The 44,846-nt window shown below is 32.3% G+C and carries 40 protein-coding genes; 8 read left to right on the top strand and 32 right to left on the bottom strand.

Going from position 1 to position 44,846, the window contains the following annotated elements:
- Positions 1-150: 150 nt before the first annotated feature.
- The 13 genes from VIM70_RS06415 to VIM70_RS06355 all read right to left on the bottom strand — a co-directional run bounded on the left by VIM70_RS06415 (position 151) and on the right by VIM70_RS06355 (position 11,109).
- Complete coding sequence (locus VIM70_RS06415) at positions 151-285, bottom strand: OadG-related small transporter subunit (RefSeq protein ID WP_331944912.1); 135 nt, start codon at positions 283-285, stop codon at positions 151-153.
- Between the two features lie 23 nt (positions 286-308).
- On the bottom strand, positions 309-1,433 hold the full coding sequence (locus VIM70_RS06410; protein ID WP_331944911.1) for a sodium ion-translocating decarboxylase subunit beta: 1,125 nt from the start codon (positions 1,431-1,433) through the stop codon (positions 309-311).
- Positions 1,434-1,466: 33 nt separating this feature from the next.
- Positions 1,467-1,829 (bottom strand): biotin/lipoyl-containing protein, encoded by a 363-nt coding sequence (locus VIM70_RS06405; protein WP_331944910.1) that lies wholly within the window; start codon positions 1,827-1,829, stop codon positions 1,467-1,469.
- Positions 1,830-1,860: 31 nt separating this feature from the next.
- Positions 1,861-2,070: a hypothetical protein gene (locus VIM70_RS06400; protein ID WP_331944909.1), complete on the bottom strand. Its 210-nt coding sequence runs from the start codon at positions 2,068-2,070 to the stop codon at positions 1,861-1,863.
- Between the two features lie 23 nt (positions 2,071-2,093).
- The gene (locus tag VIM70_RS06395; protein WP_331944908.1) at positions 2,094-3,497 is read right to left on the bottom strand and encodes an oxaloacetate decarboxylase subunit alpha; all 1,404 of its coding nucleotides are present in this window, start codon (positions 3,495-3,497) and stop codon (positions 2,094-2,096) included.
- Positions 3,498-3,545: 48 nt separating this feature from the next.
- Positions 3,546-4,094, bottom strand: a complete 549-nt coding sequence (gene citX, locus VIM70_RS06390) for a citrate lyase holo-[acyl-carrier protein] synthase (RefSeq protein ID WP_331944907.1) — start codon at positions 4,092-4,094, stop codon at positions 3,546-3,548.
- A 14-nt stretch (positions 4,095-4,108) separates the two neighbouring features.
- Positions 4,109-5,641, bottom strand: coding sequence for a citrate lyase subunit alpha (gene citF, locus VIM70_RS06385; RefSeq protein WP_331944906.1), 1,533 nt, complete (start codon positions 5,639-5,641; stop codon positions 4,109-4,111).
- Positions 5,631-6,530 carry a citrate (pro-3S)-lyase subunit beta gene (gene citE, locus VIM70_RS06380; RefSeq protein ID WP_331944905.1) on the bottom strand — a complete coding sequence of 300 codons (900 nt, stop codon included), beginning with the start codon at positions 6,528-6,530 and terminating at the stop codon, positions 5,631-5,633. The genes citF and citE overlap by 11 nt, the downstream gene beginning before the upstream one ends.
- Entirely contained in the window at positions 6,530-6,829 is a 300-nt protein-coding gene (citD, locus tag VIM70_RS06375) for a citrate lyase acyl carrier protein (RefSeq protein WP_331944904.1), read from the bottom strand. Before citD ends, citE begins: the two co-directional genes overlap by 1 nt.
- A 15-nt stretch (positions 6,830-6,844) precedes the next feature.
- Positions 6,845-7,888: a [citrate (pro-3S)-lyase] ligase gene (gene citC, locus VIM70_RS06370; RefSeq protein ID WP_331944903.1), complete on the bottom strand. Its 1,044-nt coding sequence runs from the start codon at positions 7,886-7,888 to the stop codon at positions 6,845-6,847.
- Positions 7,889-8,046: 158 nt separating this feature from the next.
- A complete protein-coding gene (citG, locus tag VIM70_RS06365; protein ID WP_331944902.1) occupies positions 8,047-8,925 on the bottom strand; it encodes a triphosphoribosyl-dephospho-CoA synthase CitG in 879 nt (292 codons plus the stop codon).
- Complete coding sequence (locus tag VIM70_RS06360) at positions 8,915-9,619, bottom strand: GntR family transcriptional regulator (RefSeq protein WP_331944901.1); 705 nt, start codon at positions 9,617-9,619, stop codon at positions 8,915-8,917. Before VIM70_RS06360 ends, citG begins: the two co-directional genes overlap by 11 nt.
- Before the next feature lie 188 nt (positions 9,620-9,807).
- Positions 9,808-11,109, bottom strand: a complete 1,302-nt coding sequence (locus VIM70_RS06355) for a citrate:proton symporter (protein ID WP_331944900.1) — start codon at positions 11,107-11,109, stop codon at positions 9,808-9,810.
- A gap of 598 nt (positions 11,110-11,707) precedes the next feature.
- Between VIM70_RS06355 and VIM70_RS06350 the strand changes: the two genes are divergently transcribed.
- Positions 11,708-13,843, top strand: a complete 2,136-nt coding sequence (locus VIM70_RS06350; protein ID WP_331944899.1) for a sodium-translocating pyrophosphatase — start codon at positions 11,708-11,710, stop codon at positions 13,841-13,843.
- A 146-nt stretch (positions 13,844-13,989) separates the two neighbouring features.
- Here VIM70_RS06350 and VIM70_RS06345 read toward each other — a convergent pair whose 3' ends face one another.
- The gene (locus tag VIM70_RS06345; protein WP_331944898.1) at positions 13,990-16,155 is read right to left on the bottom strand and encodes a DNA topoisomerase III; all 2,166 of its coding nucleotides are present in this window, start codon (positions 16,153-16,155) and stop codon (positions 13,990-13,992) included.
- 260 nt (positions 16,156-16,415) lie between these two features.
- Here VIM70_RS06345 and VIM70_RS06340 point away from each other — a divergent pair, with 260 nt between their 5' ends.
- On the top strand, positions 16,416-17,198 hold the full coding sequence (locus tag VIM70_RS06340; protein WP_331944897.1) for a 3'-5' exonuclease: 783 nt from the start codon (positions 16,416-16,418) through the stop codon (positions 17,196-17,198).
- Between the two features lie 41 nt (positions 17,199-17,239).
- Here the strand turns inward: VIM70_RS06340 and VIM70_RS06335 are convergent, their stop codons facing one another.
- Positions 17,240-17,686 carry a hypothetical protein gene (locus VIM70_RS06335; protein ID WP_331944896.1) on the bottom strand — a complete coding sequence of 149 codons (447 nt, stop codon included), beginning with the start codon at positions 17,684-17,686 and terminating at the stop codon, positions 17,240-17,242.
- A gap of 588 nt (positions 17,687-18,274) precedes the next feature.
- Here VIM70_RS06335 and VIM70_RS06330 point away from each other — a divergent pair.
- Together VIM70_RS06330 and VIM70_RS06325 are read left to right on the top strand one after the other, a co-directional pair.
- Complete coding sequence (locus VIM70_RS06330; RefSeq protein WP_331944895.1) at positions 18,275-18,595, top strand: DUF1540 domain-containing protein; 321 nt, start codon at positions 18,275-18,277, stop codon at positions 18,593-18,595.
- Positions 18,596-18,814: 219 nt separating this feature from the next.
- The gene (locus tag VIM70_RS06325) at positions 18,815-21,178 is read left to right on the top strand and encodes a hydratase (protein ID WP_331944894.1); all 2,364 of its coding nucleotides are present in this window, start codon (positions 18,815-18,817) and stop codon (positions 21,176-21,178) included.
- Between the two features lie 68 nt (positions 21,179-21,246).
- On the opposite strand, the gene VIM70_RS06320 is transcribed toward VIM70_RS06325, so the two are convergent.
- From VIM70_RS06320 to VIM70_RS06260, 13 genes are all read right to left on the bottom strand, one after another.
- A complete protein-coding gene (locus VIM70_RS06320) occupies positions 21,247-21,927 on the bottom strand; it encodes a pseudouridine synthase (RefSeq protein WP_331944893.1) in 681 nt (226 codons plus the stop codon).
- 81 nt (positions 21,928-22,008) lie between these two features.
- Entirely contained in the window at positions 22,009-23,022 is a 1,014-nt protein-coding gene (locus VIM70_RS06315; RefSeq protein WP_331944892.1) for an isocitrate/isopropylmalate dehydrogenase family protein, read from the bottom strand.
- A gap of 92 nt (positions 23,023-23,114) precedes the next feature.
- On the bottom strand, positions 23,115-24,473 hold the full coding sequence (locus tag VIM70_RS06310) for a 2-isopropylmalate synthase (RefSeq protein WP_331944913.1): 1,359 nt from the start codon (positions 24,471-24,473) through the stop codon (positions 23,115-23,117).
- Positions 24,474-24,841: 368 nt separating this feature from the next.
- Positions 24,842-25,711 carry an aldose 1-epimerase family protein gene (locus tag VIM70_RS06305; RefSeq protein WP_331944891.1) on the bottom strand — a complete coding sequence of 290 codons (870 nt, stop codon included), beginning with the start codon at positions 25,709-25,711 and terminating at the stop codon, positions 24,842-24,844.
- Between the two features lie 100 nt (positions 25,712-25,811).
- The gene (locus VIM70_RS06300; protein ID WP_331944890.1) at positions 25,812-26,684 is read right to left on the bottom strand and encodes a ketose-bisphosphate aldolase; all 873 of its coding nucleotides are present in this window, start codon (positions 26,682-26,684) and stop codon (positions 25,812-25,814) included.
- 59 nt (positions 26,685-26,743) lie between these two features.
- Complete coding sequence (locus tag VIM70_RS06295) at positions 26,744-27,925, bottom strand: diphosphate--fructose-6-phosphate 1-phosphotransferase (RefSeq protein ID WP_331944889.1); 1,182 nt, start codon at positions 27,923-27,925, stop codon at positions 26,744-26,746.
- Positions 27,926-27,956: 31 nt separating this feature from the next.
- Positions 27,957-29,975, bottom strand: coding sequence for an alpha-glucosidase (locus tag VIM70_RS06290; protein WP_331944888.1), 2,019 nt, complete (start codon positions 29,973-29,975; stop codon positions 27,957-27,959).
- Between the two features lie 69 nt (positions 29,976-30,044).
- Positions 30,045-30,713: a DUF4867 family protein gene (locus tag VIM70_RS06285; protein WP_331944887.1), complete on the bottom strand. Its 669-nt coding sequence runs from the start codon at positions 30,711-30,713 to the stop codon at positions 30,045-30,047.
- A 41-nt stretch (positions 30,714-30,754) separates the two neighbouring features.
- Positions 30,755-32,101 (bottom strand): sugar isomerase, encoded by a 1,347-nt coding sequence (locus VIM70_RS06280; protein ID WP_331944886.1) that lies wholly within the window; start codon positions 32,099-32,101, stop codon positions 30,755-30,757.
- A 53-nt stretch (positions 32,102-32,154) separates the two neighbouring features.
- Positions 32,155-33,540: a glycoside-pentoside-hexuronide (GPH):cation symporter gene (locus VIM70_RS06275; RefSeq protein WP_331944885.1), complete on the bottom strand. Its 1,386-nt coding sequence runs from the start codon at positions 33,538-33,540 to the stop codon at positions 32,155-32,157.
- A gap of 44 nt (positions 33,541-33,584) precedes the next feature.
- Positions 33,585-34,622 carry an aldose 1-epimerase gene (locus VIM70_RS06270; protein ID WP_331944884.1) on the bottom strand — a complete coding sequence of 346 codons (1,038 nt, stop codon included), beginning with the start codon at positions 34,620-34,622 and terminating at the stop codon, positions 33,585-33,587.
- Between the two features lie 60 nt (positions 34,623-34,682).
- Positions 34,683-35,540 carry an NAD(P)-dependent oxidoreductase gene (locus VIM70_RS06265; protein ID WP_331944883.1) on the bottom strand — a complete coding sequence of 286 codons (858 nt, stop codon included), beginning with the start codon at positions 35,538-35,540 and terminating at the stop codon, positions 34,683-34,685.
- A gap of 350 nt (positions 35,541-35,890) precedes the next feature.
- Positions 35,891-37,117, bottom strand: a complete 1,227-nt coding sequence (locus tag VIM70_RS06260) for an ROK family transcriptional regulator (protein ID WP_331944882.1) — start codon at positions 37,115-37,117, stop codon at positions 35,891-35,893.
- A 232-nt stretch (positions 37,118-37,349) separates the two neighbouring features.
- On the opposite strand from VIM70_RS06260, the gene VIM70_RS06255 reads away from it, so the two are divergent.
- The gene (locus tag VIM70_RS06255) at positions 37,350-38,081 is read left to right on the top strand and encodes a sulfite exporter TauE/SafE family protein (RefSeq protein WP_331944881.1); all 732 of its coding nucleotides are present in this window, start codon (positions 37,350-37,352) and stop codon (positions 38,079-38,081) included.
- Positions 38,082-38,255: 174 nt separating this feature from the next.
- Here the strand turns inward: VIM70_RS06255 and VIM70_RS06250 are convergent, their stop codons facing one another.
- Complete coding sequence (locus tag VIM70_RS06250) at positions 38,256-38,729, bottom strand: mannose-6-phosphate isomerase (protein ID WP_331944880.1); 474 nt, start codon at positions 38,727-38,729, stop codon at positions 38,256-38,258.
- Between the two features lie 60 nt (positions 38,730-38,789).
- On the opposite strand from VIM70_RS06250, the gene VIM70_RS06245 reads away from it, so the two are divergent.
- The 3 genes from VIM70_RS06245 to VIM70_RS06235 all read left to right on the top strand — a co-directional run bounded on the left by VIM70_RS06245 (position 38,790) and on the right by VIM70_RS06235 (position 41,097).
- Positions 38,790-39,173, top strand: a complete 384-nt coding sequence (locus VIM70_RS06245; protein WP_331944879.1) for a helix-turn-helix transcriptional regulator — start codon at positions 38,790-38,792, stop codon at positions 39,171-39,173.
- Between the two features lie 319 nt (positions 39,174-39,492).
- Positions 39,493-39,639: a hypothetical protein gene (locus VIM70_RS06240; protein WP_331944878.1), complete on the top strand. Its 147-nt coding sequence runs from the start codon at positions 39,493-39,495 to the stop codon at positions 39,637-39,639.
- Between the two features lie 351 nt (positions 39,640-39,990).
- Entirely contained in the window at positions 39,991-41,097 is a 1,107-nt protein-coding gene (locus VIM70_RS06235; RefSeq protein ID WP_331944877.1) for a hypothetical protein, read from the top strand.
- Between the two features lie 167 nt (positions 41,098-41,264).
- On the opposite strand, the gene VIM70_RS06230 is transcribed toward VIM70_RS06235, so the two are convergent.
- From VIM70_RS06230 to VIM70_RS06220, 3 genes are read right to left on the bottom strand one after another with little or no spacing between them, the layout of a single operon-like run.
- Complete coding sequence (locus VIM70_RS06230; protein WP_331944876.1) at positions 41,265-42,278, bottom strand: tyrosine-type recombinase/integrase; 1,014 nt, start codon at positions 42,276-42,278, stop codon at positions 41,265-41,267.
- Positions 42,275-43,255 carry a tyrosine-type recombinase/integrase gene (locus VIM70_RS06225; RefSeq protein WP_331944875.1) on the bottom strand — a complete coding sequence of 327 codons (981 nt, stop codon included), beginning with the start codon at positions 43,253-43,255 and terminating at the stop codon, positions 42,275-42,277. The genes VIM70_RS06230 and VIM70_RS06225 overlap by 4 nt, the downstream gene beginning before the upstream one ends.
- Positions 43,252-44,487 (bottom strand): site-specific integrase, encoded by a 1,236-nt coding sequence (locus tag VIM70_RS06220; protein WP_331944874.1) that lies wholly within the window; start codon positions 44,485-44,487, stop codon positions 43,252-43,254. The genes VIM70_RS06225 and VIM70_RS06220 overlap by 4 nt, the downstream gene beginning before the upstream one ends.
- Positions 44,488-44,846 lie beyond the last annotated feature (359 nt).

Here is a 44,846-nt window from a genome sequence, read left to right as displayed (position 1 = left end):
TTCTTTTTGTAGTGTAAAAAAATAAAAATGCATTACAAAATAGTAATTAAAAGAGTGATTTTTTAGTGTTTCTATTAAAATCAATAAGGAAAAGAGGCTGTCTCTTCAAATGATTTTTTAATCATTTTGAGACAGCCCCTTTTTTAACAACTATTTCTCTGGGAAGAGTTTTATTAATACTTTTATCACTATAAATATTAGTATTAGAACCGCAAAAATCCCACCCATTCCTGAAAATAATACGGATATAGATTCTTTGAAATTTCCTTGTACTATACTATTCATCATTTCCACCTACCCTATTATTTCTAAAATTTAATTAAGTTTAATATTAATCCACCAGCTATAACTGAAGCTATTTGACCTGCTACATTAGCTCCTACAGCATGCATTAATATAAAGTTTTGTTTATCTTCCGCACTAGCCATCTTTTGAATTACTCTAGCTGACATTGGGAATGCAGATATTCCAGCTGCCCCAACCATTGGATTAATCTTCTTCTTTAAGAATAAGTTTAAGAGTTTAGCAAATAAAACTCCTCCAATTGTATCGAATATAAATGCAACAAGACCGAGTCCCACTACCATTGCTGTTCTAAGGTTTACAAATGTATCTGCTTTCATAGAAGCTGCAATAGTAATTCCAAGTAATAATGTAATAATATTTACTAGTTCATTTTGAGCAGTTTTAGACAATCTTTCTAAAACTCCACATTCTCTAACTAAATTACCAAACATTAAAAATCCAACCAATGCTACAGACGTTGGTGCTATTAGACCTGCAATTACAGTAACTACTATTGGAAATAAAATTTTGGTTGTTTTAGAAATGCTTTCTGGTGTGTACGGCATTCTAATCATTCTTTCCTTTTTAGTAGTAACAAGTTTTATACAAGGAGGTTGAATTACTGGTACTAGAGACATATATGAATATGCCGCCACAGTAATTGGCGCTATAAGTGAACTATGAAAATAATTAGCTACAAATATTGACGTAGGACCATCTGCTGCACCAATTATTCCAATAGATGCTGCATCCTTTAAATCAAATCCTAGAAGTGTAGCGATGCAAATAGTAAAAAATATTCCGAACTGTGCTGCTGCACCAAATAATAGCATAGAAGGATTAGATAGTAATGGTCCAAAATCAATCATTGCTCCTATACCTATAAATAGTAATAATGGGAACATCTCTGTTGAAATTCCACCCCTAAATAGGAAATCTAATATTCCTTCTATATGTGTACCATTCAATACTTGATCAATAGCACCAGACATTGGTATATTTACAAGTATTGCTCCAAACCCCATAGGCAATAGCAATGTTGGTTCGAATCCCTTAGCAATTGCTAGATAAATTAATAATCCGCCAATAGCCCACATTACAACCTGTTTAATGGTAATTGACATAAAACCTACAAGTAAAAACTCCATTATTTTGACCTCCATAATATGTTTTTTTAAATATTATCCTATTTGAATCATCACAATTCCTGCATTAACCATATCGCCTTTTGAAACCCCTATTGATAGAACTTTTCCATCTACTGGTGAGGATATTTCATTTTCCATTTTCATTGCTTCAAGTATCATTAGAGTTTGGTCTTTCTTTATTTGATCTCCCACTTTTACAGCTATGCTTAAAATGCTTCCAGCCATAGGAGCCTTAATAGTTAATCCACCTGAAGCAACAGCTGGAGCTATCTTACTACTTTGCGTAATTGTAGCGGCTGCTTCTCCATTTGATACTGCATCGCAATTTGTTCCTGTTACTTCTTCTATTTCTACTTCATAAACTTTATTATTTAGCTTTATCACATATTTCTTCATATTTATTGCCACCTTTCTTGCCTATTTTATTTCACTTTATTCTTGTAATTTTTGAAATATGGAACTCTGAATTAGATCTATTTTCGCTTGCCATGGCTGCCGCTGCAAGGGCTACCACTATTCTATCTTCTTCATCAATTTCATACACAATGTTATTGCTTGTTATTTTTTCAATAGACTCGCTTGAGGCCACATCTTCGTTTTTATTAAATATTTTTTTAAATGAGTCAAATAATCCCATTGTTTTCACCACCTTTATATACTTTACATGGTTACAGTAATATAATGTATTTTTTCCTCACTGTCACAAGTGTTATCATCTAAATCACCACTTAATCTATCTTCAAAAAATTTCTTTGCAACCTGTGGGAATAAAACATATGACAAAACATCTTCAGGGGTAATTGCTAAATTTCCAATTTCTTTTTTATATTTTTCCATTTCCGGTTCTATTAGGTCTGCTGGTCTCTGAGTTATAACCTGAGCGTCTCCAATAATTTTCTTTTTTATTTCATCTTTTATTGGCGCAGGTGATCTCCCATAAAGCCCTCTAACGTATTCTTTTATTTCTTTTGGAATCATTTTATATCTTTCGCCTGATAATACATTAAATACCGATTGAGTTCCTACCATTTGACTAAGAGGTGTAACTAATGGTGGAAATCCTAAATCCTCTCTCACCCTAGGTATCTCTCTAAGCACTTCTTCGTATTTAGATTCAACCCCTTGTGCCTTAAGTTGTGATAAAAGATTTGATAACATTCCTCCTGGAACCTGATATGTTATAGTTTTAGGTTCTACATCCATAACCTTTGGATTTAATATGCCATTTTTCCTATATTTTTCTTTTATAGGTTTAAAGTAATCTGCAATTTCCCCTAACAATTTAATATCTAATTTAGGATCACTTGGGCTATCTTTTAAAGTAAGAGCCATTGACTCTGTAGCTGGCTGTGATGTACCTCCCGAGAATGGGGAAATTGCTGTGTCAATAATATCAATCCCTGCTTCAACAGCCTTCAAATATGTCATATCCGCTATTCCACTAGTACAATGAGTATGCAATCCTAGTGGTATTTTCACAACTTCTTTTAATTTTTTTACTAATTCATAAGCTGCATATGGTGTTAATATGCCAGCCATATCCTTGATACAAATGGAATCTGCACCCAGTTGCTCTAGTTTTTTTGATAACTCAACATAGTAATCTAAAGTATGTACTACGCTAGTTGTATAACTTATAGCACATTGACAGTGAGCTCCGGCTTCTTTAGTAACTCTAATTGAAGTTTCCAAATTTCTTGTGTCATTTAATGCATCAAACACCCTTATTATATCTATACCATTTTCTACAGCTTTTTTGATAAATGCTTCTACTACATCATCAGCATAATGCTTATAGCCTAATAGATTTTGACCTCTGAGTAACATTTGAAGTTTAGTATTTTTTACAACCTTACGAATTTCTCTTAATCTTTCCCAAGGGTCTTCATTAAGAAAGCGCAAACATGAATCAAATGTCGCTCCTCCCCACACTTCCAATGAATAATATCCTACCTTATCCATCTTTTCTAAAATAGGTAATATTTCTGCAGTTTTTAACCTGGTAGCAATTAGAGATTGATGTCCATCCCTTAGTGCCGTTTCAGTTATTTTAATTGGATTCACTATGCTATCACTCCCTAAATACATCCTTAAATCGTAAGGATTTTTTCATTATTTATTTTCCATATTGCTATTAAAATAATTAAATGCCATGTTATGTATTTTATCTGTTAATTCCTTCACTGTATGCTTTCTTGATCTTCCACATTCAAATGCATTTTCATCACAAATCAAACATTTTCGTGATTCAATATTTAATTCTTGTCTATCTATATGTCTTCCTTTAGAATCTAACACATCATAATCATATAACCTGCCTAGGGCATGTGTTTCCTCTATTCTAGTAGTTATTTCTTTAATTACAAAGGCTGAACTATTTATAACAGCAAACAATTCTGGTCCACTATTTTTATATACAACATATTCAAACTTAACTTCTATAAGATCTTCCTTAAGTCTCGATTTAAATAATTTCAATCCTTCATCAAATACTTCTTTAATAAGAGAGTTATACTTTATAGGACCAGGTATGTTTAATTTATAAGATACAATTGTATTACAATATTTACTTAATAAATGCTTTTGATATCGCACTCTTTCTTCCCTTGAATCTAAAATTTGCTGTAACGTTTGCTCGAATCCTATAAAATATAAGCCCATCTTAAAACACCTCATCATTTTACTTTTCTTACTACATCAATAATACTTCCATCTCTATATTCAATAATTGCTACAACTTTATCTTCATATTTAATCTTTTCTGGAATACCTACAATACATTCAACTTTTTTCTTTAATTCTTGTATTGTATAGATTGGAATATTTATATTTTTCAATTTTTCTATTAAATCAACCCTTCTTGGATTTATTGCAATACCTATCTCAGTAACTAAAACATCAATACTCTCACCAGGGGTAATAACTGTATTAACACAGTCAACAACGCATGGTATTCTACTACGAATTAGTGGAGACACAATAACAGTAAGTTTTGCACAGGCCGCTGTATCAGAGTGTCCGCCTGATGCCCCTCTTAAAACTCCATCTGATCCAGTCATTACATTTACATTAAAATCAGTATCTATTTCCAATGCTGATAAAACTACTACATCTAGTTTATTTGCTATACACCCTTTATTATGGGGGTTTGCATAGAAAGATGAATCAATCTCATGATGATTGGGATTTTCATCTATTGACTTAACTGCAGTCAAATCAAAACCTTGTACATCAAAAATATGTTTTATTAAACCTTCTTCATGCATCTCAACTATCGGCCTAGTTATTCCACCTAATGCAAAGTTAGCTTTAACTCCTTTATTTATCATTTCATCTTTTAAGAATCTGCTTACAGCGAGTGTTGATCCACCTGAACCTGTTTGAAAAGAGAATCCGTCTTTAAAATATCCTGATTCTACTATTACTCTGCTTGCATATTCTGCAATCAATAGTTCCTTTGGATTTTTGGTATACCTGGTAGCGCATGAAACTATTCCAGCTGGGTCACCTATTTTGTCTATTTTTACAACATAGTCAACATCAGTCTGTGAGATACTAGCAGGAACATTTGGGAAAGGTGCTAAGAAGTCTGTAATAACAACAACTTTATCAGCAAATTTAGCATCAATTTTCGCATAACCTAAAGATCCACAATTAGCAATCCCTCTTGAGCCACTAGCATTTCCATAAGTATCAGATGATGATGCGCCCAAAAATGCTACATCTATTTTTATGTCCCCTGCTTCAATGGCTCTAGCTCGTCCGCCATGAGATCTAATAATTACTGGTTTCTCCATTAATCCTTTTGAAATTTCTTCTGCTAATTCTCCTCTTAGTCCGCTAGTGGTAATCCTTGATATTACTCCACTTTTAATATGTTTAACTAACTCCTTATGCACACTGCTAAGGGAACTAGACGCTAATGTTAGATTCTTTATTCCAAGTCTCGCAATAATATCTACTACCATATTTAGAATATAGTCACCTTCTCTAAAGTGATGATGAAATGAAATAGTCATTCCATCCTTTAATCCACATTTAACAATAGCTTCTTCTATACTATCTAATAATTTTTCATCTCCAGGCTTAACTGTTCTAATGCTATGTGCAGTTTTTATTACTTCTCCATTCAATGAGAAGGGACTTTCATAGATTTTTTCTCCATTTATAATTTCATCTGGAATTTCTCTTCCAATACTATTTTTCATTTTGCATTTCCTCCTTATACAATCCTACAGCTGTTGCTATTTGCAATACTCTATTTGCTCTATCTACAATAGGTTTATCTATCATCTTTCCATTTAAAGAGATAACTCCCAGACCACGTTTTTGTGCATCTTGAGCAGCTCTTCTAATATTTGCTGATTTTTTAATTTCTTCAGCTGTTGGTGCAAAAATATCACATACAGGTTTAATTTGTCTTGGATTAATAACAGATTTGCCATCAAATCCAAGTTGTTTTATTAATTCTACTTCATTTTTAAACCCTTCTTCATTGTCGATATCTGAATAAACTGTGTCTAAAGCATAAATACCCGCTGCTCTTGCTGCAATAACAATTTGAGTTCTTGCACCCAATAGTTCCAATCCATTAGCATATCTTTTCGTCTTCATATTAGTTACATAATCCTCAGCACCTAGTGCTATACCTATTAGTCGTTTGCTTGATGTTGCAATTTCATAAGCATTTATTACTCCAATTGGGCTTTCAACTGCCGCCATCATTTTTGTACTTCCTATTTCTCTTCCAATTTTTCTTTCTACTTCCTCAATAGCTGCTTCAACTTCATAAATATCTTCTTTTCTTTCTGTTTTTGGTAATCTAATTACATCTACTCCAGCTCTTACCATAGCTTCAACGTCATCTCTTCCATACGGACCATGTAACTCATTTATTCTTACTACTACTTCTGTGTTACCATAATCTATAGTTTTTATTGCATTGTATACTAATAATCTAGCTGAATCCTTTTCATTTATTGCAACTGCATCTTCTAGGTCAAACATTAATGAATCAGCACCATATATATACGCATCGCTAACCATGCTAGGATTGCTTCCTGGGACAAACATCATAGTTCTTCTTAAACGTTCCATTAATCTATTACCTCCCAATTAATTTTTTCAGTGTCGCCCATAGCCCTATATGCGGCGCATTGCACTCTTGCTTTAATTGTGCAATCTAATGCTCCTTTATCTGTAGCTATGACAAAAGCCCTGTCTATTCCTAGTGATTCTAATGTCTCTGTAATTACTTTTTTTATTTGTTTTCCAAATTGCTTTTCCACACTACTTTTTAATTGAATCTCTATTCCTACTTCATCTTTTGGCTCTACTTGAATCTGTATATCGCTTGATTCTAGGGTTCCAACCATGGAACTTTTAATAATTTTCATTATATTCGCCTCCGCTTAATGTCTACTTTTACTATTTTTAATTATTTCAATTATCTTTTCTGCTTCCTTGGATCTAAAATAATCATATGTTGTATTTGGAACAAGTCCTTTTATCTCTTCTATTCTGTCTTCCCTGATATATTGTCTTACCGCAGATGCACTTATAGCTATTCCATTGATGTTTAATCTAGGAATTGTTTTGCATTTAATTCCTTGATTCTCAAGAGATTCTTTCATTACCTCATTATACTTTTTTGTTACGTTACAATAAGGTTCCTCTCCCACATATCTACTATTAATCCCTAGTGCAGGAACAATATATTTTTTATATACTTCCAAATCCAATTTCGCATGAACTACAACTACATTTTCTTCATCTTTAATAAAATATGATGGAAATGTTGCATTTGAAATAATATAATCTCCAGTTTTATGAAGAACAATATTTTTAAAATGTATGGTTCCCCTTCTAACCAATTCATATCTTACTGAAAATGGTATTACTGACGCTTCCTCTGATACAACAAATACATGTACCACATCGTTTTCATTAGATGTTTCTTCAATTAAATGTTGATGACCCAATGTAAAAGGGTTTGCATTTATAACTATTGAAGCAACTCTGTCTGCCTTTATACTTTTCTTAGCGAGTTCCAAGGAATAGTTCCTAACGGCATTTAATTTATTTTCCATAAACACAAGTAAATCATCTACTCTGGCAACTTCATAAAATCCTAAATTATTGAAAAACCTAATGTAATTACATTTAGTGTAAAGGAAAATATGAGTAAATCCTCTTACATATTGCTCATTTTCCAAATGTGATACAACCGTATTTAGAACACCCATACATTGATACTCTAATTTTACTGCTAGACATCTTAAGGTATTTTTAAAAAATGAACCTGTCGCTATTAATTCATTAGCTTTATAAATTCCAACAGTATATTCTAAATTTTTGTCTAATTTAATTCCTTCACTGCTTAAAAAAAGTTCTAATTTTTTTCTTTCCAATATATCATCAAGAAAGATTCTTTTTTCCTTAAAATCATAATCCATATAATTTAGTATCCTTTCAAAGTAAAAGTAATGTTTATTATAATTTCCTTGTGTTAGGAGCTTGGTATGAGTTCTTCTTAAGTATAGAACATTCAATGACTACACCCAAGTTTTTTTAGTGTTCTTTCATGTATTTCCATTGTTCTTTTCCCATCCATTTATTTTATAATTCCTTCTATCATACCGAGAAAAATACTAACTGCCAAAAGATCTGCTGATCCTCCTGGGCTTAAATTTTTCTTTATAAAATCTTCATTAATGTGCTCCAATTTTCGTCTTGCATTAAATTGGTTCATTCCACCTGACATTAAAAATTCTTTTGAAATAGACTTAACACTTATTAGACTATCTATTCCCCCTCTTATGATTACATTTGTATCTTCACTCTCTGCCATAAGATTTAAAATGATTTCTAAAAATAAATCATTCATGGAGAATTGCTTTTTAATAGTCCACTCCCTAATTATATGTACTGTGTCCTTTTGCACTGTTATAAAACCACTCTCTATTTCTCCTCGTATTCCCGTGTATCCAAATTCTTTATATAATCTTTCTCCATGCGTTAATATTTTTTTGCTAGAAATATTCTTAAAATCTCTTAAAGTTAAATCTTTTGCTACCTTCTTAACTTCTTCACAAATTATTTCCACGGGGAAATTTTGGAATCCTTTTTTTTTAAAAATATTACCTACCACAGCAGAAAGTATTCCTAATGAAAAAATAATACCTTTATGAGTATTTACTCCACCAGTAGCATCAAACATTGCCATCTCGCACTCCATACCATGGCGCCTTATCTTTTCTAAAAGCTTAGTATTATCGGCCTCATCAAAACATAATCCTTCTAGGGCGCACGCAAAAAAGCCTCTATACAATACTGAACTACTTGCCATAAAGGTAAAAAAGTCCATATCCTTATGAGACCCAGAGTTATCTCTATCCACTAAGCCAGGTTTAGGAGTAGTACTTACCTCATAAAGTATGGCTCTTTGTGCTAGAGATGCTATATAATCTGCTAATTTCTCTTTATTTCTCAAATTCTTCACTCGAATCTTTCATTGCTAGAAGAACAATTTTAATAGAATCTTCTAAATGTTTTTTTATAACCATTTTAATTTCATCCTCATTTTTATCTACTATTGCCTTTAAAATTTGTCTATGCTCCATTAACGCTTTTTCCCTTCTCGAATTATGAGAAATAGAAATATTTCTAAAACGTTGAGTATACTCATTTAACTTGGTAATCATTACTGCTAATCTTTTCATTCCACTAGCTAGATACAATTTCCAATTAAATTCTCCAAATAATTCTATAACCTCTTCTACCTTGCCTTCTTTATTTTTTACCTCAATTAAGTCAAGTAGCCCTTCAATTTCATCAATTTCTTCTGGAGTTATAATTTCCATTGCATTAATTGCTGCTAAAACCTCTAAATTAATTCTTATCTTATAAATTTCTATTACATCTTCTGTTGTTATTCTTTTCACTACAACACCTATTTTAGGCAAATGCTCAACTAATTTTTCTCTTTCAAGTCTTCTTAATGCCTCTCTAACAGGAGTCCTGCTTATATTTAATCTTTCTGCATACTCTTTTTCTATAATTCTCTCTCCCACAGGTATTATTCCACTAATAATAGTCCGCCTAAGACTTTCATATACAACTTCTCTTATAGGTAAATTGTTAGCAAAATTTGTGTTTTTAATAAGCTCGTCCATATAATTTATCATTTAAGTCTTCCTTTCTTAATTCCGTTTAATATATCATTACTTACAGTTTAAACTAAAGTTCAAAAGAAAGCGAATTTTCAGTACATTCTACAAAAACTTGAAATATGATTTTTAATTCTTATCACTAAAATTTATGTTATAAAAAAAGTTCCCTAAGGAACTTTTTTTATAGTAATGTAAACTATTTTTTATAAAGGCATAGCTCCTGTAAGAGCTGCCGCTAATACAAACACTATAAAAGTTCCAATTGAGTATTTGGCAGCATGTTTTTGCCATTCTCCCATATCAACATCTGTTAATTGCAATAATAGATATATAAACGCAACAAGTGGACTTAATAAATGGAATGCTTGACCCATAGTTGAAGCAATACCAATCTGTAAATTAGTAAATCCATAAGCTGCACCTGTTTTTGCAAGAACTGGTACAACACCAAAGTAAAATGCATCATTAGATAATAAGAATGCACCTGGCACACTAAGGAAAGCTGTAACTAAAGCCCAATGAGAACCCAATGATTGTGGTATCACTGAAGCTAAGTTTAAAGCAATGGCTTCAGCCATCTTTGATTCAGTTAAAATTCCCATAAATATTCCGGCTGCAAGTACCATAATAACAACTTGTATAGCATTCCCAGCATTAATATCTACAAGCTTTCTTTGTAGTTTCATTGAACGGAAGTTAATCATAAGTGCTAATGCTGTAGCTACTTCAAATATTACAGCAGGTGGAACACTTCCACTAACTAATGTAACCATAACTAAAATAGTAACTATAAAATTAACCCATATAAGTTTTGGTCTCTTAAGCTCTTCCATTTCTGGAGATAATGTAGCTGCCATTTCTGATGCAGCCTTTTCATCAATTTTTATAATTCCTAATCTCTTACGTTCTTTCATTCCAAGGTGGTAAGCTACAAATATAACCCAGATTATAGCAATAATCATTCCTGGAACTAATGGACGTAGAATTTCATTACCATCAAGTTTTAGGGCTGCCATTATACGAGCAGTTGGACCACCCCAAGGTAGAAGGTTCATTATAGAATTTTGCATTATTATTATTGTGGCTAAGTACAGTGGTTTTATTTTAAGTTTCTTGTATATTGGTAGTAATGCAGAAACACAAATCATAGTAGTTGTTGATCCGTCTCCGTCTATTGATACTAAAGCAGCTAAAATTGCTGTTCCAACAAGTACCTTAACTGGATCACCTTTTACTAATTTTATAGTTGCATTAACAAGAGGATCAAATAAACCGACATTTATCATAATCCCAAAGAAAAGAATTGCAAACAAGAGCATTGTAGCCGTTGGAGCTACACTTTTAATACCTGTAAGCGCAAACTTACCTAAATTAGGACCAAACCCACCTATAAGACCAAATACTATTGGAACTACTATAAGTGAAGTAAATGCACTAAGACGTTTTGTCATAATAAGTACCATAAAAACAATTACTAATCCATAACCCAATAAAGCTAAAGACATATTATCCACACCCCCCGAAATAATTTGTAAACGTTATTATTAAAATTTCATAAATATTTAAACTCGTTAGCTAACTTAACATTATTATATATAGTACAAATAATTAATTCAAGGTGTCCACGTGTTCTTTAGGTGTTCTTTCGTAAAAATGCCCAAAATTACATTTTTTTGATATTATTGTTTTAATTTGAAAATGCATAAAAGATACTAGCGAAAAACAGAATTAAAATAGTTAATTTAATGTTTTATGTCATTTTTGTCTTTAAGCACGATTAATTTATTTTATATTTTTGAAATAAATATAAAATAAATATGGTAAGTATAAAAATTTTATGCGAAATATGGTTCATTTAGGGACTATTCATAAAGTCTAAACGATTCAACCCATACAATTATTAATATCCAATACACAGTAAATAACCCCCTTTTATCAAAAATGGCATAACTATATTAAGTAACCAACGAAATACAGTAAATAATACTATATATTTTGATAAAGTAAATCTGAACTTTTTAGAAGGATTTTCAATTTTTTGGGCGAATAGTTACTATATATGCGAATAAGCATAGTTAATTTACTTAAAGGAGGTATATAGTATTGAATATTTATTTTGGAATCATCTTTGCTGCTATAATAATTGCCATACTTTTTATAGCATATCTTACAAAGTATATCTTTTCACAAGACAAAGGTACAAAGGAAATGCAAGCCATTTCTGATGCAATAAAAGAAGGTGCCTTTGCATTTATGAAAAGACAATACAAAACAATTTTTATGTTAGCTCTAGTTACTGTAGTTATCATTGTAGTTGCAAATTACTTTGGTAATTTATCAAAAGGAACAGGGGTTGCACTGTCGGTTTCATGGCATATTGGTGTTGCATTTATAACTGGTGCAGTTTGCTCCGCGATTTCAGGCTACATTGGAATGTATATGGCCGTTAATTCCAATATAAGAGCTGCAGCAGGAGCAAAAAAGGGGTTAAATAAAGCCCTTACTGTTGCTCTACGAGGAGGAGCCGTAACTGGTTTATCAGTTACTTCACTTTCACTACTTGGTGTTTCTGTATTATTTCTTTTATTTGGAGGAATGTCTAACAGTGATGCTTTAATTAAAGAAGCACCTTCACTTTTAATTGGCTTTGGTTTTGGAGCTTCTTTTGTTGCATTGTTTGCTCAGCTTGGTGGTGGAATATACACAAAAGCTGCAGATGTTGGAGCAGATCTTGTTGGTAAAGTTGAGGTCGGTATTCCAGAAGATGATGCCAGAAACCCTGCTGTTATCGCTGATCTTGTTGGAGATAACGTTGGTGACTGCGCAGGTAGAGGAGCAGATCTTTTCGAATCTACTGCAGCAGAAAATATTGGTGCAATGATACTTGGGGTTGCACTTTATCCTGTATTTGGTTGGAAGGGTATTATATTTCCTTTAGTTACAGGTGCAATTGGAATCATTTCTTCAATCGTAGGTTTAATGTTTGTAAAAGCAGATGATGCTACTGATAATCCTATGTCTGCTCTTTATAAGGGTTATTTTATAACAAGTGTACTTAATCTTATATTCTTGTTTTTCATAATTAAATCTATGTTCTCGGGCACACTAGCAAGTGGAGAAAGCATACATTACTTGTATCTCTACCTTTGTGCAGTTGCAGGCATAGCACTTAGTTATTTATTTGTTGTAATCACAGATTACTATACTTCATATAATTACAGACCTGTTAAATCAATTGCAAAAGCTTCACAAACTGGAGCCGCAACTAACATAATCTCAGGTATTTCAGTTGGTATGGAATCAACAGCGCTACCTGTACTTTCAGTATCGCTTGCAATATTTGTTTCCTATAACCTTGGCAAATTAGCACTTCCAGGTGTTGCAAACGGTGGAATTTATGGAATAGCTGTTGCAACTATAGGAATGCTTTCAACTTGTGCTTATATACTTGCTATGGATACTTTTGGACCAATTACCGACAATGCTGGTGGTATTGTTGAAATGTCCGGAGCTCCCGAGGAAATCAGATTAATAACGGACAAATTAGATGCATGTGGAAATACTACTAAAGCTTTAACTAAAGGCTATGCAGTTGGTTCTGCAGCTCTTGCAACCTTCCTCTTATTTTTTGCATATATAGGCCAGGTAAAAACAATATCAGGGATTCCTCTTGATAACGTTTTCCCGGTAGATATTGGAAAACCAGAAGTTTTCATTGGTGCGTTTATCGGTGCAATGATAGTTTTCCTTTTCTCATCTACTGCAATAAGAGCAGTTGGCAACGCAGCTCAAATCGTAATCTTAGAAGTTAGGGCGCAGTTTAAAGAATTCCCTGGCATAATGACTTACAAACAAAAACCAGATTATGCAAGATGTGTTGATATAGTTACAAAAGGCGCTCTTAAAGAAATGTTGCTTCCAGGTCTTATTCCTATTACTGTACCAGTATTCGTTGGAGTCATTCTTGGAAAAGAAGCTGCAGCCGGCTTCCTACTAGTAACTACAATTGTAGGTGTTATCATGGCACTATTCTTAAACAATGGTGGTGGAGCATGGGATAACGCTAAGAAGTATATTGAACTTGGTAACTTTGGTGGGAAAAAATCTGAACCTCACAAAGGTGCAGTTGTTGGAGATACCGTTGGTGATCCTTTCAAAGATACAGCAGGTCCTTCACTACATGTTTTGATAAAATTAATAACTACCTTAACACTTGTTTTCGTTTCAATTTTTAGATAGATAATAAAATAAAGGATGTACCTTTATTATTTATCTTGAATCAAAAAACCAACCATCTGCTCCTTCAGATGGTTGGTTTTTTTTAATATTATATTATCTTTATCATAAACAGATGTCGTGAAATTAATATTAGTACGTGTTACTTTTTATTTCTTTAAATTAAGTTTTGCAAAAGCCTCCGCCATAGCAGAATTACCAGTTCCTTCATCTTCCTTATTCTGTTGATTCAAGAATCTACTAACATCTTTTTTATTTAACGCACTTTTTTCTGAATCGCGACGTTTGTTAAAGGCTGAAAGTTTTTCTCTATATCCACAACCACAAACAAAAATCTTATTGTCTCCATCTCCTCTAATCTCCATTTTCTTATGGCAAGTAGGACAACGTGCATTAGATATTTGTGATACACCTTTACGATAACCACATTCTCTGTCAGGGCATACGAGCATCTTTCCCCTTTTGCCATTAACCTCAAGAAGATATTTACTACACTCAGGACATTTAACTCTTGTAGCGTTGTCATGATTATATATTTCGGACGATGCTGCAACATTCCTCACAAGCTTCACTGCATATTCCCTCATTTCTTTTACGAAATTCATGGAATTAGCTTTTCCTTTACTTATAAGTTGAAGTTGTTTTTCCCACTTAGCGGTAAGTTCAGGTGATTTTAATTCAACAGGAACTAAACCTATTAGCTGTATTCCTTTTGAGGTTGGGAATATATCTTTACCTCTTCTCTCCATGTAAAAAATATTGAATAATTTTTCAATTATATCTGCCCTAGTTGCTGGAGTTCCAAGGCCTGAAGTATTATCTAAAGCTTCCCTTAAACTCTCATCTTGTATATCTTTTCCTGGGTGTTCCATAGCTGTAAGCAGCGTTGCCTCATTATATCTTGCTGGTGGCTTAGTTTTCTCATTTACTGATTTAATTAAAGTAAGTTTAACCGCTTCACCTTTATTAATTGGTGGAAGAGATTGATCTTTTTCATCGCTGCCCTCAGAGCTACTTATTTCTTTCCAGCCCTTTGACTTAACTATTTTCCCTTTTGCAGAGAACCTCTCACCCTTAACATCTATAACTACAGTAGTTTGCTCATATTCAAAAGCAGGACTTAGAACTTCTAAGAATCTTTTAACAACTAGGTCATAAATACTTCTCTCTTCTTTGTTTAGGCTTGATAAATCTACATGTTGCTCCGTAGGAATTATAGCATGATGATCTGATACCTTGCTATTATCCACAAGTCTACTTGTAGTATGAATTCTACCTTTTATTATGTTTCTAGCAGCTTTCTCATAAGGCCCAATCGCAATGCTTTTTAATCTATCCATGAGCGTTGCCACTATATCTGTAGTAATATGCCTTGAGTCTGTTCTTGGGTATGATAATAGTTTATGATTTTCATATAATCTCTGCATTAAATTGAGAGTTTGCTTTGCAGAAAATCCGAATTTTCTATTTGCATCCCTTTGAAGCTCTGTTAAATCATACGCAAGTGGAGGAAGCTCTTTTTTAGATGCTTTATTTAGCTCTACAACATTGCCCATTTGATTGTTTACTTTAGCAGCGATATCTTCTGCCTTTTTCTTGTCAAATGTACGTGCTTCACCGTTTTTACTTGACCAATGAACAGTAAAATTATTTACCTTACCATTTACTGTCCAGTAATCCTTTGGGATGAATTTTTTTATCTCATTTTCTCTATCAACAATAAGTGCTAAGGTAGGCGTTTGAACCCTTCCTGCTGATAGCTGAGCATTATATTTACAAGTTAATGCTCTAGTAACGTTGAGCCCTATAAGCCAATCTGCTTCTGCTCTTGATTGAGCTGCCCAAAATAGATTTTCATAATCTCTTCCTGGTTTAAGGCTTGCAAATCCATCCTTTATCGCTTTTTCAGTTTGAGATGAAATCCATAACCTCTTTATTGGCTTCTTAAAGCCTGCCTTTTGGATAATCCAACGGGCAACCAATTCTCCCTCTCGCCCAGCATCCGTAGCTATAACTAGCTCATCTACATCTGCTTTTTTAAGCAGTTCACGTACAATCTTATATTGTTTTGCAGTTTCCTTAATAACCACCAGTTTTAGATCCTTCGGTAGCATAGGAAGATCTTCCATTTTCCAGCTTTTATATTTTTCATCATAATCCTCTGGACCAGCTAGTGTTACTAAATGCCCTAGTGCCCAAGTTACAATATATTTTGCCCCCATTAAATACCCATTTCCGCCTTGATTACAATTTAAAACTTTTGCAAGTTCACGACCGACTGAAGGTTTTTCAGCTAAAACTAATATTTTTCCCATATATAAAACTTCCTCTCATATGCTAAATAATTTACTGAGTTTTACTCAGTTTTTTATTTCTTTTATATGCAATTTTTATGTTACCAATAATATCATTCCTGTTAATTTCTTAATATTTTATATCATCACTCTACTCATTATAAACTACTTTATACATAATGTTAATTTTTTGTTATTTAAGATGTAACGGTTAATGTGTTTTTTGTTATCATAAATGATATACTACACAATATAAAATAAATAAATTTAGAGGTAATTAAATGAATTATATAGTATTTGACTTAGAATTTAATCAGGGATTTAATTTTGCAAAAGATACTGAAACTATAATAAATCCTAAATGCCCTTTTGAAATAATTCAGATAGGTGTTATAAAACTGAATGACAATTTCGAGACGATCGGGACTCTAGATGTATTAGTTAAACCAGAAATATATACTACGCTTAATCCCTTTGTAAAAAGGCTTACTGGAATAACAATAGAAGAACTTGATAAAGGTATATCTTTTAAAGAAATGTATTATAAACTTTCAGATTTTTTAAATATCGATAAAGGCATACTTTGTGTATGGGGAGCCTCTGATATAAAAGAATTATTTCGGAATATAGAATATTATGGATTAGATGCCTCCAACGTCCCCACCGAGTTCATCAACATTCAGTCCTACGCTTCTAAGCGGCTCAATTGTGAAAGAGGAATTAATATAGGGCTAGCTAATGCAGCAAATTTATTAGATATCCCAATTGAACATCAATTTCATAATGCTCTTAATGATGCTTACTATACCGCAGAAGTTTTTAAAAAAATTTATAATATAGAAATTAAAACTAGTATATATGATCCTCACAAACTCTCAAAGTTAAGGAAGTTAAATACTCAAAACTATAAAATTGATTTTGATAATTTAATAAACCAATTTGAAAAAATGTTTAAGAGAGAAATTACAAAGGAGGAAAAATCCATAATTAAACTGGCTTATATTATGGGAAAAACAAACCAATTTCAAATTAAGAATGATTCTTATCCTTTATCAAAAAAATAAAATCAGTATAGTTTATTTTCTATACTGATTTTATAATCTTATTAGTTTTCTGTTTCTTCACTTAATGAAACATTTTCTACATTAGGATTTTTATTTTCTAAATTAACTTTCCTATTATCTAATGTATTAAGATTTATAGGATGAGTAACCATATCTTCAGTTGTACTCATTATAAGTCTATTCAAATATATTTTTCCTTCAGGAGTATTAGCTACTGCATAAGGTTCTGTATCTTTCTTAAATAGAACCCATGTATAACCATTGTTAACTACTCTATTTACATCTTCTTTATCAATTATAGTCCTTGATTTTTCTTTACCATATCTGTCTCTTAATATTATGGCAACAGTATCGCCATCTATTTCTTCATAATCATTAATTGTATTTTGATTATATACTTCTAAATTGCATTTTCTATTATCAAGAGTATCTCCATTGATATGCCTAACAGGCGCTTTTGGATGAACATCTAATATAAATGACTGCAAACTTTGTTTCCTTCTATATTTCTTTTCTTCGATATAATAACTACCTAGATTTTGTGCTAAGAAATTATTAAAATCTTTATTCCACTCTGCAAACCAACGACCTTTTTCTAGTACCCTTTGTAAATCCTCAGTATCTATTTTACAATCTATGGTTGTGCCATCTTTTTTAACTATTTTTAAATAAGTAACTTCTTCAAGCGTCTGGTATTTGTTAGATTTAATTTCAACTTTAGTAGTCTCTGTTTTGTTTTCTTTTTCGTTTTTTATGATAGGACACCTCTTTCTTCTATTTAGGCATCTTCAAAAAAATAACCAGTCAGCATGCTAGACTATCTTTTTCATATGCCCTACAAGGGATTTAAAATTATGTATAACTTTAATATTTCCCTAATTTTTTATTAACAACTCAATTTTCCTCTAAACCACACATGTTTGTTTTTACTACATTATTTTTATTATACCACATTTATTGGGGAAATAGCTCCTATTTTTGTGATAAACTTAAAATAATATTTAAAAATCATATTATAAATAATTTTATTCCATTTTGGTTAAACTTCTTAATGTACATATTAAGGAGGAGATACCATGTCAAAAATTAACTGTAGTGTTTCAAATTGCTCCCATAATGATAATAACTCATGTTTTGCTAACATAATAAATGTTGGTGGTAAAAGTGCTAAAAAAGATTCTGATACCTGTTGTGCTTCGTTTTTAGATAGTGTTGCCTATAGTGATCTTTCAAATATCGTAAATGGTAAAAAGAATGAATGCGATGTAGTTTCTTGTAATGTAGGTACTTGCACCTATAACTCTAATCAACTTTGTAGCGCTAAAAGTATTGATGTCAATGGTAGAGATGTTAATCTCTACTCAGAAACTGACTGTTTAACATTTAAACGCACATAAATAAATAACTTCAATAAAAAAATAAAGGGATCGCCTCGTTATAGAAATTTCTATTTTGAGGCGGTTCCTTTTTATTTATAGAAATTATTTGTTTATATATTTTTATTTTGTGATACACCTGTTATAATATAAATATAATATAAATGAAAGATAAAATAGTTACAAATCAATTGTTTGAAAAATCAAAACACTTATTAAGAATAATGGGAGGAATTAACCATGGTAGAAGTTATTGATAAAGGTACCTATATATACCGAGGTAAAAGTGTATTAGGTTATGAAAATGAATTTTCAATAGAAGATTTAGGTCAAAAATTAAAAGAAGATGGAGAAGATACTAATAACTTGCATAAGTCTCTTGAAAAAGAAGAGGCCTTCAAAAATACAATTGCATATAATATATTAATGCAACATAATACATCAAATGATTCAGAAAATTTAAAAATAAAATTTGATTCATTGGCTTCCCATGATATCACATATGTTGGTATTGTCCAAACTGCTAAAGCAAGTGGTTTAGAGAAATTTCCCATTCCCTATGTTTTAACTAATTGTCATAATAGCCTTTGTGCTGTTGGTGGAACAATAAATGAAGATGATCATGTATTTGGATTATCTGCTGCAAAAAGATATGGTGGTATATTTGTACCTCCAAATGTGGCCGTAATACATCAATATATGAGAGAAATGATGACTGCTTGTGGAATAATGATCTTAGGATCCGATAGCCATACTAGGTATGGTGCCCTTGGAACTATGGCAATTGGTGAAGGTGGCGGTGAACTTGCAAAGCAGCTAATAGGAAACACATATGATGTAGCTCGTCCTGAGGTTATTGCAATATATCTAGAAGGAGAAACCCGTAGAGGTGTAGGTCCACAAGATGTAGCTTTATCTATAATTAAAGCTGTATTTAAGAGTGGTTTTGTTAAAAATAAAGTTATGGAGTTTGTTGGACCTGGAATAACAAATTTATCTATTGATTTTAGAAATGGTATTGATGTTATGACTACAGAAACAACCTGTTTAACTTCAATATGGTGTACAGATGAAAAGGTTAAAGAATACTATGAAATTCATAAACGTCCAGAATGTTATAAAAAGTTAGAACCTGGTATTCTATCTTACTATGATGGTTTGGTTAAAGTAGATTTAAGTACAGTTGAGCCTATGATCGCACTTCCTTTCCACCCAAGTAATGTATACACCATAGCAGAGCTAAAAAGAAACCCTATGGAGATTTTCAAGAAAATCGAAGCTGAATCAATTAAAACTATAGACAATGATAAAATCAAACTCAATCTTACTGATAAAATTGTTGATGGAAAAATAAAAGTTGATCAGGCTATAATAGCTGGATGCTCCGGTGGAACCTTTGAAAATATATGCAAAGCAGCAGAAATACTAAGCAATACTTCAACAGGTAATGATTATTTTAATATGAGCATATACCCTGCAAGTCAACCTGTATATCTTGAGCTATTAAAAAATGGAGCATTTGCGAAACTTGCAGAGGCAGGAGCAATAATTAAACCATCCTTTTGTGGTCCATGTTTCGGTGCAGGTGACACACCTGCAAACAATTCTTTTAGCATAAGACATACTACAAGAAACTTTATAAATAGAGAAGGTTCAAACCCTGGGACAGGACAAATTTCCTCTGTAGCATTAATGGATGCCTTATCAATTGCAGCTACTGCTGCAAATGGAGGATTTTTAACATCTGCTACTGAAATTGAATTTGAAGATATTAAACCTTTGTATCACTTTAATGATATAGTATACAAAAATAGAAACTACCAGGGCTTTAATAACGCAGATGTTGATGCTGAATTGAAATATGGTCCTAATATTGTAGATTGGCCAAAAATGGCTGCACTTACGGATAATATTCTATTAAAAGTGGTTACAGTAATAAATGATGCTGTTACAACAACTGATGAAATTATTCCTTCTGGAGAAACATCATCTTATCGTTCAAACCCATTAAAACTAGCAGAATTTACTCTAAGTCGGAGAGATCCACTGTATGTTGGGAATGCAAAAGCTGTACAATTGACCGAACAAAAGAGGCAAGCATTTGTAAAAGGAGATATCACGGCTGATGTTGATGAAATAAGACAGGTATTAGCTAAGGCTATTGATGACACAAATATTATGGGCGATGTTATAAACAAAGTACTTGAAAACACTAGTGTGGGAAGTGTTGTATTTGCTATGAAACCCGGTGACGGTTCAGCAAGGGAACAAGCTGCTTCTTGCCAAAAGGTATTAGGTGGTTTTGCAAACATTGCCGTTGATTATGCTACTAAAAGATATAGAAGCAATTTAATTAATTGGGGTATGATCCCATTCACTATTCCTGAATCAGAAGACATAAATTTTGAAGTAGGAGATCATGTTTTTGTAGAGGGAATAAGTGATATCATAAAGAGTGGACAAGAAAATATGGAAGCTCAGGTTATTAGTTCTAAAGGCAACAGAAAAATTAAACTTCAGCTTAAGAACTTGACTAAGGATGAAAAACAAATTCTTTTAGCAGGTTGCTTAATTAATTTTAATGCTACAAATAAAAATAAGTAAAAATAAGACTGTTAAAAGGGGCTGTACAAAGTATTTATATACTATGTACAGCCCCCCTTATTATTTATTTACACATTTCTTAATTCTATTACCTCTTCCTGCGAGAGGTGACGCCACATGCCAATATCTATTCCGTCTATTTTTATATTAATAATTCGAATTCTCTCGAGTCTTACAACTGTATAACCAAAAGTTTTACTCATTCTGCGAATTTGTTTATTTAATCCTTGAGTTAGAATAATACTAAAAGTATCGCTAGATATTCTACTAACTTTGCAAGGCCTTGTATTAACCCCAGAAATTTGCACACCTTTTGACATTCCTTTAATAAAAACATCATCTAAGGGCTTATTCACAGTTACTATATATTCTTTCTCATGTTCATTTTTAGATTCTAAAATACTATTTGCCAGATCACCATCATTAGTCATAAGTATTAATCCTTGAGAAGACTTATCTAATCTACCAACTGGAAATATGTACTCTGGATAGTTCATGAAATTAATTATATTGCTCTCCACTGTTTTTTCTGCAGTACATGTAATACCAACCGGCTTATTTAGCGCAATATATATTTTATCTTTCATTGAGATAGGCTTGTTATCAATAAGAATATTATCCTCTTTTCCCACCCACTGACCAGGCGTTGAAAGTTTACCATTTACCATAATTCTATTTTCCAAAATATATTTATTAGCGTCAGTTCTCGAACAAATACCATAATTGCTAAGAAGTTTATTTATTCTCATTTTAAAATCTTTATCCTTTCACTTTGTTAGAAAAGACAACTCATAAGCAATCCGCTTTTGAGTTGTCTTTTGATAACACTATTAATTGTTTTGTTTTCCCATTTTTTCAATAACAACTTCAGCAAATTCTTTTGTCCCAGTATTTCCACCTAAATCACAAGTTAAATATTTGCCTTCTTTTAAAACAGCTTCCACAGCTTTCTCTATTTTATCTGCCGCTTCTGCTTCTCCTATAAATCTTAACATCATAACACCTGATAAAATACATGCAGTAGGATTTGCTAAGTTTTTACCCGCTATATCTGGAGCAGATCCATGAGCTGGCTCGAAAACCGCACCTTCTTCTCCAATATTTGCACCTGGAACTAGTCCTAGTCCACCAATTAACCCTGCTGCCATATCTGATAATATATCTCCGTATAGGTTCGGCATTACAAGCACATCATATTTTTCTGGATTCATTACAAGCATCATGCTCATAGCATCTACTATAACATCTTTAAAAGCTATATCTTTGTGCATGGAAGCTATATTTCTTGCACATCTTAAGAACAATCCATCTGATAGCTTCATAATATTTGCTTTATGAACAGCTATTACTTCTTTTCTATTCTGATATTTTGCCAATTTAAAAGCATATTCTACTATTCTATCACTAGCTTTCTTGCTTATTATCTTTATGCTCTCAGCAATATCCTCTGTTACCATATGCTCTATTCCTGCATATAAATCTTCACTATTTTCTCTTACAATTATTAAATCTACATCTTTAAACCTTGATGGAACCCCTTCATGTGTTTTTATAGGTCTAATATTAGCATAAAGATTTAATTCCTGTCTTAATGTTACATTTACACTTTTAAATCCTGTACCGACCGGTGTAGTAACTGGTCCTTTTAGTGCAACTTTATTCTTTTTGATGCTTTCTAAAACGTAGGGAGGCATAGGAGTATTAAATTCCTCTATAACTTCTGCACCCATACGTACTATTTCCCAATTAATTTCAACTCCACTTTTTTCTATTACTTTAACCGTAGCGGTTGTTACTTCTGGTCCAATTCCATCACCAGGTATAAGTGTAATATTATATCCCATATTTTTAAGCACCTACCTTTTTCTTATTTCTTATAAAATTTATTAATCCACACTTTGCAAAGTTTTATAGAACTTATAATGTCTAACTTATATTAACAAGCTTCAGTCTTTTGTGATTTTAGGCTTAACTCCGGAATAACTTTCTTTGCAATTAATTCAAGCTCTTCACTTTTCATTACAGTATTTCTTCCAGTTTCATATTGCTCATCAACCCATTCTTTTATAATCTGAATTCTTTCATCTTTTTTATCGATTTTGTCAGTTTTCTTTAATCTAAAGTAAGTATTAACCCAAGCTGCTATACCCGCATGTCCTGAATGTTCATTAACTGATACAACAATTGGTCTACCTAATATTTTTTCCGTATCAAAAATATTATATATTTCTTCATCTTTTAATATTCCATCTGCATGTATACCGGCTCTCGTAACATTGAATTCGCTTCCTACAAATGGTGTTCTAGGTGGAATGCTATATTTAAATTCGCCTTCGAAGTATTCACCAATTTCGCTTATAAGCTTGAGATTCATATTTTTTACGTTTCCTTTTATTTGTCCATATTCTATAATCATAGCTTCGAGTGGGCAGTTACCTGTTCTCTCTCCAATACCAAAAAGTGACGTATTTATAGCTGAGCACCCATGTAGCCATGCCGTAGTAGCATTTGGAACCACGTTATAAAAGTCATTATGCCCATGCCACTCAAGGCAATCTGGCGGAACTCCTGCATAAACTCTTAATCCATGTATGATGTGTTGTACACTTCTTGGTAGCTCTGTTCTTGAGTATGGTAATCCAAGCCCCAATGTATCACATGCCCTAATTTTTATCTTAATGCCAAATTTTTTAGAAAGTTCCATAAGTTTTTGTGCAAGTGGCACTACAAATCCAAAGAAATCAGCTCTAGTTATATCTTCAAGGTGACATCTTGGAGTTATGCCATTTTCTAAAGCTTCTTCCACCAATGATATATATAAATCCATGGCTTGTTGTCTTGTTTTATTCAATTTCTTGAATATATGATAATCAGAACATGACATAAGCATTCCCGTTTCCTTTAGTCCCATATCTTTGACAAGCTTGAAGTCTTCCTTATTTGCTCTTATCCAGGAAGTTACCTCTGGAAATCTATATCCTCTTTGCATACACTTTTTAACAGCATTTCTGTCTTTTTCAGTATACAAAAAAAATTCTGTTTGTCTAATTATTCCAGAATTATTATCAAGTTTGTGTAAATAATCGAATATTTTAACTATCTGCTCTTCAGTATAAGTATCCATAGCTTGTTGACCATCTCTAAATGTAGTATCCGTAATCCAAATATCTTCTGGTAAAAACATTGGAATCTGTTCATCCCCAAAAACAATCTTTGGAATTTCTGAATATGGAAATATATCTTTGAACAACTCAGGCTGTTCCCCTTCATTTGTCTTCAACTTGTTTATCTCCATCTTACGATTACACTTTTCATTATAGTTTGATATTTGCATTTTTTTCATTTTAATCCTCCCTTTTTTCCTCCTTATTTGCACCTTTATCTACTACATCTAGTTTTATAGCTTATGAATAATTCCTATGCTAATATTTCAATTTAATGCTAATTATATAGCTTATTAATAGTTTTGTAAAGCTGTTTTGCAATATTGTAGTGTCCATCCACCATTTTTTTCAAAAATGCCCTAATATCAATAACCTGTAGATAATTTATCAATCCATATAACACTTGGGTCAAATTTTAATGGCTATCTTAGGTATATTTATATGCATTGCATTGAAGATTTAAAAAAACCACAGCAAGCAACAACTTACTGTGATTTTTTTACCATATTGTAATTTCATGACTACATTTAAAGTCATCATTATTTTTTATTTTTTGAATTGCTTTTTTATCTTTTAATTCAACAGATGAACCTGCTGAATCTGGTAGACCAAACCAAGGCTCAATGCAAATAAAAGGAGCCCTTATAGGTTTAGACCATATTGCAACGTATGGGAAATCTTCAAATGACACAGTTACTTTATGGTCATTCTTGCCCGATGCTATAGTTATTTGTTTGTTTTCTAAATTTTCTAAAATAATAACATCATTTTCAAACAACTCTTTTGATACTTCAATTCTATTTGTTTTCTCGTATAATACCTTCTTATTATCTTGTAAAAATCCACCATCCAATAAAAATGGTTCTATTTTTTCTCCATCTTTAAATGATAAATAATAATCCTCAAAGTTTAAATCAGGTTTCACAGGGCAATTAAAAGCAGTATGAGCTCCTATTGAAAAATATATATCCTTATTATCTTCATTTCTCACTTCATAGGAAACAGTAAGTTTATTACCTACAAGTTTATAACTTATAATTAGTGAGAATTTATAAGGGTATTTCTTTAAAGTTTCATCAGTAGATTTTAATATAAAAGAAACGCTATCCTTTTCCTGCTTGTAAATATCAAAATTCATATCCCTTGCAAAACCATGAACTGTCATGTTATAAGGTTTATCATCTACAAAACAAGTATTCTCAATAAGACTACCAATTATAGGAAAACATATTGGTGCATGAAATCTCCAATAATTAGGGTCTCCTTGCCATAAATATTCTATTTTATCTTTCTTCAGAAAAATGCTTGTTAATTCAGCACCTTCATTTTTTGCGTTTATAACTAAAAATTCGTTTTCCAATGTAACCATGCTTAATACCTCCCCTTTTTTTAGAAAAGAGACACACCCTAAAGTTATGTCTCTTATGAACAGATTTGTAGTTGTGAATTTGTTATAATACCACTATTTTTTATTTTGTTAAAAATAAATCTGCTTTGTTATTACTTCCAAATATTCTTATTTTCTCTATAACTTTTTCCTTCATTACTTTTCTTCCATTACCGAGTGATGCTGCTAATTGGTATTCTTCTGGATTTTTTGTTAAAACTTCTAACATTCCTTTTGTGAATGCTTGTCTTAGTTCAGTATCCACATTTACTTTTGCTACCCCTAAAGTAATTGCTTTTTTCACTTGTTCATCTGGCACTCCTGATCCACCATGTAAAACTATAGGTCTGTTAACAGCTTTTGATATATCACTTAATCTTTGAAAAGCAAGCTTAGGTGTTTTTTTGTAAACGCCATGTGCTGTACCAATTGAAACAGCTAAATAATCAACACCAGTACTCTGTGCAAATTTAACAGCTTCATCGCAAGTTGTAATCATTGCATCTTCATCCTCAACAGAAATATCATCTTCTGTTCCACCAATTTTACCAATTTCACCTTCCGCACCAATATCCAAAGCATTTGCAACTTCCACTAATTTTTTAGTTATAGCTATGTTTTCCTCAAAAGGAAGACCAGATCCATCAAACATAACCGATTGAAAATTTAATTGAATTGCTTTTACTACTTGTTCATATTTACGACTATGATCTAAATGAATACAAACAGGAACAGTAATATCCTTCATAAAGATATCTATCATTCCTTTCAATTCTTCAATTCCCATATATTGAATATATTTTTGTCCTATCATAAGCATTACAGGCGATTTTTCCTCTTCTGCTGCCCCTAGTATTGCTTGAATACTTTCAGCATTATGAACACTAAAAGCTCCAATAGCATATTTATTTTTCCATGCATTCATAATTAATTTTTTACCTGATACGTATGGCATATTAACACATTCCTTTCTGTCTTTTAAATTTTATTTTTAAAATATATAAATTTTCATTCTTACTTGAATCTACAATATTGTTTTGCGTAATTTATTTTTCCTCCAGGTGCTGAAGGATACGGTGAAAGATCACCGCCAATCAAAGGCCTTAGCCATTCATAATATTTTTCAGGATTATTAATAAATTCGTATGGAAGTGCCTTTTCCCCTAAACTAGTTACTTTTTCAAGAAGGCAACTCTCTAGGTGATAATCATATCCTTTTATATCGCTATTTTGAATAGTAACCATAAGGTTTGTTTCATTGTTATCTATTAATTCTGATGCCTTTTCCCCAACGTCATAAGCTTCTATTCTGTCTTGTGATGAAGTTGCTAAAGAGAAACTTCTTTGATTCATTCCCAAATTTTCTCCTCTGGCAGAGAATCCTAGATTTTCTTTGACTATATCCTCTAATCTTTTTGAAACTCCCCCTAAAACTACTCGCCCATTTACTACTGCCTTTTGAATGTTATTTTCATTATCTAACTTAATTCCTTCACTAACAACAATTGTGGCAGTTCCATATTCTTTTACTAAATTTTTAATATCAACCAAAAATTCATCAGTATGAAATTTTCTTTCAGGTAAATAAATTATATGAGGACCTTCCTCTTCAGATTCTTTTAGTAGTCCACTGGATGCAGCTAACCATCCTGCATTACGTCCCATAGTTTCAATTATTCTTACCTGTTCAAAATTTTTCATAGCCTCTAAATCTTTACTTATATCCCTAGTAGAGAAAGCAATAAATTTAGCTGCACTTGCAAATCCAGGTGCATGATCTGTTTTTCCTAAATCGTTATCAACAGTTTTAGGTATCCCGATAACTTGAAGCTCATAACCAATTCGATCAGCAACGTTTTTAATTTTTTGGAGTGCCGCCATAGTCCCATTTCCTCCAATAAACACAAGAGCATTAATATCATTCTTTTTTAAGTTATTAACAGCAATTTCTATTTTTTCATCTGTTAATTGATAACGCCCTGAACCTAAACATGCTCCTGGAATATATTTATGTTTTTTTACTAAGTCTAGCGTTTTATCTTTAAGTTCTATTAAGTTCTCTTTTACTAAGCCCTCATAGCCATTTAACACACCATAAAGCAGATTATTCTTTATTGAACTTTCTACAAAGCCTACTAAACTAGTGTTAATTACAGCGGTTGGACCTCCTGCTTGACCTATTGCAATTTTTTTCATGCTTTCCCTCCTTTCTTATTAATTTTACATTCTAAAATCCCATATGTTTTATTTTTCTTATCTTTTTAAATAGTTCTACGTACTCTGATTCTTTTCTATAAAATACAGCTGGCTGTCCAAGTGGCACTGCAACTTCTATATCTCCACCGTTATACTCTTTTCCTGTCCATAAATGTACCCATTTATCTTCTGGTAAGTACACATTCCATTTTGTTTTTCCTGGTTCATAAACAGGTGCAACCAATATATCTCTTCCATATAAATATTCATATTTAATACTATAGGTTTTTTCATCATTTTCATAATGCATAAATAAAGGCCTCTGGACAGGTATTCCTTTATTTGAATTTTCTTTTACTATTGCTTTTGTATATGTTGATAACATAGTATATATCATACTCATTTTTGCAAAATGATATATTGTTTCATCATCTGTATCAAATTGCCAATTATCAGAAGGTCTATTTCCCTCATGAGTTCTCATAACTGGTGTAAATGCCGCCATCTCAGCCCATCTCATAAATAGTTCTTTTGTTCTCTTCATTTCAAATAGTGTAGTATATCCCCCAATATCACTATGATGAAGTCCACATCCTGTCATTCCAAGTGATAATGCTGCCGGAATTACAGATGCTAATCCATCATCCAAACTCCAATCAACATTTTGATCCCCTGCCCACATCATTGTGCTATATTTCTGACTACCAGTACCACCTGCTCTCATGAAAAATGTAACATCGCCCAGTTTGCCAGCTTCTTCAATTGCTTCTCTATTTATTTTAGCCCACATTGCTGGCCATGCATTATGCATTATTTCAGCACTTACTCCGTTATCTAAAACAACATCAGTTGGTAGATATTCTCCAAAATCAGCCATCCAACCTGAAAGTCCAAAGTCAATCATTTCCTTTTTAATTACTTCTTTATACCAAACACAAGCTTTAGGTATTGTGAAATCTACTACACCAGCATAAAATTCACCAAATTCCACTAAATAATCTTTTCCTTCTTTATTTTTAGCTAAATACCCTTCTTCGCTAGCTTCTTTAAATAGACTCCCCTCAATTGCAACATAAGGATTTATATATCCAAGGAATCTTATTCCTCTTTCTCTTAGTTTTTTAATTTCTTCTTGAAGCCCTGGATATAATTTTTTATCCCATACCCAGTTCCACATAAGTCTCTTTCCAAAGGAAGTAATTCTTATTCCTTCCCAGTCCTGAGCCCATATACCACTTACTTTTACTCCTTTTTCAAGAACATTTTCTAATTTTTTAAGTGCTACTTCAGTTCCACCTTGAATACCAAGCCATACTCCTTTGTATACCCATTCTGGGAGTTCTGGTTGTCTTCCAAGTAGTGCTGTTAATTTTCCTACTAAATCTAAATATGTTTCTCCAGTCTCGAATATTATCTCTTCTGGCATATCCCATATTTGCAATTCATGAAAAGTTTCATGGCTAAAATCAAAATCCATGTAAGCACTATTATTTACGTGACAATAATATTTTCTAGTTGAAATAAATGTTGGCTCTGGGAAGAAAGTAGTATAATAATCTCCACCAGCTTGATCTATGCTATCCGCAAGAAAAGTCGTGTGAGTATTTTTATTTCTTCCAACGCCTTGTTCTGAAGTCCATAATGGATAGTTTTTTCCCCTTAAATCAAAATCTGAAAATTGTTCTCCACATCCATATATGTGCTCAAATTTTTCTGCTTTTAACCTAAGCCAACATCTATTAAAATTATCTGGATTTTCTAAAAACTTGATAGCAGTTCTTCCGTCTTCTTCTATAAATAATACCTTTATAGCATTAAGTCCGCCCTTTGAAAAAGTAACTCTTACTCCACTATTTTCTACCGATATCTCAAAATCATTTAAAGCTATTTTTTCGCAAATATAATCTTTAACTTTAAAGTTTCCGCGAAACATATCATAAGTAGCTTGTCCTTTTCCCACATATAAACATGGTTTTTTTATGTTATGTTCAATTATTTCCTTACCATTAACCATAATGCTGAACCCATTTTCTCTCTGAATAAATTTCATAATTACCTCCTCACTTCTTATATTTCCAAAGCTTCTATCTATAATTTGTACCACTCTCTATCAAATACACTATTTAATCTTTATTTCAATATTTTCACCAACTATTCCAGCGTAAGCTCCTTTTTCCATTAGAGGTTTTCTCTCTGGATGTGCTAAAAGCCATTTGTTTCTAGCAAATAAAAGTACATCCTTATATTTTGATTTATCTGCTTTTAAAGGCTCATTAGTTCCTTTAGGTAATATTACTATACATTTAAATCCTTCTTCTTCTACTCTGCAAGGTCCAAAATGGAGTGTTGTTTCATATATTTGTATAGCAGTTCCTTTTTTTACAAAGAAAGCTTCGACTTTACTAACATCATATTTATTTTGTTTAACATCTTGAAGTGCTCCGAGAAGCAATACCATATCTGTAACAGCTACGTTTATTTCACTACCTAAATGATATTCCAGTCCATTTAATGTTGAATTTGGACCATTACAATATCCTATTTCTATTGGCATTTCACCATAGAATTCATTTTCTAACCTTTCTCTTACTTTAGTTTTTTCCATTTCACTAACTGAAGCTATATAAGTATTTCCACTCGCTGATATAACTGTTTCCTTTTCCATATATTTTATCAATTCATCAAAATTATAATCATCTAATATTTTGCCGTACTTCACAAAAGTATCATTATGAATATCCTTTATTTCTATATGATCATTAATTTTTATAAGTTCTTTTAAATTCATTATATTCCTCTCCCTTATATACAATTTAATTTAAATTACTCTTAATATTCCCAAACTTTAATTCCGAGGAAACCACACATAGTTTTAACTTCTTCTATCACATCACCATAGGCAACAACAAAATGTGGTTCCCAACCATCCTTTACGAATTCAGCTACTTTACTTGCAGCGTTTCCACCTTCCGGTCTAACAGTTACAGAAGTACCAAAGAATTTTTGTGGTTCGTCTAATGCTTCTCCTTTATAAAGGAACATGCGGAAGCCATCTTTATCTTTTCCTAAACGTAAAACTGTAACCGGGCCACCTTTTAATCCAAATTCCATAGTTGGTCCAATTTGACGATTTGGATGTACCCCTAATTTTGCGCCTTCTTTCTTACTAGCAAGGCAGCTTGCCCCTGCTCCACAATGCCAATAAACAATACTGTCACATTTTTCGTCAATTGCTACAGGATCTCCAAAATAAGTAGCCTCGCCAGTAAGCCCAGCACCTATAAACATACTTATAGCCCCTCCAATATCTGTTTCACAAGAGGATGCAATTCCATTATCATTTAGCATGGAAAGCACTGCACAAACAGGTGCACCAAATCCAACGAAGAAATCTGGCCAACAACGAGAAGCTATTGCACCAGCTCCAGATTCTTTTACAAAGAATTTATAAGCTGTACTTAAGCGTGCATATTTCTCTAAATTTTCTGCCGGCATAACCTCCCAGCCTTTCGTACGACTTTTCAATTCTTTAAGGGCTGGTACAATTTCTTCAGTACTTAATGCAGTAGCCTTACTCATTATCCCAGATGCCTCAATTTGAGCAATTCTAGTTCCAAGAGTTCCAGCAAGTTTTGCTTCATCAACTGCACCAAATCCAAACCCTGCTGGTTGAGATCCTACAACTCCAATTATAAGATTATTTAACTTTTTAACCATTTCCATAGCACTTGCAATTTTACGTAGTTTTTCAATTACAACTTGCTCATCAGGATTTCCAAAAACAAATTCATGGTGTCCTCCCTGAAGATATACACTATTACCAGCGGAAAATGCACCTGTCAAAGAATTTAATTTTAACCTTCCTCCATCAATAGTAGGTTCGCGAACAGCCCACACAACTATAGGACAATTAAAACGACGAGTGAGTTCTGTAACAAAATCTCCACCTACAAATGTAGTGCTTTGATAAATGATAAGATCAGGTTTTGTTATAGTATCTGCAAATTCACCTAACATTTCAGGTGATGTAAGTAGCTCCATAGGTTTACTTAAATTATTAAAAAGTCCTTCAAGCATGTTACAAGATTTTGTGAAATCATCCTCAGCACTTGGCATAAAGAATGTAGTACGAGCAACTGGGAAAAACGCCACCTTAATATTAATTTTAGTATTCATTGATTAAACAACTCCTTTTATATATTTTTATTTTATATTTTATATTTTATATTTTATAAAGCGGCAGTATTTCTGCGTTTATTAAGATCAACTATTATTTCTCTATATTTATCATCAGTAAGTTTATAGAAACATCCCATTACAATAATAGTAGCTATTGCTAGAACACTAGGATATATGAACATAAGTCCCCTTATTGCTGAGATGGCTTTTAAACTTTGTACAGCGTTTGGAACATAACCAACAGCAGCTAAAACCATAGCTGGGATAAATCCAGCAATTGCTTGGGATAACTTACGAAAGAATGTAAAGAAAGAATAAACAACTCCTTCTGATCTAGTGCCTGTTTTCCATTCTCCATATTCAACAGCGTCAGACACTAGTGCCCAATTCAAACTGTTAACAAATGAGCTGCCAAAGAAAGCAAAACAAGCAAAAGCAATAAATACAACTGCATCCTTAGCAAACATAAATGCTAAAATATCTCCAAATGCCCAAATTGCACAACCAAGCATGTAAGTATATCTTTTACCAAGCTTCTTAACTATAGTTGGAACCATCGCACAACCAATGAAAACACATCCTATACTAAAGAAACCCATATATGGAACAATGGAAATATTTTTAAGTACATACTGACAGTAATAAACCTGTACTGCGAGTTTTACATTGAAAGCTGAGAAAGTAAATAAATTAACTAAACATAATATAAGTAACGGAGTATTCTTAAATAATCCTTTGTAACTTTTACCTATCGATCCCTTAACTATCTTAGGCTTTTGAACCACATTTCTCTCTTTAATGTTAGAAAAACAAAAGACTTGAAGCAAAACACCAAGAATAGCAAATGTTGAAACAGCCATCATATACCCTGTGGATTTATTAGAAAACAACATAACAATTGGCATAAATGCTATGGTTGTAATAAATAAGGCCATATTAGAACCTGCTTGTCTAAAAGAAGCTAATTGTGCTCTTTCATTAGCATCTGTGGTCATAGCTGGCACCATAGATCCATATGCTATATTACCTACACTGTATATCGATCCAAATGCCATATAAGTAACATAAGCCCAAATTATTTTACCAGTTATTGTAAAGTTAGGAGTTATAAAACTAACTATAGTAATAATAGCCAGTGGAATTGTAGCATAGAGGATAAAAGGTCTAAATTTTCCCTTAGGTCCAATTTTTTTACGATTATCAATCCATGTACCAATACTTATATCTGCAAATGCATCCCATACTTTTGTAATCAAGAAAACTAATCCAGCCACAGACACAGGTAAACCTAAAACATCGGTATAAAACTTAAGCAAATAAATCTGACCTAAATCAAACATAAATCCGAACCCTATATCACCTGTACCATAAGAAAATTTTTCTTTAAGAGTTAGCTTTTGAGTTATTTTTGTGTTTTTCTGAACTGATCCTTCCATGTGTTTCCCCCTTAATTTTTATATTTAAAACACTTAAAAATTTACTATTTGTCTAAATCTTCCGAATAAATCTTGCAAATTTCACTCCACTTTTGTCCAAACTTCAATAAATTAAAACCTGTTATATTATCATCCAACCTTACATTAGGTGCATTTATTACCCAACTTTGAGGTTCTGTACACACAAAATTTTTATCACCCTTTGAATTCCAGATCATCATATGTTTGTATTTTTCACCCATTTTATATATGACCCTAGTTTTCCTGTTTCTATCTTCTATAATGAATCCTTTGAAATCCTTACCCTCTACATTTAAAGATTCAACTGTATAATGACCATCCATTTCTTCTTTGAGCGGGTTTAATCCTCCTTTTCTAAATTTTTCTTCTTCCTTGCTTAAAGGTATACGTTTACCTGTAGGCAAACTTCTTTTGTTAAGTTCCCATTTTTCACCTATAGATGCCTTTAAAAAATAATCCTTAGACTTACTTTCTAAATGAAAAGGTATATTCATGGCAGTATGAAAACCTACACCCACAGGTAAATCCTCATTGCCCTCATTAATAATTTCTAAATTCTGATGTAGTCCTTTACATGAAAGTTCATAAGTAAGGTATGCAGAAAATTTATGGGGAAAGTACTTGTAAAATGAAGAACCCTCATCATTTCTAAATTTGACTTTAACAAACACACTATTTCCATCCATAATTTGTAATTCATTGATATCCCAATTAACATTCCTTAAAAACCCATGAATATGATTATTTTTTTCAGGTTCATTTATTGGAAATTCATATTGTTTATTGCTTACCTTAAATCTACCATCTTCAATTCTATTTGGTGGAAATAATATTGGAATGCCATATATTTGAGGTCTTTCTTTAAACTCCTCAAAAGTTACTTCTTCGCCAGGGGTTCTTAGTATATTTAACCCTCTATTATTATCCTTTAACATAATTACATTAGCTCCAACTTCAGGAATTAAAAGAGCTTCATATCCCCCTGCTGAAAATGCTATAGCTTTATGATTCTTCCATTTTGTAATTTCTATTTTTGTTGCATTATAAGGCTTACCGTCCATCCCAACACTCCCCAAAATAATTTTTAAATTATCTAAAGAAAAATATTAACTTGCAATCTATTATTTTTTTTCCACTACTTTAATTGTAGCTGAAAAATCTTCTTTTCCATATCCAGATTCCATAGCTTTAGCATAAACCTTTTGTATGTTTTTAGCTCCTGGTAAATCTATCTTTAATTCTTCAGCAAGACTTACAGCTATGTTTATGTCTTTATTCATATTCTCTACTGAAAAAGCAGTTGTAAAATCATGATTTTTAATAGCATCTTTCTTACCGTCTAAGTAAAAATTTTGTCCACCACCATAAGATATTGCTGTAATTACGTCATCAAAATTTAAACCAGATTTTCCTGCTAATGTTACTGTTTCATTTACACCATTTTGTATTTGAGAAACCAACATATTATGACATATTTTCATAACAAGTCCTGTTCCATTTTCACCCATGTATATAATGTTTTTACCCATACATGAAAGTATTCCTTTTGCTCTTTCAAAAGCTTGCTTGTCTCCACCTACGTAAATTCCAAGCTCACCTGCTATCGCAGCTGGTTTACTCTTTACTACAGGGGCATCTATCATTAAACATTTTTTTTCTTTGACTTGTTTTGAAAGTTCGCGTGATGTAAAAGGATCAATAGTGCTCATATCAATAAGAAGTTTTCCTGGAGTTAACACTTTCAAAAATTCACTATAAACTGACCTTACATGTTCACTCTTAGGTACCATCGATATAATCACATCACATTTTTCAGCAAGTTCTTCATTTGATGAAACTGATTTCGCTCCTAATTTAACTAATTTTTCTACTGCCTTTGAATTTAAGTCAAATACCCAAACCCTTTCTCCACTTTTCTTTACTATGTTTTCACACATAGATTCCCCCATAATTCCAAGACCTACAAATCCTACATTCATACTTCCATCTCCCTTTTTTATAATACTTAAAACTGTACATATCTTGTGAGCTCATTCCAAATCTTTAGAATGTTTTGGTACCTACTTTATAAGTATATGCTTCAGTTTAATAATTGATTAAATTCATTAATCAATTATTTTAAATTTTTTTTGGTCATTTTCATAACCTTTTTTAATTTATAATTCAATAGTAAACGGTTTCTTTTGTATTGTCAATCAACATTATCCTCTAATTTCGCGTAATTTTAATCGTTAATCTTAGTAATCCTTAGTTTTTCTCACACTTTCTTTTGATTAAATTATTTAATTAATTAATAATTTTAATCTTTCATTATCAAAATATATGTTCCTTAATTCATGGCACCTGTTCTGAAAAAGAATTCCCTTATAGCTAATGCAATCCCCCCTATATAAATAGGACTATTGTTTAAAGCACTAAAACTTATAATATTTTTCAAATCACAGCCTGTGAGATTTTTATTCAGTTCTTCCTTAAATGTATCCATAAAAATTTTATTCTTAAACATCTCACCATATAGCACCAATTTTTGTGGATCAATGATAGTTATGGCATTTGATATCCCAAGAGCCATATAGGTTGCAGCTTTAGTTACAATTTCAATAACCTCTTCCTCTCCCTGTTCAGAACTTTTTATTACATTATTTGTAGATAAATTTACTATGTCTTCTTTACATAATTTATATAATATAGGAGTCTTTTCTTTAGAGAATTTCTTTACTAATTTTTTATTAATAGACTCTGCTGAAGCTACTGTTTCAAGACATCCAACTTTACCACATTTACAAGTTTCTCCATTACTCTCTACTATTGTATGCCCAATTTCTGCAGCTATATTATGAGTGCCACTGTAGATCTCCCTATCTATAACTATAGCAGATCCTATACCAGGTCCATATTTAATAAATAGCATATCACTTATATTTTGAAGTTTTTCATGGTCCATTTCTGCAATTGCAAGAGTCCTTACATTGTTATCTACAACTACATTAATATTTAGTTGTTTTTCTAATATTATCTTTACATTCACTTCTTCCTTCCATAGACCATATGCATGTTTACTCAAACCCTCTTTTGCATCAACAGGACCTATTATTCCAACTCCAATTCCTAGAACATTTTCTTTAGCTATATTTTCTTTCCAAAGCAATGAAATGCACTGATTGGCTATGCCTAACAGAGTTTCCTCTGGTTCTAATTCCTTATTTATACGTATAGATGTACTATTAATAACTGTCCCCTTTATATTAGCAACTCCAATACTGCATATTTCAGACTCTATACTTATACCTATTACATATTTTATATCATAATTAATATCTATTAATATTTTTCTTCTTCCTGCTCTTTTATCACTTTCCTCAAGCTCTCCCATTTCCTTTATTACACCTTCATCAATCATTTTATTTACAATGATAGTTACTGAAGCAGGTGTAAGCTCCACTTGTTTTGCTATATCCTTTCTTGGCATAGCTCCATAACCTCTAATAAGATTCAATATGGAAATTCTATTTTTTTGTTTTATGCCTCCCATATTTATACCTTTTCTAATATGCATTTTAAACACCCCATATTTATATATAAAATTTTCAAAATAAAAGCATACACTTAAGAGTGATAACTCAATTATTTTGTTTTTTCATTCATACTGATTTTATAATAAATTAATATAATATTCAACAATAAATACATTTTTTTAATAAAACTATGGAAAAGTCAGAAAATATATTGTACAATAATAATTAGTTAACACATTTAATTAATTATTATCTTGTATTGGAGGGTCTAATATGACTATTATAACTATTATTTTATTTGGCTTAGTTGTTCTTCTCGCTCATTTTTTAGAAGGTATAACTGGATTTGGTTGTACTGTTTTAGCTCTACCCTTTTGCATAATGCTGACTGGAATTAAAACTGCTAAACCAGTTCTCACCATCTGTGCACTATTTCTCTGCCTTTATGTTGTTATCGTATCTTATAAAGACATCATTTGGAAACAGTATATAAGAATTATGATTTTTGTAGGTATAGGCTTGCCTGTAGGCATATGGATTTTTAATAAATTTCCTGAAAACGTATTAAAGGACATTCTTGCTGTTTTTATGATTGTAATATCTATCAGAGGTCTTATCATTTGTTATAGAAAAAACAAGGTAACTAAACCTATAAATAATTCATTATTGAATTTCATTCTTTTTATAGGTGGCTGTATACACGGAGCCTTTACTTCTGGTGGCCCTTTAGTTATTATATACGCTGCAGAAAAATTGAAAAACAAGAGTAATTTTAGATCAACTCTATGTATGGTTTGGGTATCCCTAAACTCTATAATCATAATACAGAGTTTTTTTAAAGGTGATATAACCCCTGATGTTACTAAACTTCTATTATATTCCCTACCATTTCTTATAGTAGGTGGTTTCCTTGGAAACTATGCACATCATAAAATCAAAGATACTATATTCAGTAAAATGGTGTACATAATACTATTTATTTCAGCAATGTTCATGTTTTTATAAAACATAACATTACCATAGATTTCGTTTTTTATTACTAACCTACCATTAGATTGTAACAATGTTGGACTGACAATGAAAGAAGCATACCATAAATAAATACGGTATGCTCTTTCATTTATAACCTGATTTTTAGAGTATTCTATTTGGCCCTTTGCAGAGCTTATTAAAATTGATTTATATATATTTTTCTGTTTTGGTATTCTCTTTGAGTTCATTAACTAAATGTTTAATCTCCTGATCTTTATTTTTGTCCATTACTAATATAACATCACCTGCATCAACAATTATAAGATCCTTTATACCAAACCCAATTATCAGTCTATCTTTACCAAATACTGAGCAATTTTCACTCTCTTCCATAAATGCATTACCCAAAACATTGTTTCCACGCAGATTACTTAGGAATCTTGAGAGTGCTGCAAAGGTTCCAATGTCATCCCATACAAATTCACATTTTATAACAAAAGCCTTTCTTGTTTTCTGCATTATCCCAAAATCCACTGAAATGCCGTCTATCTCATTATACTGTTCTTTTATTACATCACTTTCTTCATCTGTTTCTAATGCTTGATAGATAGTCATTAACCGCTTATACATTTTTGGCAAATACTTTTCCATTTCACGCAAGTACACATCTGTTCTCTTCACGTAACTAATAACCGTATCATAGTGCAAATTAATTTATATAGTGAAGTGTTCCAAAGCTATATGCTATCTCAGTTTAGTGGCAAATTACTTGAGTTGGGACTGGATACAGTATTTGCTAAAGACATGGTAAAAGCCTTTAGTACTTCACTTAAATTACAAGACTTTGATGATGAATGCTTAAAATTCGAGAGATTTCTTGAATTTTGTGAATTTATACAAGTCTCCACCACACAATTATATGATGAATATTACCGCTTTATATTTACTGATTATGGAAGCGCCTTAGTGCAGTTTAGAAACAAAAATAATTTAACTCAAAAAAAGTGCGCAAAAATTCTAAAAATAAGCCCTGCTTATATAGGATTATTTGAAAAACGTCTTAAGCATCCTACAAGAAAACAGTATTTGAAAATTAAGGAGGCATTAACCCACTATGCAAAATAAAAACAATCATCCATTACATAGCCATTACTTGCTACTAAATAGTCATACTAAAAAGCCATTCAATATAACAATGTATGGTAAGACCTATATGTTTATTGTTAATAGGGAATATTTTTCAAAGCCAAAGGATGACTTTTTTAGTCTCAAGGAGAAGCTATATATTTTAAGTTCATCATGCGATATTATTTGGAGTCCAATATCAATGCTATAAGTGTTTTACAATACAATCTTCTGTAATGCGATATTCCCCTCAAACTTAAATCTAAATATAATTAAAGGTAAGGTTATACCCTATATATCAAAGAAAGGAGTCTTTTAAATGCATAAAACAACAAATGAAAATACTAAGTCAATTAGCGAAATTTTTAATTTCATTGACCTTATAGAAGGTTATCTTAAGGATTTAGAAAATAGAGTATCTGTTCTAGAGGAGAATCAAGAATATGATGGAAACTATGATAGATAGTAAAAGAGTGGAGAAATCCTCTCTTTTACTAGTTAATTAAATAACTTTTTTATAGTTTATTGCTCATATCAATTATTAAATAAATACATTTATAGAGGTCTTATGTCTAGTACGTAAGCTATGTGTCTTTTATGACTTCTAAGAGTGTTTCATACCTTTACAAATACAAAAGCCCCTTATAATAAAACCAATCAATGGCAAGCTCGTTAACATGTATATAATTCTTTACAGAAATATATAATAAATCCATATAACACTCAATATACTTACTATATATACATTAGAGGTTAATTTAAAAATTTATTTAGAGATAAAGTAACCTGTAATATGTATATTGAAAGGAAGATATTAATGAGCTGCTTAAATGGACAAATATATGAATTTGAAAATATAATACAACAATTTTTAGAGAAATTTGGCACACGAAATGTACTGGTAAATAATGATATTACTTATTCTGTGACAGAAACAGACTTCATTGCTGCAAGAAATTTGTATTATAAATTGACGAGTAATTCTGAATATGCTTTAGAATATGAAGAAAAAAGATTAAATGATGAAAGACTGACTGAAGAAAGCTTACAAAATCGTATTTTTAATGCATATATGAAGGGTGTACCTAAGACCCTAATAATTCTAGATAGTTTTTTTGATGTTATAAAGCAATACACAACGAATACAATAACTATCATGTTAGATAAACAATATATATATACGTTAGAGCAATTTGCAAGTATGTTATGTATAGAGCCAAAGTATATAACAAATAATTTTATGCAATATCTAGATTATATCAAACTATCTAATTTTGCTAGGTATGTGATTAAAGAAGAAATTAATAGAGGAGAAGAACGTGTACAAGATTTGCAAAAGGATGCTCTTTATTGGAGAAAACATATTTTCATCTCTAGAGCATCTATATTAGAATTCCTATTGGTGCATTTTAAATATACAGAAATTAGAATTAATGCTGTAATAGACCTTGGACAGTCCGAATTCAGAAGAATTTTGCTGAGATATAGAACAAAGGAAAGGTTGAAAAAAGAAATAAAAAATATAATAAAACTAAAAGAAATAGATGTTAATAGAGATTTAAAATTTATAACAGAAGAAGAAGCATCAAATATTATTGTTGAAAATTTAAAAATTGAAAGTGGCAATACTTTAAAAAAATATTTAAAAGAAAAAAGAGAAATAGACTTAGGAAGTGCACTTAGAGAATATAAGCATGTAACTATTGCAGATACTCAGTTATATAATTTTATAAACATGCAATCATATACAAGATATCAATTAGAAATAGACGGTTCAGCAAACAAAATGTTTATACGATATGGGTTGAACAATATTACAGAAAATGAGGGTAGGGGTTATATACGGTTCAATATTAACAAAGAAATTTATAACGAATTAACAGAAAATGAAACTATAGAAGATTTTTTGATTAGTACAATATAATAGTTTAGTTTATTGACTAAATAATTAATTATTAAAATGAATATAATAGAATATCTGAGTTATGTGAGGTAATTCAAGATCAAGTATTGAGGCAATAAAACCCTTGCAATACAAAGTAAAATTCTGATATTACCTCACATAATTTTTTTTGATTTGTAATGGCAAGTCTATTCCAGAAACTCCGGAAATGATTTTTTCACTGTCTCGTTTGATTTATTTACAGGAATTACGTTTGGAATTTTACGTTCTGTAAGAGCCTTTGTTATTGCCATCTGGCTAACCTTTGCATAATGCTCAGTAGACTTAATCGTAGCATGGCCGAGGAAGTCTCGGATATATATAAGCTGGATGCCGGCTTCAACCATATGAACACTTTTGCTATGCCTGAAACTGTGCGGCGAGTAATTGGTTTCCCTAAACATTTCCGGGCATTTTATCCTTGCCAACCCCACATATTTTTCAACAATATTGCGGATACATGCTGTAGTCATTTTTTCATGGGTTTGGCTGCTGAATAGCGGATGAATGTGAGATTCTTCATTATCAAGTTTTTGAGACTTCATGTATTGATTTATCAACTTTGAGCATTCGTCTGTTAATGGAATTTCCCGTGATTTTCTCCCCTTGCCATACAGTTTTATTCGGGTTGGACGACCAAACCTAACATCGCCGACAATAACGTCACAAAGCTCCTGAGCCCTGGCAGCACTATCATAGAGTAGGCATAACAAAGACTGATCTCTTCTTCCTAAGCGATTCGATATATCCGGTATATTAAAGAGAATGCCAATTTCTTCAACTGTAAAGTATGGAAAGGCAACACTTGGTGTTTTCTTGGACGGCACAGCGCTGATGCGATTGAAAGCAGAAAGTGCAGCCATTTCACGCCTTGATGCATATTTGAAGAAAGCAGATATTGTAGCATGACGCTGATTTCTCGATGATGTGCTATAATTACACTCCTCTTCGAGCCAAAGAACAAACTCTTCCATGAGCTCTATAGTAAAATGCTTATAGTCGATAAGATAATGGCGTATCCCTTTTATTTCATCCATGAATTTAAACAAGATACGAAACCCATCTTTGTACGAAATTATGGTGTTTTGGCTATAGCCGCCTGTCTTTGGGAGATACATTTCGAAATAATCTCCCAGCTGCTGTATAAATAATGTTGTTTTCATTCTGATGTCTCCGGAAAAACATGGGAGGTATAGACTGCCATCCTTTCAACAACATCAGCGTGCATCTCAGATGTCATGCGAAGATATTTTTCCGTACCATAGAGATCAGAGTGTCCCATGTAAGTCGAGAGGAACGGTACCGATTCATACAAGTTACATTCTTTCCGTTCCATTTTTCTGAATGAATCTACAGCAAAAGTATGGCGCAGGCAGTGGGGACAAATACCTCTGCTTACTTTGGTTCCATCTGGCAATGGTATTCCGGCACTTTTCAACGCAATTCCGAACCATCGCCCCGCCCAAGTTTGCGAAAAACGCTTATGGTTATGGCTTTCAAAAAAATATGCTGTATCTTCTGAAGTGCTATGGAGCAGTTTGTAGTAGTTGCGGCAAATATCAGTCAGCGAATTATGCATTGGAACAATACGGTCCTTTGACCCTTTTGCATTAAGGATATGAAGTATCCCATTTATTAAATCCACATCCTTTAGCCGCAGGGTGAGAGCTTCATCGAGCCGCAATCCGCAGCCATAAAGCATCCTGAAGAGTACGGGGAATATGACCTGTGCTTTTGTATTATGTTTTTTGACCGATAGGTTATCACAAGCCGCAAATAGCCTTTTCATTTCATCCTCAGAAAAAATGTATGGCACATACTCGTTGTTGCCTTTTGGACTTTCCGGAATAAATGCCGGGATATCCGATATACGCATGTATTTAGCAAACTGGGCATAGTATGACACATAAGTTACCAAAGTATTAGCGTTCAATTTATTTGGCAATGAGTATAGCCATGAATCTATAGTTTCAGCTGGAAGGCTTCTTTCCCATAGTCCATGTTCAACGAGAAAAATGTCCAGTGTTTCCAATATATATGCTTCATGGCGTATTACATGTCCTTGAGCGGTGCGTAATTCAAGAAAAGATTGTATCTCAGACGCGAATACGCTATGGAAGTTAAAGTGTTTTTTTCTCATATGATCTCCTCCTCTCCACAGAGATACTTGTAACACATTCCTGACGGGGGAGGTACCTGCATCGCACATTCTCTAAGATGGATTATGTCAACTTTTACATAATGCTGAGCGGTGTTCGGGTCATTATGACCGAGAACTTTGGTTATGACAGGATAGCTGTACCCTTCATCCAAGAGTGCGGTAGCAAGGCTTGCTCTGAGAGCGTGAGGTCCATGTTTCCTGCCGTTTATCTGGACTCCCGCGGTCGAAAAAGCTCTTGACACTATGAGATATATTGCTCTGTCACCTAATGACCTTATTGGTGCATCAGACGAAAGAAATACATAGTCACTGTTATGATCTGGTCTTCCGTTATGGGTATAATCCAAAATCGCATCCCTTATCTCGTCTGTAAGTGGAAGCGTGAGAGGTTCACCGGTCTTCACCTGTGTAATTTCAATAACGGTTGCTGTAAAATTTAGATTTTCAAAGCGAAGATTGGCAATATCAGAGCTTCGAATTCCCAGCCTAGCGGTTAGTATCAATATTGAATAATTACGTTTACCTAACTTGGTATTACGATCTACGGAGGAAAGAAGCCATTCAACTTCTTCCTTGGAATATACTGATGGTACGGGGATATGCCTTCTAAAAGAAGGAACTGTTACACTGAAATCTCTTTTAAGAAGCTTGTGAGAATATGCATATCTGAAGAATCCTCGGACCGTCTTCCGGAACAAATCCTTGTCCGAAGCATCAATGTATGCATTTTGAATGTCCTTCGGCTGAAGAGTTTGAAGAGATGCAATACCGTGCATCTCTAGCCATTTAAAAAAACGGGCAAGCGCCCTTGTACGAATGCGAATATCCAATGCACTTTTTAAAACGCATTGAATATACTCATTGTAGGCATTTGTAAAACTGTCAAAACAAGAATGTTCAAACTGCTCTATATCGCCAAACGCATAGCGTTCCGGCATTCCCAACAAAATATGGTCAAGCCTTCGTATTTCCGATTTAAACGATCTAAAATATTCCAGCGAGAGTGGCGGTTGTGTTCTGGAAACTTCGCCAATAAAAGCAGCCCCGATTTCTACAGAATATTTACCACCATAATTCTGCGCGGAAAACACGACCAACTGTTTGATTATGCTCCTGTGTTTTCGCATTGCATTTTTACTGTACTGCTGCTGTTCCATCAAGTGGAGAACTTTCTGTATCAAATCAGTAGCATCAGTTTCAAACTGAATCATATCTTATTCCCTCCTGTGCTCTAGTTAGTCTTATTCTTTGAATAAGCTATTATAATTTTAGCCAGAGAAGAGAATAATTATGCGAGGTAATTTGAGAAATATTATTGGTATTGCAAGGTTTTTATCACTTCAATGCACAGTTCCAAATTACCTCACATAACTGAGATTATGTGCCTTGCTACATAATGTTAGGGTATATGCAGCACTATTAAAGTGTTTATTAAAGTTTAGTATATTTACTAAACTTTAATAAATAAAAAATTAAATTATAATTACATATGTAATCACAGAATTATACTATTTTTTTTGTAAATTTTCTAAAAATCGTCGGCAATCGGATGGTTGTGGTATACCACAAC

Origin of the sequence: Clostridium sp., from assembly GCF_036569345.1 — a bacterium.
Classification (GTDB): Bacteria; Bacillota; Clostridia; order Clostridiales; family Clostridiaceae; genus Clostridium_AD.
Note: the sequence above shows the minus strand (reverse complement) of the source record. Positions and strands in the feature narration are given on the sequence as shown.

Coding starts and splice junctions, on each gene's coding strand:
- VIM70_RS06415 (WP_331944912.1), bottom strand. CDS start 285: ATGAATAGTATAGTACAAGGAAATTTCAAAGAATCTATATCCGTATTA.
- VIM70_RS06410 (WP_331944911.1), bottom strand. CDS start 1,433: ATGGAGTTTTTACTTGTAGGTTTTATGTCAATTACCATTAAACAGGTT.
- VIM70_RS06405 (WP_331944910.1), bottom strand. CDS start 1,829: ATGAAGAAATATGTGATAAAGCTAAATAATAAAGTTTATGAAGTAGAA.
- VIM70_RS06400 (WP_331944909.1), bottom strand. CDS start 2,070: ATGGGATTATTTGACTCATTTAAAAAAATATTTAATAAAAACGAAGAT.
- citX (WP_331944907.1), bottom strand. CDS start 4,094: ATGGGCTTATATTTTATAGGATTCGAGCAAACGTTACAGCAAATTTTA.
- citF (WP_331944906.1), bottom strand. CDS start 5,641: ATGAAAAATAGTATTGGAAGAGAAATTCCAGATGAAATTATAAATGGA.
- citE (WP_331944905.1), bottom strand. CDS start 6,530: ATGGAACGTTTAAGAAGAACTATGATGTTTGTCCCAGGAAGCAATCCT.
- citD (WP_331944904.1), bottom strand. CDS start 6,829: ATGAAAATTATTAAAAGTTCCATGGTTGGAACCCTAGAATCAAGCGAT.
- citC (WP_331944903.1), bottom strand. CDS start 7,888: ATGGATTATGATTTTAAGGAAAAAAGAATCTTTCTTGATGATATATTG.
- VIM70_RS06360 (WP_331944901.1), bottom strand. CDS start 9,619: ATGATAAATTATATGGACGAGCTTATTAAAAACACAAATTTTGCTAAC.
- VIM70_RS06355 (WP_331944900.1), bottom strand. CDS start 11,109: ATGTCTTTAGCTTTATTGGGTTATGGATTAGTAATTGTTTTTATGGTA.
- VIM70_RS06345 (WP_331944898.1), bottom strand. CDS start 16,155: ATGGGAAAAATATTAGTTTTAGCTGAAAAACCTTCAGTCGGTCGTGAA.
- VIM70_RS06340 (WP_331944897.1), top strand. CDS start 16,416: ATGAATTATATAGTATTTGACTTAGAATTTAATCAGGGATTTAATTTT.
- VIM70_RS06330 (WP_331944895.1), top strand. CDS start 18,275: ATGTCAAAAATTAACTGTAGTGTTTCAAATTGCTCCCATAATGATAAT.
- VIM70_RS06325 (WP_331944894.1), top strand. CDS start 18,815: ATGGTAGAAGTTATTGATAAAGGTACCTATATATACCGAGGTAAAAGT.
- VIM70_RS06320 (WP_331944893.1), bottom strand. CDS start 21,927: ATGAGAATAAATAAACTTCTTAGCAATTATGGTATTTGTTCGAGAACT.
- VIM70_RS06315 (WP_331944892.1), bottom strand. CDS start 23,022: ATGGGATATAATATTACACTTATACCTGGTGATGGAATTGGACCAGAA.
- VIM70_RS06310 (WP_331944913.1), bottom strand. CDS start 24,473: ATGGAGATAAACAAGTTGAAGACAAATGAAGGGGAACAGCCTGAGTTG.
- VIM70_RS06305 (WP_331944891.1), bottom strand. CDS start 25,711: ATGGTTACATTGGAAAACGAATTTTTAGTTATAAACGCAAAAAATGAA.
- VIM70_RS06300 (WP_331944890.1), bottom strand. CDS start 26,684: ATGCCATACGTATCAGGTAAAAAATTAATTATGAATGCATGGAAAAAT.
- VIM70_RS06295 (WP_331944889.1), bottom strand. CDS start 27,925: ATGAAAAAAATTGCAATAGGTCAAGCAGGAGGTCCAACCGCTGTAATT.
- VIM70_RS06290 (WP_331944888.1), bottom strand. CDS start 29,975: ATGAAATTTATTCAGAGAGAAAATGGGTTCAGCATTATGGTTAATGGT.
- VIM70_RS06285 (WP_331944887.1), bottom strand. CDS start 30,713: ATGAATTTAAAAGAACTTATAAAAATTAATGATCATATAGAAATAAAG.
- VIM70_RS06280 (WP_331944886.1), bottom strand. CDS start 32,101: ATGAATACTAAAATTAATATTAAGGTGGCGTTTTTCCCAGTTGCTCGT.
- VIM70_RS06275 (WP_331944885.1), bottom strand. CDS start 33,540: ATGGAAGGATCAGTTCAGAAAAACACAAAAATAACTCAAAAGCTAACT.
- VIM70_RS06270 (WP_331944884.1), bottom strand. CDS start 34,622: ATGGACGGTAAGCCTTATAATGCAACAAAAATAGAAATTACAAAATGG.
- VIM70_RS06265 (WP_331944883.1), bottom strand. CDS start 35,540: ATGAATGTAGGATTTGTAGGTCTTGGAATTATGGGGGAATCTATGTGT.
- VIM70_RS06260 (WP_331944882.1), bottom strand. CDS start 37,117: ATGCATATTAGAAAAGGTATAAATATGGGAGGCATAAAACAAAAAAAT.
- VIM70_RS06255 (WP_331944881.1), top strand. CDS start 37,350: ATGACTATTATAACTATTATTTTATTTGGCTTAGTTGTTCTTCTCGCT.
- VIM70_RS06245 (WP_331944879.1), top strand. CDS start 38,790: ATGCTATCTCAGTTTAGTGGCAAATTACTTGAGTTGGGACTGGATACA.
- VIM70_RS06240 (WP_331944878.1), top strand. CDS start 39,493: ATGCATAAAACAACAAATGAAAATACTAAGTCAATTAGCGAAATTTTT.
- VIM70_RS06235 (WP_331944877.1), top strand. CDS start 39,991: ATGAGCTGCTTAAATGGACAAATATATGAATTTGAAAATATAATACAA.
- VIM70_RS06230 (WP_331944876.1), bottom strand. CDS start 42,278: ATGAAAACAACATTATTTATACAGCAGCTGGGAGATTATTTCGAAATG.
- VIM70_RS06225 (WP_331944875.1), bottom strand. CDS start 43,255: ATGAGAAAAAAACACTTTAACTTCCATAGCGTATTCGCGTCTGAGATA.
- VIM70_RS06220 (WP_331944874.1), bottom strand. CDS start 44,487: ATGATTCAGTTTGAAACTGATGCTACTGATTTGATACAGAAAGTTCTC.